The organism is Anoxybacillus eryuanensis (assembly GCF_051200995.1).
GTDB classification, from domain to species: Bacteria; Bacillota; Bacilli; order Bacillales; family Anoxybacillaceae; genus Anoxybacillus; species Anoxybacillus tengchongensis.
Genome location: NZ_JBPODS010000003.1, coordinates 1 through 57,671 on the forward strand (window position 1 = coordinate 1; position 57,671 = coordinate 57,671).

At 42.4% G+C, this 57,671-nt stretch carries 61 protein-coding genes and 2 pseudogenes (1 of these 63 running past the window's edge); 9 read left to right on the forward strand and 54 right to left on the reverse strand.

What is annotated here, in order from left to right:
• Positions 1-103: 103 nt before the first annotated feature.
• Positions 104-1,105, forward strand: coding sequence for an NADPH dehydrogenase NamA (gene namA, locus HNQ84_RS04540; RefSeq protein WP_435621318.1), 1,002 nt, complete (start codon positions 104-106; stop codon positions 1,103-1,105).
• A gap of 37 nt (positions 1,106-1,142) precedes the next feature.
• Here namA and HNQ84_RS04545 read toward each other — a convergent pair whose 3' ends face one another.
• Positions 1,143-1,460: a CHY zinc finger protein gene (locus HNQ84_RS04545; RefSeq protein WP_435621319.1), complete on the reverse strand. Its 318-nt coding sequence runs from the start codon at positions 1,458-1,460 to the stop codon at positions 1,143-1,145.
• A complete protein-coding gene (rnz, locus tag HNQ84_RS04550; protein ID WP_435621320.1) occupies positions 1,460-2,395 on the reverse strand; it encodes a ribonuclease Z in 936 nt (311 codons plus the stop codon). The genes HNQ84_RS04545 and rnz overlap by 1 nt, the downstream gene beginning before the upstream one ends.
• A 119-nt stretch (positions 2,396-2,514) precedes the next feature.
• On the opposite strand from rnz, the gene zwf reads away from it, so the two are divergent.
• Together zwf and HNQ84_RS04560 are read left to right on the forward strand one after the other, a co-directional pair.
• Complete coding sequence (gene zwf, locus HNQ84_RS04555) at positions 2,515-4,002, forward strand: glucose-6-phosphate dehydrogenase (RefSeq protein ID WP_435621321.1); 1,488 nt, start codon at positions 2,515-2,517, stop codon at positions 4,000-4,002.
• A 13-nt stretch (positions 4,003-4,015) separates the two neighbouring features.
• Positions 4,016-4,627, forward strand: coding sequence for a cyclase family protein (locus HNQ84_RS04560; RefSeq protein WP_435621322.1), 612 nt, complete (start codon positions 4,016-4,018; stop codon positions 4,625-4,627).
• Positions 4,628-4,665: 38 nt separating this feature from the next.
• Here HNQ84_RS04560 and gnd read toward each other — a convergent pair whose 3' ends face one another.
• From gnd to mce, 5 genes are all read right to left on the reverse strand, one after another.
• Complete coding sequence (gnd, locus tag HNQ84_RS04565) at positions 4,666-6,075, reverse strand: NADP-dependent phosphogluconate dehydrogenase (protein ID WP_435621323.1); 1,410 nt, start codon at positions 6,073-6,075, stop codon at positions 4,666-4,668.
• A gap of 64 nt (positions 6,076-6,139) precedes the next feature.
• A complete protein-coding gene (locus tag HNQ84_RS04570) occupies positions 6,140-6,607 on the reverse strand; it encodes a chemotaxis protein CheW (protein WP_435621324.1) in 468 nt (155 codons plus the stop codon).
• 4 nt (positions 6,608-6,611) lie between these two features.
• On the reverse strand, positions 6,612-7,736 hold the full coding sequence (locus HNQ84_RS04575) for a M20/M25/M40 family metallo-hydrolase (protein WP_435621325.1): 1,125 nt from the start codon (positions 7,734-7,736) through the stop codon (positions 6,612-6,614).
• Between the two features lie 116 nt (positions 7,737-7,852).
• Positions 7,853-9,403, reverse strand: a complete 1,551-nt coding sequence (locus HNQ84_RS04580; RefSeq protein WP_435621530.1) for an acyl-CoA carboxylase subunit beta — start codon at positions 9,401-9,403, stop codon at positions 7,853-7,855.
• Positions 9,400-9,813, reverse strand: a complete 414-nt coding sequence (gene mce, locus HNQ84_RS04585; protein WP_183246379.1) for a methylmalonyl-CoA epimerase — start codon at positions 9,811-9,813, stop codon at positions 9,400-9,402. The genes HNQ84_RS04580 and mce overlap by 4 nt, the downstream gene beginning before the upstream one ends.
• Before the next feature lie 142 nt (positions 9,814-9,955).
• On the opposite strand from mce, the gene prli42 reads away from it, so the two are divergent.
• Complete coding sequence (prli42, locus tag HNQ84_RS04590; protein ID WP_009373849.1) at positions 9,956-10,051, forward strand: stressosome-associated protein Prli42; 96 nt, start codon at positions 9,956-9,958, stop codon at positions 10,049-10,051.
• A gap of 30 nt (positions 10,052-10,081) precedes the next feature.
• On the opposite strand, the gene HNQ84_RS04595 is transcribed toward prli42, so the two are convergent.
• From HNQ84_RS04595 to HNQ84_RS04655, 13 genes are all read right to left on the reverse strand, one after another.
• The gene (locus tag HNQ84_RS04595; protein WP_183246377.1) at positions 10,082-10,585 is read right to left on the reverse strand and encodes a L,D-transpeptidase; all 504 of its coding nucleotides are present in this window, start codon (positions 10,583-10,585) and stop codon (positions 10,082-10,084) included.
• Between the two features lie 50 nt (positions 10,586-10,635).
• Entirely contained in the window at positions 10,636-11,574 is a 939-nt protein-coding gene (locus HNQ84_RS04600) for an aromatic acid exporter family protein (RefSeq protein WP_183246831.1), read from the reverse strand.
• Positions 11,575-11,639: 65 nt separating this feature from the next.
• Positions 11,640-12,740, reverse strand: coding sequence for a methylmalonyl Co-A mutase-associated GTPase MeaB (gene meaB, locus HNQ84_RS04605; RefSeq protein ID WP_435621326.1), 1,101 nt, complete (start codon positions 12,738-12,740; stop codon positions 11,640-11,642).
• Complete coding sequence (scpA, locus tag HNQ84_RS04610; RefSeq protein WP_435621327.1) at positions 12,737-14,932, reverse strand: methylmalonyl-CoA mutase; 2,196 nt, start codon at positions 14,930-14,932, stop codon at positions 12,737-12,739. Before scpA ends, meaB begins: the two co-directional genes overlap by 4 nt.
• Entirely contained in the window at positions 14,916-16,937 is a 2,022-nt protein-coding gene (locus HNQ84_RS04615) for a methylmalonyl-CoA mutase family protein (RefSeq protein ID WP_435621328.1), read from the reverse strand. Before HNQ84_RS04615 ends, scpA begins: the two co-directional genes overlap by 17 nt.
• Before the next feature lie 159 nt (positions 16,938-17,096).
• Positions 17,097-18,395 carry a dihydrolipoamide acetyltransferase family protein gene (locus tag HNQ84_RS04620; protein WP_183246367.1) on the reverse strand — a complete coding sequence of 433 codons (1,299 nt, stop codon included), beginning with the start codon at positions 18,393-18,395 and terminating at the stop codon, positions 17,097-17,099.
• Between the two features lie 12 nt (positions 18,396-18,407).
• On the reverse strand, positions 18,408-19,391 hold the full coding sequence (locus HNQ84_RS04625) for an alpha-ketoacid dehydrogenase subunit beta (protein WP_003394199.1): 984 nt from the start codon (positions 19,389-19,391) through the stop codon (positions 18,408-18,410).
• A gap of 2 nt (positions 19,392-19,393) precedes the next feature.
• Positions 19,394-20,386, reverse strand: coding sequence for a thiamine pyrophosphate-dependent dehydrogenase E1 component subunit alpha (locus HNQ84_RS04630; protein WP_183244038.1), 993 nt, complete (start codon positions 20,384-20,386; stop codon positions 19,394-19,396).
• An 11-nt stretch (positions 20,387-20,397) separates the two neighbouring features.
• A complete protein-coding gene (gene lpdA / locus HNQ84_RS04635; RefSeq protein ID WP_435621329.1) occupies positions 20,398-21,819 on the reverse strand; it encodes a dihydrolipoyl dehydrogenase in 1,422 nt (473 codons plus the stop codon).
• Between the two features lie 12 nt (positions 21,820-21,831).
• Complete coding sequence (buk, locus tag HNQ84_RS04640) at positions 21,832-22,932, reverse strand: butyrate kinase (RefSeq protein WP_055440915.1); 1,101 nt, start codon at positions 22,930-22,932, stop codon at positions 21,832-21,834.
• Between the two features lie 60 nt (positions 22,933-22,992).
• A complete protein-coding gene (gene bcd, locus HNQ84_RS04645; RefSeq protein ID WP_435621330.1) occupies positions 22,993-24,096 on the reverse strand; it encodes a branched-chain amino acid dehydrogenase in 1,104 nt (367 codons plus the stop codon).
• A gap of 16 nt (positions 24,097-24,112) precedes the next feature.
• Positions 24,113-25,015 carry a phosphate butyryltransferase gene (gene yqiS / locus HNQ84_RS04650; protein WP_435621331.1) on the reverse strand — a complete coding sequence of 301 codons (903 nt, stop codon included), beginning with the start codon at positions 25,013-25,015 and terminating at the stop codon, positions 24,113-24,115.
• Between the two features lie 128 nt (positions 25,016-25,143).
• Positions 25,144-27,210, reverse strand: coding sequence for a sigma 54-interacting transcriptional regulator (locus tag HNQ84_RS04655; RefSeq protein WP_435621332.1), 2,067 nt, complete (start codon positions 27,208-27,210; stop codon positions 25,144-25,146).
• A gap of 124 nt (positions 27,211-27,334) precedes the next feature.
• Between HNQ84_RS04655 and HNQ84_RS04660 the strand changes: the two genes are divergently transcribed.
• Positions 27,335-27,586, forward strand: coding sequence for a DUF2627 domain-containing protein (locus tag HNQ84_RS04660; protein WP_183244050.1), 252 nt, complete (start codon positions 27,335-27,337; stop codon positions 27,584-27,586).
• On the opposite strand, the gene HNQ84_RS04665 is transcribed toward HNQ84_RS04660, so the two are convergent.
• Positions 27,578-28,312 (reverse strand): glycerophosphodiester phosphodiesterase, encoded by a 735-nt coding sequence (locus HNQ84_RS04665; protein ID WP_435621333.1) that lies wholly within the window; start codon positions 28,310-28,312, stop codon positions 27,578-27,580. The two genes, HNQ84_RS04660 and HNQ84_RS04665, sit on opposite strands and share 9 nt — an antisense overlap.
• Positions 28,313-28,367: 55 nt before the next feature.
• On the opposite strand from HNQ84_RS04665, the gene HNQ84_RS04670 reads away from it, so the two are divergent.
• Positions 28,368-28,514 (forward strand): YycC family protein, encoded by a 147-nt coding sequence (locus HNQ84_RS04670; protein ID WP_072242674.1) that lies wholly within the window; start codon positions 28,368-28,370, stop codon positions 28,512-28,514.
• 21 nt (positions 28,515-28,535) lie between these two features.
• On the opposite strand, the gene spo0A is transcribed toward HNQ84_RS04670, so the two are convergent.
• The 23 genes from spo0A to HNQ84_RS04785 form a co-directional block, all read right to left on the reverse strand.
• Positions 28,536-29,315, reverse strand: a complete 780-nt coding sequence (gene spo0A / locus HNQ84_RS04675) for a sporulation transcription factor Spo0A (RefSeq protein WP_435621334.1) — start codon at positions 29,313-29,315, stop codon at positions 28,536-28,538.
• 217 nt (positions 29,316-29,532) lie between these two features.
• The gene (gene spoIVB / locus HNQ84_RS04680; RefSeq protein WP_435621335.1) at positions 29,533-30,810 is read right to left on the reverse strand and encodes a SpoIVB peptidase; all 1,278 of its coding nucleotides are present in this window, start codon (positions 30,808-30,810) and stop codon (positions 29,533-29,535) included.
• 100 nt (positions 30,811-30,910) lie between these two features.
• Positions 30,911-32,653 (reverse strand): DNA repair protein RecN, encoded by a 1,743-nt coding sequence (recN, locus tag HNQ84_RS04685; protein WP_435621336.1) that lies wholly within the window; start codon positions 32,651-32,653, stop codon positions 30,911-30,913.
• Between the two features lie 18 nt (positions 32,654-32,671).
• Entirely contained in the window at positions 32,672-33,121 is a 450-nt protein-coding gene (gene ahrC, locus HNQ84_RS04690) for a transcriptional regulator AhrC/ArgR (protein WP_004889608.1), read from the reverse strand.
• A gap of 93 nt (positions 33,122-33,214) precedes the next feature.
• Entirely contained in the window at positions 33,215-34,057 is an 843-nt protein-coding gene (locus HNQ84_RS04695; protein WP_435621337.1) for a TlyA family RNA methyltransferase, read from the reverse strand.
• Between the two features lie 3 nt (positions 34,058-34,060).
• Positions 34,061-35,953: a 1-deoxy-D-xylulose-5-phosphate synthase gene (gene dxs / locus HNQ84_RS04700; RefSeq protein WP_435621338.1), complete on the reverse strand. Its 1,893-nt coding sequence runs from the start codon at positions 35,951-35,953 to the stop codon at positions 34,061-34,063.
• 172 nt (positions 35,954-36,125) lie between these two features.
• Positions 36,126-36,998, reverse strand: a complete 873-nt coding sequence (locus HNQ84_RS04705; RefSeq protein WP_435621531.1) for a polyprenyl synthetase family protein — start codon at positions 36,996-36,998, stop codon at positions 36,126-36,128.
• A 9-nt stretch (positions 36,999-37,007) separates the two neighbouring features.
• Positions 37,008-37,220, reverse strand: a complete 213-nt coding sequence (locus HNQ84_RS04710) for an exodeoxyribonuclease VII small subunit (RefSeq protein WP_435621339.1) — start codon at positions 37,218-37,220, stop codon at positions 37,008-37,010.
• Complete coding sequence (gene xseA, locus HNQ84_RS04715) at positions 37,217-38,557, reverse strand: exodeoxyribonuclease VII large subunit (RefSeq protein ID WP_435621532.1); 1,341 nt, start codon at positions 38,555-38,557, stop codon at positions 37,217-37,219. The genes HNQ84_RS04710 and xseA overlap by 4 nt, the downstream gene beginning before the upstream one ends.
• 23 nt (positions 38,558-38,580) lie before the next feature.
• Positions 38,581-39,432 (reverse strand): bifunctional methylenetetrahydrofolate dehydrogenase/methenyltetrahydrofolate cyclohydrolase FolD, encoded by an 852-nt coding sequence (gene folD / locus HNQ84_RS04720; protein ID WP_435621340.1) that lies wholly within the window; start codon positions 39,430-39,432, stop codon positions 38,581-38,583.
• A 23-nt stretch (positions 39,433-39,455) separates the two neighbouring features.
• Positions 39,456-39,842, reverse strand: a complete 387-nt coding sequence (gene nusB, locus HNQ84_RS04725; protein WP_032100009.1) for a transcription antitermination factor NusB — start codon at positions 39,840-39,842, stop codon at positions 39,456-39,458.
• Between the two features lie 120 nt (positions 39,843-39,962).
• Positions 39,963-40,358 (reverse strand): Asp23/Gls24 family envelope stress response protein, encoded by a 396-nt coding sequence (locus HNQ84_RS04730; RefSeq protein WP_183244068.1) that lies wholly within the window; start codon positions 40,356-40,358, stop codon positions 39,963-39,965.
• Positions 40,359-40,379: 21 nt separating this feature from the next.
• Positions 40,380-41,732, reverse strand: coding sequence for an acetyl-CoA carboxylase biotin carboxylase subunit (gene accC, locus HNQ84_RS04735; protein ID WP_006318014.1), 1,353 nt, complete (start codon positions 41,730-41,732; stop codon positions 40,380-40,382).
• A gap of 13 nt (positions 41,733-41,745) precedes the next feature.
• Positions 41,746-42,246 carry an acetyl-CoA carboxylase biotin carboxyl carrier protein gene (gene accB, locus HNQ84_RS04740; protein WP_183244070.1) on the reverse strand — a complete coding sequence of 167 codons (501 nt, stop codon included), beginning with the start codon at positions 42,244-42,246 and terminating at the stop codon, positions 41,746-41,748.
• A 190-nt stretch (positions 42,247-42,436) separates the two neighbouring features.
• On the reverse strand, positions 42,437-43,000 hold the full coding sequence (locus HNQ84_RS04745) for a SpoIIIAH-like family protein (RefSeq protein WP_435621341.1): 564 nt from the start codon (positions 42,998-43,000) through the stop codon (positions 42,437-42,439).
• A 12-nt stretch (positions 43,001-43,012) separates the two neighbouring features.
• Positions 43,013-43,579 (reverse strand): stage III sporulation protein AG, encoded by a 567-nt coding sequence (gene spoIIIAG, locus HNQ84_RS04750; RefSeq protein WP_435621342.1) that lies wholly within the window; start codon positions 43,577-43,579, stop codon positions 43,013-43,015.
• Positions 43,580-43,585: 6 nt separating this feature from the next.
• Positions 43,586-44,155 carry a stage III sporulation protein AF gene (gene spoIIIAF, locus HNQ84_RS04755; protein ID WP_435621343.1) on the reverse strand — a complete coding sequence of 190 codons (570 nt, stop codon included), beginning with the start codon at positions 44,153-44,155 and terminating at the stop codon, positions 43,586-43,588.
• A gap of 17 nt (positions 44,156-44,172) precedes the next feature.
• Positions 44,173-45,333 carry a stage III sporulation protein AE gene (gene spoIIIAE, locus HNQ84_RS04760; RefSeq protein ID WP_435621344.1) on the reverse strand — a complete coding sequence of 387 codons (1,161 nt, stop codon included), beginning with the start codon at positions 45,331-45,333 and terminating at the stop codon, positions 44,173-44,175.
• Positions 45,334-45,337: 4 nt separating this feature from the next.
• Positions 45,338-45,739 (reverse strand): stage III sporulation protein AD, encoded by a 402-nt coding sequence (gene spoIIIAD, locus HNQ84_RS04765; protein ID WP_343055775.1) that lies wholly within the window; start codon positions 45,737-45,739, stop codon positions 45,338-45,340.
• Between the two features lie 6 nt (positions 45,740-45,745).
• The gene (gene spoIIIAC / locus HNQ84_RS04770) at positions 45,746-45,952 is read right to left on the reverse strand and encodes a stage III sporulation protein AC (RefSeq protein WP_032100016.1); all 207 of its coding nucleotides are present in this window, start codon (positions 45,950-45,952) and stop codon (positions 45,746-45,748) included.
• A gap of 15 nt (positions 45,953-45,967) precedes the next feature.
• A complete protein-coding gene (gene spoIIIAB / locus HNQ84_RS04775; RefSeq protein WP_435621345.1) occupies positions 45,968-46,480 on the reverse strand; it encodes a stage III sporulation protein SpoIIIAB in 513 nt (170 codons plus the stop codon).
• Positions 46,481-47,404: a stage III sporulation protein AA gene (gene spoIIIAA / locus HNQ84_RS04780; protein WP_435621346.1), complete on the reverse strand. Its 924-nt coding sequence runs from the start codon at positions 47,402-47,404 to the stop codon at positions 46,481-46,483.
• A 13-nt stretch (positions 47,405-47,417) separates the two neighbouring features.
• Positions 47,418-47,690, reverse strand: a complete 273-nt coding sequence (locus HNQ84_RS04785; protein WP_435621347.1) for a YqhV family protein — start codon at positions 47,688-47,690, stop codon at positions 47,418-47,420.
• A 559-nt stretch (positions 47,691-48,249) separates the two neighbouring features.
• Between HNQ84_RS04785 and HNQ84_RS04790 the strand changes: the two genes are divergently transcribed.
• A complete protein-coding gene (locus tag HNQ84_RS04790) occupies positions 48,250-48,732 on the forward strand; it encodes a GNAT family N-acetyltransferase (protein WP_435621348.1) in 483 nt (160 codons plus the stop codon).
• Between the two features lie 69 nt (positions 48,733-48,801).
• Here the strand turns inward: HNQ84_RS04790 and efp are convergent, their stop codons facing one another.
• Genes efp through HNQ84_RS04810 form a run of 4 tightly spaced genes read right to left on the reverse strand, consistent with a single transcriptional unit; the run spans position 48,802 to position 51,490 of the window.
• Entirely contained in the window at positions 48,802-49,359 is a 558-nt protein-coding gene (efp, locus tag HNQ84_RS04795) for an elongation factor P (protein WP_004889583.1), read from the reverse strand.
• Positions 49,360-49,377: 18 nt separating this feature from the next.
• Positions 49,378-50,439: a M24 family metallopeptidase gene (locus tag HNQ84_RS04800; protein ID WP_435621349.1), complete on the reverse strand. Its 1,062-nt coding sequence runs from the start codon at positions 50,437-50,439 to the stop codon at positions 49,378-49,380.
• Between the two features lie 2 nt (positions 50,440-50,441).
• On the reverse strand, positions 50,442-50,888 hold the full coding sequence (gene aroQ, locus HNQ84_RS04805) for a type II 3-dehydroquinate dehydratase (RefSeq protein ID WP_032100024.1): 447 nt from the start codon (positions 50,886-50,888) through the stop codon (positions 50,442-50,444).
• Between the two features lie 38 nt (positions 50,889-50,926).
• A complete protein-coding gene (locus HNQ84_RS04810; protein WP_435621350.1) occupies positions 50,927-51,490 on the reverse strand; it encodes a YqhR family membrane protein in 564 nt (187 codons plus the stop codon).
• 115 nt (positions 51,491-51,605) lie between these two features.
• On the opposite strand from HNQ84_RS04810, the gene HNQ84_RS04815 reads away from it, so the two are divergent.
• Together HNQ84_RS04815 and HNQ84_RS04820 are read left to right on the forward strand one after the other, a co-directional pair.
• Positions 51,606-52,535 carry a DUF1385 domain-containing protein gene (locus tag HNQ84_RS04815; RefSeq protein ID WP_055440945.1) on the forward strand — a complete coding sequence of 310 codons (930 nt, stop codon included), beginning with the start codon at positions 51,606-51,608 and terminating at the stop codon, positions 52,533-52,535.
• A 20-nt stretch (positions 52,536-52,555) separates the two neighbouring features.
• Positions 52,556-52,897 carry an SA1362 family protein gene (locus HNQ84_RS04820; RefSeq protein ID WP_435621351.1) on the forward strand — a complete coding sequence of 114 codons (342 nt, stop codon included), beginning with the start codon at positions 52,556-52,558 and terminating at the stop codon, positions 52,895-52,897.
• Between the two features lie 14 nt (positions 52,898-52,911).
• On the opposite strand, the gene HNQ84_RS04825 is transcribed toward HNQ84_RS04820, so the two are convergent.
• From HNQ84_RS04825 to HNQ84_RS04850, 6 genes and pseudogenes are all read right to left on the reverse strand, one after another.
• Positions 52,912-53,790 (reverse strand): patatin-like phospholipase family protein, encoded by an 879-nt coding sequence (locus tag HNQ84_RS04825; protein ID WP_183240790.1) that lies wholly within the window; start codon positions 53,788-53,790, stop codon positions 52,912-52,914.
• Between the two features lie 74 nt (positions 53,791-53,864).
• Positions 53,865-54,293, reverse strand: coding sequence for a transcriptional regulator MntR (gene mntR / locus HNQ84_RS04830; protein WP_435621352.1), 429 nt, complete (start codon positions 54,291-54,293; stop codon positions 53,865-53,867).
• 69 nt (positions 54,294-54,362) lie between these two features.
• A complete protein-coding gene (splB, locus tag HNQ84_RS04835) occupies positions 54,363-55,388 on the reverse strand; it encodes a spore photoproduct lyase (protein ID WP_435621353.1) in 1,026 nt (341 codons plus the stop codon).
• 114 nt (positions 55,389-55,502) lie between these two features.
• A pseudogene (locus HNQ84_RS04840) lies at positions 55,503-56,111 on the reverse strand (ribonucleotide reductase barrel domain-containing protein); the annotation flags it as partial.
• Between the two features lie 86 nt (positions 56,112-56,197).
• Positions 56,198-57,025: an HNH endonuclease gene (locus tag HNQ84_RS04845; RefSeq protein ID WP_343055702.1), complete on the reverse strand. Its 828-nt coding sequence runs from the start codon at positions 57,023-57,025 to the stop codon at positions 56,198-56,200.
• Between the two features lie 264 nt (positions 57,026-57,289).
• Positions 57,290-57,671: pseudogene (locus tag HNQ84_RS04850) on the reverse strand (vitamin B12-dependent ribonucleotide reductase) (its annotated part continues 1,571 nt past the right edge of the window); the annotation flags it as partial.

A 57,671-nucleotide genomic window follows, 5' to 3' on the forward strand; every position in this document is an offset into this window, starting at 1 on the left:
TCGGCGAAATCGGGCGCGATGAACAAGGAAGGAAACGTAAACTTTATAAATAATGAATAGATTATTTATAAAGTTTTGTAAGTTTTCTGTAACGGGAAGGAATATGCTCTTTTCACCATATACGATTCGGGACATCACATTAAAAAACCGCATTGTGATGTCGCCGATGTGCATGTATGCATGCGATCGCGAAGACGGAACGGTTCACAACTGGCATCTTATTCATTATGCAACGCGCGCTGTTGGGCAAGTCGGACTTATTATTGTTGAAGCAACAGCCGTCACACCACAAGGAAGAATTTCAGCTCGCGATTTAGGGATTTGGGATGATGCCCATATCGATGGATTGCGTACACTTACCTCGCTCGTTCATGAACAAGGCGCTAAAATCGGCATTCAGCTTGCTCATGCTGGACGAAAAGCGACGGTTGCTGGAGAAATCTTCGCCCCATCCCCTATTCCGTTCGATGACACGATGCGTACACCAAAAGAGATGACGACAATCGATATTGAAGAAACGATTCATGCGTTTCAACAAGGTGCGCGTCGCGCCAAGGAAGCTGGATTTGATGTCATCGAAATTCACGCCGCGCACGGCTATCTCATTAACGAGTTTTTATCGCCACTTACAAACAAACGAACAGATGAATACGGTGGAGAAAACCGTTACCGCTTTTTAAGTGAAGTGATTGAAGCGGTAAAAGAAGTATGGGACGGACCGTTGTTTGTCCGCATTTCTGCTTCTGACTACCATCCGGACGGTTTAACGGTGAACGACTACGTCGAATATGCCAAACGAATGAAAGCGCAAGGTGTTGACCTCATTGATGTCAGCTCTGGCGCTGTCGTTCCAGCAAAAATTCAAGTATATCCAGGCTATCAAGTGCCGTTTGCTGAAACAATTCGCCGTGAAGCGAATGTGCCGACAGGGGCTGTCGGGCTTATTACGTCAGGCTTACAGGCAGAAGAAATTTTACGTAACGGACGCGCTGATCTCATTTTTATCGGTCGCGAGCTTCTTCGCAACCCATATTGGCCAAGAGCAGCCGCAAATGAACTCGGTATATCGCTTGAAGCGCCAAAACCATATGTCAGAGGATGGTAAAACACGACAAAGGATGTCCGCTGCATTGGACATCCTTTTATATGTCAAAATAATAGTGGGCGTGAAGTTGACACCCCGGATTAAACGCGGCATCGCAATGTGGACAACGGTAATTGCTCGTCATATATTGTTCAATCGTCAGCTCCGTTTGACAAACGCCGCATAAGACAGCTTTTTCATAAAAACGTTCTTTCGGCCATACCGCATGCTTGCCACAACCATGTTCTTCATGACAGTGCACACACGGGAAATACGTTTGACAACAATAAAACTTAATCGCGATGACATCGCGTTCACTATGGTAATGTACACATCTCGTTTGTTTGTCGATGACGTTTCCTTTTACTTCGATCATCACTCATCATTCCTTTTTCTTATAATCGGAAATGATGAAAAATCAAAGGCAAGTGCGACATTCGGAAAAATGGTTTTTGCTTCTTCCACGAGTCGCTCACACATATCCCCTTGATAGCGGGAACTAATATGTGTCAAAATGAGTTGCTTCACTTCCGCTCGTTTCGCTACTTCCGCTGCTTGCAACGTCGTTGAATGATAGTAATCGTGCGCTAAATGGGCTTCCTCTGCGCTAAATGTCGCCTCATGAACAAGCACGTCCGCTCGTTTTGCTAGTTCAACACTTGCCTCACAATAACGCGTATCTCCCATAATCGCAACAATGCGTCCTTTTTTCGGTGGGGCTACAAAGTTTCGTCCATCAATGACAGTTCCATCATCTAATGTGACAAGCTCCCCTCGCTTAATTTGTTGATAAATCGGACCGGGCTTCACACCAAGTGCGCGCAACTCGTCAACGAGCAATGTACCCGGTAAATCTTTTTCGACAATTCGAAAACCGTACGAAGGCAAACCGTGATCAAGCAATTTTGCTGTAACAATAAACTGTTCGTCTTGAAATACGACACCTTCTGTAAACTCCTCAATATGTAGCTCATATTTGAGTCGCGTGCCGCTGACCGTTAATGCCGTTTCGATAAACGAACGAATACCTGCTGGACCGTAAACAAAAAGTGGTGTTTCTCCCCCTTGAAACGAACGGCTACCAAGCAGTCCAGGTAAACCAAAAATGTGGTCTCCATGTAAGTGCGTAATAAAAATACGTTCAATGCGTCGCGGGCGAATAGACGTATGTAAAATTTGATGTTGCGTTGCTTCTCCACAATCGAATAACCATGTCGCCCCTCTTTCTTCTAACAACTGGAGGGCAATGGCTGATACGTTTCTACCTTTTGATGGGACACCAGAGCCTGTCCCTAAAAACAATAACTCCACGCTACAAACTCCTCTCTGTTCTTTAATCAGATAAAACATTTGCGTTTACCACAATAAACCTCTAAAATTACATTATCATGAACCTTTCAAAAAATGAATAAAAGTGAGGTATATGGTCCGTGAATGACGTACAACCAAAAGCGACGATTGTAATTTTTGGCGCGACTGGCGACTTAGCAAAACGTAAACTATTCCCGTCTATCTATAAACTTTATCAAAAAGGAAAGCTTGATGAACAGTTTGCGGTTGTTGGCGTTGCCCGTCGTCCGCATACAGACGAATCGTTTCGCCACTACGTAAAAGAAACAATTGAAGAAGCGACGAAACAAGAATTAATAGATGAAAAATTTATTTCTCATTTTTACTATCATTCACTAGATGCGACAAATACACAATCATACAAACAATTAAACGAACTATTAACACACGTCGAAGAACAATTTTACATCCCAGGTAACCGCATTTTTTATTTAGCGATGGCGCCTGAGTTTTTCGGAACGATTACATCGCATTTAAAATCGGAAGGACTGACGACAACGAACGGCTGGACGCGATTAGTGATTGAAAAACCGTTCGGTCATGATTTACGAAGCGCGCAAAAACTAAATGAAGAAATCCGTCAATCGTTTTCCGAGGAACAAATTTTTCGGATTGATCATTATCTTGGAAAAGAAATGGTGCAAAACATTGAAGTTATTCGCTTTGCAAACGCCATTTTTGAACCGCTTTGGAACAACCGGTTTATTGCTAATATTCAAATTACATCAAGCGAAACGCTCGGTGTAGAAGACCGTGGGCGCTACTACGACCATTCCGGTGCGCTTCGCGATATGGTGCAAAACCATATGTTGCAAATGGTTGCCCTTTTGGCGATGGAGCCTCCGATTAAGCTGACGACTGACGATATTCGTAGCGAAAAAGTGAAAGTGTTACGGGCGCTTCGTCCGATGACGCATGGTGACGTCGAGACATATTTCGTGCGTGGGCAATACGGACGCGGCATCGTGCGCGGGCAACAAGTCGTCGGATATCGTGAAGAACATAACGTCGATCCAAACTCCAATACAGAAACGTTTGTTGCAGGGAAATTAATGATCGACAACTTCCGCTGGGCAGGCGTGCCATTTTACATACGAACAGGAAAACGAATGACGGAAAAATCAACGAAAATCGTTGTACAATTTAAAGATGTACCGATGAACTTATATTATCGCACAAGCGAACACGTTCATCCGAATTTGCTCGTGATTCATATCCAACCAGATGAAGGCATTACCCTTCATTTAAATGCGAAAAAAAGCGGAGAAAGCATGAAAACAACGCCAATTAAGCTCGACTACTGCAACAACTGCATCGATGGCATTAATACGCCAGAAGCGTATGAGAAATTGTTATATGACTGCATGCGCGGCGATGCGACAAACTTTACACATTGGGATGAAGTCGCTGCTTCATGGAGCTTTGTCGACCCGATTTCGGAAGTATGGGCAAACACGAAAGCCGTTGACTTCCCGAACTACGAAGCAGGCTCGATGGGACCGAAAAAAGCAGACGAACTATTGCAAAAAGACGGCTTCCACTGGTGGCCGATAAATGGAACAATGTAAGGAGGGAACAAACATGAAAATGTACGATGTCACCGCTCCCATTTTTGAAGGGATGCCTGTGTATAAAAATAAACCGGAAAAACAACCGAAGCTAATGACCGTCACGAACGATTACGTCACCGAATCGCGCATCGACATGGATGTGCATACAGGCACGCATATTGATGCGCCGCTCCATATGGTAAAAAACGGAGAAACGTTTGAAACGATTCCGCTTCAAAAACTTGTCGGCTACTGCAAAGTATTAGACTTGACAAATGTCAATGATCGAATTACAAAAGAAGACCTCATTCATTTTGATATTCAAGAAAACGATTTTATTTTATTTAAAACAAAAAACTCATTTGACGACGCCTTTAACTTTGAATTTATTTACGTTGCTGAAGATGCGGCAACATATTTAGCCGAAAAACGCATTCGCGGCGTCGGCATTGACGCGCTCGGCGTCGAACGCAACCAAGCAGGACACCCAACACACAAAACGCTGTTCGGTCACGGCATTATCGTCATCGAAGGACTTCGATTAAAAGACGTACCAGCAGGCGAATATTGGATGGTTGCCGCTCCGCTTAAACTCGTCGGCACCGACGCCGCCCCAGCGCGTGTATTGTTATTTGAACAGTAAACGAACCCCCTAGAGCACTTGCCCTAGGGGGTGTTTGTTTATTTCAACCATTCCGTATGGAAAATGCCTTCTTTGTCGATGCGCTCGTATGTGTGGGCACCGAAGTAGTCGCGTTGCGCTTGGATCAAGTTCGCTGGCAATGTTTCCATTCGGTAGCTGTCATAGTAGGCTAAGGCGCTTGCAAACGCTGGTGTTGGAATGCCGCGCATCGCTGCCGTTGCGACGATTTCGCGGAGCGATTGTTGATAGTTTTCGACGATTTCTTTAAAGTATGGATCGAGCAATAAGTTCGGTAGCGCTGGATCGCGATCGTACGCTTCTTTAATTTTTTGTAAAAATTGCGCACGAATAATGCAGCCACCGCGGAAAATCATCGCGATATTGCCGTATTGTAAATTCCAATTGTATTCTTCCGATGCGGCTTTCATTTGCGCAAAGCCTTGGGCGTACGAGCAAATTTTGCTCATGTAAAGCGCGCGACGAACGGCTTCGATGAAATGAGCACGGTCGCCTTCGTACGGTTTCACCGCTGGTCCAGTTAATAGCTTGCTTGCTTTCACACGCTCTTCTTTCATCGCGGAAATAAAGCGAGCAAACACCGATTCGGTAATAATTGGAAGAGGAACGCCTAAATCGAGCGCGTTTTGGCTCGTCCATTTTCCTGTTCCTTTTTGCCCTGCTTTGTCTAAAATGACATCGACAAGCGGCTTGCCTGTTTCTTCATCAATTTTTGTAAAAATATCTGCCGTAATTTCGATTAAATAGCTATCTAATTCCCCTTTATTCCACTCGGCAAATACTTCATGAAGCTCTTGGGCGTTTAATCCAAGCACATGTTTTAATAAGAAGTACGCTTCGGCAATTAATTGCATATCGCCATATTCAATGCCGTTGTGCACCATTTTTACGTAATGTCCTGCACCGTCTGGACCGATATATGTCGTGCACGGTTCGCCATCGACTTTTGCCGCAATTGCTTCAAAAATCGGACGGACGAGTTCGTGCGCTTCTTTTTGTCCGCCTGGCATAATCGAAGGTCCTTTTAACGCTCCTTCTTCTCCACCTGAGACGCCTGTGCCGATGAAATGAATGCCAAGTTCCGCAAGTTCTTTATTGCGGCGTTGTGTATCTTTAAAATACGTATTGCCGCCGTCGATGACGATATCGCCTTTTTCCAAATACGGCTTTAATTGTTCAATCGTTGCGTCTGTCGCCGCGCCTGCTTTCACCATTAATAAAATTTTGCGCGGCTTCTCAAGCGCGTTGACAAACTCTTCGATGCTGTATGTACCGACGATGTTTTTCCCTTCCGCTTCTTGTAAAAACTCGTCTGTTTTTTCGCGTGAACGGTTATATACGGCAACGGAATAACCGCGGCTTTCAATGTTGAGCGCCAAGTTTTTTCCCATGACCGCTAAACCGATCACACCAATTTGTTGTTTCGCCATAGCAAACGTTCCTTTCTATTTTTGATTGTTCAAAAAAGAACATACCATAATCGTCTTTTCTCGTTCAAGTGTTCTGTTTCTCATTCCTAATATGTTCTTTAATGGTGCTTGCTCCTTCTAAATTGTCAAACAATATCGTTGGATCAATTACAGTAATGAGCCGATCAGGTAAATTCGCAATGCCGATAAAGTATGGCGTCTGTTGATAGGCAAGCATATTCACTTGCTTCATCATATGTGATGGAATATCAATAATTTCCTTTGCATCGTCTACGATAAATGCTACGTGTAAATCGCCCGTATGCACAACGACAAGCCGCGTTTTCTCTGCTTCCGTATACGGACGGCGATATAAAATTTGCGATGTATCAAGCACGGGAACAAGCTCACCGCGAATGCGAACAACACCAAGCATATACGAAGGCATGCTTGGAATGAGCGTCGGATGGCTCATCTTTTCAATGGAAACGACATGTTCAACCGGAATGGCGTATTGTTCGTTCGCAAGTTGAAAAACGACGACTTTATTCATCGTTTCACCCCCTCGCAGCCACTTCCTCAATAATAGCGATGACCATTTCGGTTGCTTTGACAAGTTCTTCAATTGGCATACGTTCATTTGTTGTATGGATCTCTTCATAACCGATCGCTAAATTGACCGTTGGAATGCCAAATCCGGCAATGACGTTCGCATCGCTACCGCCACCGCTACGCAACAGCTCGTGCGGACGACCAATTTTTTCGGCTGCTCGTTTTGCGATTTCAACAACATGATCGCCGTCGCCAAATTTAAATCCTGGATACATCACTTCCACATGAACATCTGCACGACCCCCCATTTCTTCCGCTACTCGTTCAAACGCTTCTTTCATTCTCGCGACTTGCGCTTCCATTTTTTCTGGAACGAGCGAACGCGCCTCTGCTAAAATGTCCACGCGATCGCAAACGATATTTGTTTGTGTTCCACCTTCAAAACGGCCGATGTTTGCGGTTGTTTCTTCGTCAATGCGACCGAGCGGCATTTGCGCAATCGCTTTGGCAGCGATTGTAATTGCCGATACGCCACGCTCTGGTGCAACACCCGCATGAGCCGTCTTTCCGTGAATAGTCACTTTCAACTTTGCTTGCGTTGGAGCAGCAACGATAATTTGTCCAACTTTTCCATCGCTATCTAGTGCATATCCAAATTTCGCTTGAATGAGCGACGGATCAAGCGCCTTCGCCCCAATAAGCCCGGACTCTTCTCCAACAGTAATAATAAATTGAATTGTGCCGTGCGCAATTTGTTTTTCTTTTAATACTCGAATCGCTTCAAACATCGCAGCAAGTCCTGCTTTATCGTCCGCTCCTAAAATCGTCGCACCATCTGTCACAATATATCCATCTTGAATCGACGGCTTGACCCCTTTTCCTGGCACAACGGTATCCATATGAGATGTAAAGTAAATCGGATCAACTCCTTCTTTTGTCGCTGGCAAAGTGCAAATTAAATTTCCTGCTCCATGCCCTGTTTGCGCATTCGTATCATCTTCAATGACATGTAAACCGAGCGCTTCAAACTTCGCCTTCAACACATCCGCAATGTCGCGCTCATATTTCGTTTCCGAATCAATTTGCACAAGCTCTAAAAATTCTTCGACTAAACGCTGTTCGTTTACCATCTCGCATCCTCCTATGTATGTACTCACTTTTAAGTATAACGGATTTTTATATCGTTTGCGAAACGTACGATTATTTTTCAAAAAACATATACCGCCAAACAACTGGCGGTATGTACTTACAAAGGAATATTCCCATGTTTCTTTTTCGGACGTTCTTCCTGTTTATGACGAAGCATATCGAGTGCTTGAATGAGTTTGATTCTCGTGTCGCGTGGGTCGATGACGTCATCGACCATGCCGTATTTTGCTGCGACATATGGATTAGCGAACTTGTCGCGGTATTCTTCAATTTTTTGCGTTCTCGTTTCTTCTGGGTTCGGACTATTTTCGATGTCGCTTGCGAAAATAATGTTCGCTGCCCCTTGTGGTCCCATAACGGCAATTTCTGCATTTGGCCATGCGTATACGACATCCGCTCCGATCGATTTACTGTTTAATGCAACGTATGCTCCGCCATATGCTTTCCGTAAAATAACCGTAATTTTCGGCACTGTCGCTTCAGAGTAGGCATATAAAATTTTTGCTCCGTGGCGAATAATTCCCCCATGCTCTTGTTTGACTCCTGGGAAAAAGCCCGTCACATCTTCAAATGTAATAATCGGAATATTAAACGAGTCGCAAAAGCGAATAAAGCGCGCCGCTTTATCCGATGAGTCAATATCTAGTCCTCCCGCCATAAACTTCGGCTGGTTGCATACAAGTCCGATAACTTCCCCTTTTATGCGGGCAAAACCGATGACAATATTTTTCGCAAAATCTTTTTGCACTTCCATAAATGATCCTTCGTCAACGACTTGCAACACGACGTTTCGCACATCGTATGGACGTACCGCATCAATAGGAATAGCATCCGCTAAATCGGGACGGTAATCGCTTTCCTTTTGTGCAGGTGCAACAGGCGGCTTTTCTTGACAATTTTGTGGAAGATAGCTTAATAGCCGTCGTACTTGGGCAAGCACCTCTTCTTCTGTCGCGCCTGAAAAGTGGGCATTTCCGCTAATCGTATTATGAACACGCGCACCACCTAAATCCTCCGCGCTAATTTTTTCTCCTGTCACTGTTTCGATGACTTTCGGTCCGGTAATAAACATTTGACTCGTTTTCTCGACCATAAAAACAAAATCGGTAATGGCTGGTGAATAGACAGCCCCTCCTGCACATGGCCCCATGATGACAGAAATTTGTGGAACGACGCCTGAATAAATCGAGTTTCGATAAAAAATATGACCGTATCCATCAAGCGACAACACGCCTTCTTGAATGCGCGCGCCACCAGAATCGTTTAATCCAATGATTGGGGCCCCTGTTTTTGCAGCTAAATCCATAATATTTGCAATTTTTTTCGCGTGCATTTCCCCGAGGGCGCCACCGAATACAGTAAAGTCTTGCGAAAAGACAAATACTGTTCGTCCATCGATTTTACCGTATCCTGTGACAACTCCATCACCTGGACCTTTTTTCTCTGCTAATCCAAAGTCGGTGCAACGATGTTCAATAAACGGATTTAACTCAACGAATGTCCCTTCATCTAATAAGAGATCGATTCGCTCTCTTGCCGTTAATTTTCCCTTTTCATGTTGCTTGGCAATTTTATCGTCGCCACCGCCTAGCTCAATTTCGCGGCGACGGTCATATAGCTCGTTAATTTTATCATACATATCCATTATCGCCCACCGCCCCTTTCACAAAGTTCATACAGCACGCCGTGGGCTGATTTCGGATGCATAAAAGCGATGCGTGCGCCACCTGCACCACGCTTCGGCTGTTCGTGAATCATACGAATGCCGTTATTTTTTAACTCCTGAATGCGCAGTTCAATATCATCCACGCCAAGCGCGACATGATGAATACCTTCACCTCTTTTTTCAATAAAAGAAGCAATTGGACTATGTTCAGAAAGCGGCTCAAGCAGTTCGAGCTTGACATCGCCGACTTTTAAAAACGCTACCCGAACTTGCTCGGATTCAACCGTTTCAATGCCAACGCACGATAAGCCGAGCGTATCCGTATAAAACGGGAGCGCCTCTTCTAATGATTTGACAGCGATGCCAATATGATCGACTTTTTTCATTTCCATAACCCCAACCCCTTTGTTGTTCTCGGTTGCAAACCACCTATGCATTTCGACATCTTTTTTCTTTTTTCCTTCTTTTTTGCATTTTTTCATACTTGTTTGTCGATCAGCATGTTTGTACAATAGGTAACAAGAGGTGAAAAAAATGCATTCAAAAAAAGTGCAAAAAATCGTCGTCTATTTAATGCTCGGTTCAATGCTTTTAACATCGTTGCTTGCTGGATTAAGCATGTGGATATAGAACAAGCTGACCGCATTCGGCCAGCTTGTTCTATTTGAGCGCTCCGTACTTTTTCCCGAGCTGTTGAAATGATTGACTTGTTTTCACGATCGCTACTTTCGTTCCAAGCGGCACGTTTGGGTATAACGCCTCAACATCCCGATTATGCATACGTACGCATCCTTCAGTAATATACCGTCCAATTGATGACGGGCGATTCGTTCCGTGAATGCCGTACGTTCGACCGTCTGTCCCGCGGGCATCAAATCCAATCCAGCGCGTGCCAAGTGGGTTATTCGGTGCGCCTCCCGGAATGTTTTTTTTCCGATAATACGGGTTCACCGCCTTCACCGTAACCGTAAATAATCCTTCTGGTGTGAGCGCATTCGTTTTTCCTGTTGCTACACGATATATGCGTTCAATTTTCCCGTTACGAATAAAAGCAAGTTGATTCGTCTGTTTGTTGACAACGATCATTGGATCGCCAACGCGCGGATTGTCTCCAAGTGGCCAAAGCGGCGAAATAAAAAGAAAAAAAGCAAACAAAAGCGACATGATCTCACCCTTTTTCAATTATTGTGCATCAAAAAAGAGCGACCATACCGTTATAATTGGCTTTTAATGATTAAATATTGCTCCATCTCTTTCACAAAATGCAAAAGAGCAGCACGTTGTTCAAACTCCTCGCGCGTTTTTGGTAACGGCATTTGTTGAAACTGCTTTTTCATCGCTTCAAGCTGGCGAATAAAACGATCCGCTGTATTTCCTGGGTGAATGGCATCGCTTAATTCGTCGATAAAATCGGCAATCATATTGCGTTGCTCGACCGTATATGTCATTGAACTAATGAGCGGCAACATGCGCTCAATAATTTCAAATTGCCGTTCACGCATACGAAAATATCGATAATAATAATCTTCATTGCGTAAAAAATGGTTTTCAATGTTTTGTAACGCAAGCGCCTTCGCTTGCTTTAACGTATCACTTGCTAACGCAATTTCTTTTCCGTCCCATAAACTTTCGTTCGTACGTAAATAATGAACAATTTCTTTAAAAATAATACGAAATAAATCTTCTACAATACGTTGATACTCTTTTAAGTCTTTTTCAACGCTCGGCATGTACATATTGACAAGTAAAGCGATACCGATTCCAATAATCATTAACATCACTTCATTATATACGAGGTGCCACGTCATCGTTTTTGCCATATATACGTGCAAAATAATAACCGTACTTGTTGCAATCCCTTCAGTTACTTTTAACGAAACGGTCGTTGGAATAAAAAACAACAACAATAACCCAATCGAGAGTGGATGATAATGAAGCCCTTCAAAAAAGAGAAACGAAAACAATAAGCCGACCAGCCCAGCAACAAATCGGGCGCGTGCCGTCTGCAACGACTTTTTTTTCGTCACTTGAATACAAAGTATTGTAATAATGCCGGCAGAAGCGAAATTTTCAAGATGTAACCATTGGGCAAGCGCAATGGCACTCGCCGTTCCAATCGCTGTTTTTACTGTCCGATAACCAATTTTTAACACAAATATCACACTCCGCCCTCATTATAACACATTCCAATATAAAAGGTGCCCATAACGGACACCTTTTACGTTTGCTCATATAAACGAATTAATTGCTGAGCGGCCATCGTGACCGGTTGTTTTCCTTCCATCACATCTCGTTCAATCGTCGGCAACTGTTGCTGTACAGCCGGATGCTGAAAAAAGCGGATATGCAAATAATCTTTAATCATCGCGTGCAACCAATCTTTCATCTGTTCTCTTCTTCTTTCTTCAAATACGCCAGATTGTTTTGTTGTTTGGACAAACCGTTCGATTACTTCCCAAATTTGTTCAATTCCTTCTCCGTAGAGAGAAGAACATGTATATGCTTTCGTCTCCCAACCTTTCGTCGCATGACGTAAGTAATGTAAAATTTGATTATATTCTTCTTTCGCAAGCTCGGCCTTCTTTTTATTATCTCCATCTGCTTTATTAATGACGATCGCATCGACGAGCTCCATCATTCCTTTTTTCATTCCTTGCAGTTCGTCACCGGCGCCCGTTAAGGCGAGCAATAAGAAGAAATCAACCATGCCGCGCACTGCCACTTCGCTTTGACCAACACCAACCGTTTCAACAAGAATAATATCATATCCTGCTGCTTCACAAAGCAATATTGTCTCACGCGTTTTTCGATGTACGCCACCGAGCGTGCCACCCGATGGCGATGGGCGAATAAACGCACACGGATGGCGAGCTAAATTTTCCATGCGCGTTTTATCGCCAAGAATGCTTCCACCTGTAACAGAACTACTCGGATCAACAGCTAACACAGCCACACGATGCCCTTTGTCGCATAAAAATTGCCCAAATGCTTCAATAAACGTACTTTTTCCCGCTCCCGGTACACCGGTAATGCCGATGCGAATGGAACGTCCCACATAGGGGAGGAGCTCATGCAATATGCGTTGGGCCTTTTCTGTATGTTTTGCCGCATTGCTTTCAATGAGCGTAATCGCTTGCGCTAAAATGGTACGTTCGTTATTTAATATCCCAGCGACGTATTCCTCAACTGAACGTTCTTTTCTTTTCACCCACCGTCTTTCTTTTGATGCATAAACACCGTCGCTTCCTTTGACGTATGATGTGGCAAACATATTTCCTTCATCAGCCCATTCTGGCCGAGATGTTCGCTCATCGTTCATTCGCTCACTTCCTCATAACCGAGTCGACGATAAATTTCATGCAATACTTTTTGTGCTGCGACCGGGATAATTGTACCTGGTCCGAAAATGGCAGCCGCTCCATGTTCATATAAAAATTCATAGTCTTGCGGTGGAATGACCCCACCAACAACGACGATAATATCTTCCCGACCTAATTTTCGCAACTCTTCAACAAGCTGTGGTAATAACGTTTTATGCCCTGCAGCAAGCGAGCTCATTCCAACGACGTGCACATCGTTTTCAACCGCTTGTCGCGCTGTCTCTTCTGGCGTTTGAAAGAGCGGGCCGATATCGACATCAAACCCTAAATCAGCAAATGCCGTGGCAATGACTTTTGCTCCACGGTCGTGCCCATCTTGCCCCATTTTTGCGATTAAAATGCGCGGTCTTCTTCCTTCTAGCTCATAAAATTCATCCGTCATTTTTTTCACGCGCGCAATTTCTTCTTCGTTCGTAAACTCGGCGCTATATACCCCGCTAACAGAACGAATGACCGCTTTATGCCTACCTGCTACTTTTTCAATCGCATACGAAATTTCACCCAACGTCGCACGAGCACGAGCGGCTTCTACCGCCAATTCTAATAAGTTTCCTTCCCCTGTTTCCGTCGCTTTTGTGATGGCATTTAATGCCTGTTGTACGCGCTCTTCATCCCGAGAAGCACGCAACTGTTTTAATTTTTCAATTTGCCGCTCTCTGACAGCGGTATTATCGACTTCTAAAATGTCAATTGGTACTTCTTTTTCTGGACGATATTTGTTCACGCCAATAATCGTTTCCGCTCCAGAATCAATTTTCGCCTGTCGTCTTGCCGCTGCTTCTTCAATGCGCATTTTTGGCAATCCTGTTTCAATCGCTTTCGCCATACCACCGAGATTTTCGATTTCCTCAATATGCTTCCATGCTCGCTCCATTAGCTCGTTCGTCAACGTTTCAACATAATATGAGCCTGCCCACGGGTCAATGACGCGGCAAATGCCCGTTTCTTCTTGCAAATAAAGCTGCGTATTGCGAGCAATACGCGCAGAAAAATCAGTCGGTAACGCTATCGCTTCATCCAGCGCGTTCGTATGGAGCGACTGCGTATGCCCCATCGCCGCTGCATGCGCTTCAATGAGCGTGCGGACAACGTTGTTGAACGGGTCTTGTTCGGTTAAACTCCAACCTGATGTTTGTGAATGCGTTCGCAACGCCAACGACTTCGGATTTTTCGGGTTAAATGTTTTCATCATTTTCGCCCAAATCACGCGCGCTGCCCGCATTTTTGCCACTTCCATAAAATAGTTCATGCCGATTGCCCAGAAAAACGATAAGCGCGGGGCGAACGAGTCGATGTCAATACCTGCTTTTAAGCCGGTACGCACATACTCAAGCCCATCGGCAAGCGTATAGGCAAGCTCAATATCCGCCGGTGCACCCGCTTCCTGCATATGATAGCCAGAAATGCTAATGCTATTGAATTTTGGCATATATTTTGCAGTATAGGCGAAAATGTCAGCGATAACGCGCATCGACGTTTCTGGCGGATAAATGTACGTATTGCGCACCATATATTCTTTTAAAATGTCGTTTTGGATCGTGCCGGACAGTTTGTCTCGCGTCACTCCTTGCTCTTCGGCGGTGACAATGTAAAACGCCATGATCGGGAGCACAGCCCCGTTCATCGTCATCGATACGGACATTTGGTCAAGCGGAATGCCATCGAATAAAATTTTCATATCGAGCACCGAATCGATGGCGACCCCTGCTTTACCAACATCGCCGACGACGCGCGGATGGTCAGAATCATAGCCGCGGTGAGTGGCAAGGTCAAACGCAACCGACAACCCTTTTTGCCCCATCGCTAAATTGCGGCGGTAAAAGGCGTTGCTTTCTTCTGCCGTGGAAAAACCTGCATATTGGCGAATCGTCCAAGGTCGAACGACGTACATTGTCGGGTACGGTCCGCGCAAATATGGCGGAATGCCTGGCATATAATCGAGAAAATCAAATCCTTCGATATCTTTTTTTGTATATAGCGGTTTAAGCGCAATTTGTTCATTTGTTTGGAAGAAAAGGTCATCAATACATGTTTTCAGCTTTTCTTCGATAGCCTGTTTCCATTGTTGTTCGCTCACCGTATCTCCCGTTCGGTGGAAAGAAATATTCGTAAAATCAACTTTCCGCTCCATCTAAAGCCACCCCCATGTCCTTCATAAACGTCACAAGCGTTTCGTAGCAATTAGAACCGATATGAATAAATCCGTCCACCCCTGCTTCTATAAAAGCAGTTTCGATTTCCGGCGATTGTTTTCCAGCGACGTAGACGTTTCGTGGCGGATTCACGACCTTTAATGCTTTTGCGATCGCTGGGACCGCTTCCAGATAGCTTTCGTCCGTTCCGCAAATGATGTAGTGTGTTCCGCCTGCTTCTAACGCTTCTTTTATCGCCTCGTCAATCGACATATAGCCGTCATTTTTTACGACAGCAAATCCACCCGCTTCAAAAAAGCCGGTCATAAAATCAGCGCGCGCCTTATGATGGGCGATAGCACCGAGATTGATGAGATGAACGGTCGGACGCTTTCCGTGCGTTTCTAAATGCCGCTCCGCTGCTTGACGCAGCTGCTCAAACGGCTCGGATAGCCGCCATTGGCGAACTGGGGAAATGGCAATCGATGGACCAGTCATGGTGAGCGCAGCATCGATTCCTCGAGCGGTCGCTCGACGATGAACGAAAGCAATGGCGCTATCTACCCAATTTCCGCTTTGTTCCATCGTTTCGCCATCATACGATTCATCTTTTGACGGCGATACGGATTGGATATTCGGTTTTGGCTCTGCTAAATTGGCGTAGACGTTTGTGCCGATGATTCGTTCTTTGCGCGCCTTGACGTTTTGCTCGCGGAGTTTCGCGATTTTTTCGATTTCTGCTTGCACCACTCCCGCTTCCAGCGCTTTTGTCATGCCGCCTTTCGCTTCGATTTGTTGAAATAGCTTCCATGCAGCTTCTGCGATTTGTTCCGTTAACGTTTCAACGTAATACGAACCACCAGCCGGGTCGATGACCTTCCCGATGTGCGCTTCTTCTCGTAAAATCAATTGTGTATTACGGGCAATTCTTCGGGAAAACTCATTCGCTGGTCCAATCGCTTCGTCAAACGGGGAAACGTGTAAACTATTTGCACCACCGACAATCGCGGCAAACGCTTCTGCTGATGCCCGAAGCATGTTCACATATGGGTCATACACCGTTTTTGTGAAATACGACGTTCGCGCATGAAGCGACATTTTTTGTGCTCGTTCGCTACCACCAAACGCTTGAACAATATTCGACCACATCGCACGAGCCGCGCGTAGTTTTGCAATTTCCATAAAAAAGTCGGCGCCAATCGCAAACGAAAAACTCATTCGTTCGGCCACCTCATCGACCGTCAACCCACGCTTTAAACATTCGTTCATATATTCGACAGCGGTCGCAACCGAAAACGCTAACTCTTGCACCGCATTCGCCCCACCGTGATGATACGGCTCTCCGTGAACGATGATCGTCTTTATATGAGGCATTTGTTCTTTCGTCCATTTCGTCACATCCGCCATCACGTCATACAGCGTCGAAAGCGACGTAGGAAGTCCCCCTTTTATCGCTAATGCCGCAAGCGGGTCCATACCGATTGTTCCGCGCAATGAATCGAACGAAAGTTGTTGTTTATGAAAATAAGCGACAAACAGAGCCAAAGCTGACAACGAACATGCCCCTGCATCGAGACGAATCGAATAATCGGAAAGCGAAATGCCAGAAAACATCGTTTCGATATCCTCTAGCGACGTGATCGAAAATCCGAGCTCGTCTAAAATAAGATGAATTTCTGTCTGTCCTCTTGCAATATCGTATGTTGCGATTTCGTTCCATTCCTTAGGATTTTTGGCAGAAATGGCTTGACTGACTGCCCATGTTTTTTTCATATACCCATCTGGCTCCGTCCCTCGCACATAGCCAGGGAACCCCGGATATTGCTCAGGAGTTGCCTCTATATCGCTTCGTACATAGATCGGTTTTACTTGCAGTTGTTCATACGTTGTTGTCACTAACTTTTCAAATGTTTTTCCTTTAAGCGATGTTTCTACTTCCTGTTTCCACTCGTCATATGTCGGAATAGGAAACGAGACGTTTTTCATCGTTAAAAAATCCGCCATTACAATCCCTCCCCTTTGAAGACCTTTAAAGCGCTTTCTTTTTAATTTTTGAAACATTCATATTTATTGTAGTATATATAGACAGCTTGGGCAACGAACAATTGTAATTAATGGATAATATAATGAAAGAGGGGTCCTATGTGGACACCCTCTTTTCGTTTAATAAATTGGCGTATTGTCTTTATTCATGTTTTCTAAGATTTGTTTCACGCGTGCTAAGAAGCGACCGCAAATTAAGCCGTCGAGGACGCGATGGTCAAGCGACAAACATAAATTGACCATGTCGCGAATCGCGATCATACCATCTTTAACCACAGGACGTTTGACGATTGATTCGACTTGTAAAATCGCTGCTTGTGGATAGTTAATAATGCCCATCGATTGCACTGAACCGAAAGAGCCGGTGTTGTTGACGGTGAATGTCCCACCTTGCATATCTTCTGGACGGAGTTTTCCTGCGCGTACTTTTGCTGCTAATTCCGCAATTTCACGCGCAATGCCTTTAATCGATTTTTCGTCGGCATGTTTAATGACCGGAACGAATAAGGCATCGTCTGTCGCTACCGCAATCGAAATGTTAATATCTTTCTTTTGAACAATTTTATCGCCTGCCCACATCGAGTTCATTTGTGGGAATTCTTTCAACGCTTGAGCTACCGCTTTCACAAAGAACGCAAAGTATGTTAGGTTGAAGCCTTCGCGCTTTTTAAATTCATCTTTAATCGAATCGCGATAAGCGACTAAGTTGGTCACATCGACTTCGACCATCGTCCACGCATGCGGTGCTTCATGTTTACTGCGAAGCATATTTGTTGCGATTGCTTTTCGGACTGGTGTGACAGGGATTTCGATGTCACCCGCTTGCACAGGAACACTTGGCGCTTGTTGTTTTGACGCCTCTATTTTTGGTGCGATATCCTGTTTCGGTACTTCTACTTGTTGGACTTGCTCAGCGACTTGTTTTGGTGCATCCGCTTTTGGCACGTTACCAGACTCAATGAGTTTAAGTAAATCTTTGCGCGTAATGCGACCGCCCATCCCTGTTCCTGTCACTTGTGTTAAATCGATGTGATGTTCTTGCGCGAGACGAAGAACAGCTGGCGAGTAACGTCCACGCTCACCGGCTTGCTTTTTCACCGGTTGTTTATTCGTTTGTTCATTCGTCGGCGGTAATTCGTTTTCCACGCTCGTTTGCTTTTCTTCTACTTGTCCTTCTCCTTCGACTTCAATCGTACAAATGACAGCGCCAACAGGCAATGTTTCTCCTTCTTTTGCAATAATTTCTTTAATCACACCAGCAAATGAAGATGGAATTTCCGCATTGACTTTATCTGTCATCACTTCGGCAAGCGGATCGTATTTATTGACGCGATCGCCAACAGACACAAGCCATTGACTAATCGTTCCTTCCGTTACACTTTCGCCAAGCTGTGGCATCGTAATTTTCTCTATCGCCATCGTGACTCCTCCTTAAAACTGCGCCAATTCGCGCATCGCCTTTTCAACTTTATCTGGGTTAACCATAAAGAATTTTTCCATCGTTGGCGCATATGGCATGGCTGGAACGTCTGGACCAGCAAGACGCATAATTGGCGCGTCTAAGTCAAATAAGCAATGCTCGGCAATAATTGCCGCCACTTCACTCATGACGCTTCCTTCTTTGTTGTCTTCTGTCACAAGCAACACTTTTCCTGTTTTGCTTGCCGCTTCAATAATCGCCTCTTTATCGAGCGGATATACGGTACGCAAGTCTAAAATGTGAGCAGAAATGCCTTCTTGTGCCAATTTTTCAGCAGCTTGTAGCGCGAAATGAACGCATAAACCGTACGTGATAACTGTAATATCTTCCCCTTCACGTTTAACGTCTGCTTTACCAATTGGTAGCACATAATCATCTGTTGGCACTTCCCCTTTAATGAGGCGATATGCTCGTTTATGCTCAAAAAACAGTACCGGATCTTCATCGCGAATCGCCGCTTTTAATAACCCTTTCACATCGTATGGTGTAGATGGCATGACAATTTTTAATCCCGGCTGATTCGCAAAAATCGCTTCAACGGATTGCGAATGATATAGCGCCCCGTGAACACCGCCACCATATGGAGCACGAATGACAATTGGACAGTTCCAATCATTATTTGAACGATAACGAATACGCGCTGCTTCGGAAATAATTTGGTTTACAGCAGGCATAATGAAATCAGCAAATTGAATTTCAGCAATGGGACGCAATCCGTACATCGCGGCGCCAATGCCCACGCCTACGATCGCAGATTCCGCAAGCGGCGTATCAATGACGCGCTCTTCGCCAAATTGATCATATAGCCCTTGTGTTGCTTTAAATACGCCCCCTTTTTTTCCGACATCTTCCCCAAGTACGAATACGCGCGGGTCACGTTCCATTTCTTCGCGAATCGCCATCGTAACGGCATCGATATATGAAATGACAGGCATATTTATTCCTCCTCTGCGTATACGTATTTCAACGCATGTTCTGGTTCTGCATATGGTGCTTTTTCCGCATAATCTGTTGCTTCATTGACTTGTTTCATGACGCGATCGAGAATTTCTTTCTCTAGCTCGTCTGTTAATACGCCTACTTCTTTTAAGTAGTTTGCAAACAAGTAAATTGGATCTTTTGATTTTGCTTCGGCAATTTCTTCTGGCGTACGATATGCGCGGTCATCATCGTCTGATGAATGCGCCGTTAAACGATAAGCAACCGTTTCAATTAACGTTGGGCCTTCACCGCGGCGCGCACGGTCTGCTGCTTCTTTGACGACGCGATATACTTCAAGCGGATCTGTACCGTCAACAGTGTATCCTGGCATGCCGTAGCCGATGGCACGATCGGATACTTTTTCGCAAGCTAACTGCTTTTCAATTGGAACTGAAATCGCATATTTATTGTTTTCGCACATAAAAATGACCGGCAACTTGTGAACACCAGCAAAGTTTGCTCCTTCGTGGAAGTCACCTTGGTTAGAAGACCCTTCTCCAAATGTAACGAACGATACGAAATCTTTTTTCTCCATTTTCGCTGCTAGTGCGATACCAACAGCATGTGGCACTTGCGTTGTAACTGGCGAAGAGCCCGTGACGATTCGATTTTTCTTTTTCCCGAAATGGCCTGGCATTTGACGACCGCCAGAGTTTGGATCTTCAGCTTTCGCAAATGCTGAAAGCATGAGTTCTGTCGGTGTCATACCGAACGTTAATACGACACCCATGTCACGATAATATGGTAATACATAATCTTTCGTGCGATCTAAAGCGAATGCAGCTCCCACTTGCGCTGCTTCTTGCCCTTGACAAGAAATGACGAACGGAATTTTACCCGCGCGGTTGAGTAGCCACATCCGCTCGTCAATTTTGCGCGCTAACACCATTGTTTCATACATTTGTAAAACGGTTTCATCGCTTAAACCGAGTTGTTTATGACGCATCATGCATTCCTCCTTTAAAAATGAATCGCTTTTCCGTCAACAGCAAGCGCTGCTTCCATCATCGCTTCTGACAGCGTCGGATGCGGATGAATCGTATGCGCAATTTCCCACGGTGTCGCATCAAGCACGCGTGCTAATCCAGCTTCAGAAATCATATCTGTGACGTGCGGACCAACCATGTGCACACCGAGCAAATCATCTGTCTTTGCATCAGCGACAATTTTTACAAATCCTTCCACCTCTCCGTACACGAGCGCTTTTCCAATCGCTTTAAACGGGAATTTGCCGACTTTCACTTCGTATCCTTTTGCCTTCGCTTCTTCTTCTGTTAAGCCAACGCTCGCAGCCTCAGGACGACTGTAAATGCATTTTGGCACCATCGCATAATCAAGTGGGTGAACTTCTTTTCCAGCGAGATGTTCAATTGCAATGATCCCCTCATGTGAAGCAACATGAGCAAGCTGTAAACCACCGATCACATCACCAATCGCATAAATGTGTTTTTCTTTCGTTTGATAATACTCGTTCGTTTCAATAAACCCTTTTTCGACGACAATATCGGTATTTTCTAATCCGATGCCTTCAACGTTTGCTTGACGTCCGACGGAAACGAGCATTTTTTCAGCTGTAAACGTTTCGTTTTGTCCATTAATCTCTGCTTGAATGCGTACACCATTTCCAACAACGAGCGTTTCTGGTAACACTTTCGCTTTTGTAACAATGCGTACACCACGCTGTTTTAATATTTTTTCAATTTCTTTTGAGACATCTCGGTCTTCTGTCGGCAAAATGCGATCTGCATACTCAATGACTGTAACATCTACCCCAAAATCGTTTAACATCGATGCCCATTCGATTCCGATGACACCACCGCCAACAATGATGATAGAAGATGGCAACGTCTCCATGCGTAATGCTTCGTCTGATGTCATGACAAATTGACCGTCAATTGTTAGGCCAGGTAACGTACGTGGGCGAGATCCTGTTGCGACGACAACGTATTTTGGTACAAGCATTTCATTTTCCGTTCCATCGTTCATCTCAACAGAAATCGTTCCCGGCATCGGTGAAAAAATGGATGGACCTAAAATACGTCCCGTTCCTTCATACACATCAATTTTTCCTTTTTTCATCAACATGTGGATGCCTTTATGCAGTTGGTCAATAATCGCTTGTTTGCGCGCTTGTACTTTCGCAAAATCTAAACGCACATCACTTGCTAGCACGCCAAACGTTTCACTTTCTTTTGTTTGCGCATACACTTCCGCGCTGCGCAATAACGCTTTGCTCGGAATGCATCCTGCATGTAAGCACGTCCCTCCAAGCTTTCCTTTTTCAACGACTGCTGTTTTTAAACCGAGCTGGGCAGCGCGAATCGCAGCGACATATCCGCCTGTTCCGCCGCCAAGTATGACTACATCGTACTCTTTTGCCATCATTTCATCCCCTTAAACCGTTGTTTTGACCGCTTGTGGATATATTTTTGCTTCTTCCTCTCCGCGCAACACGCGAAGCGCCCCTTCGGCAAGCGCCTGCAATTCATTTTCCCCTGGTTGCACGATGACATCAGCGATCCATTGTACCCGATCAGCAATTTCTTTCACAAATTGTTTTCCATACGCTAAACCGCCTGTTAAAATGATGGCATCGACTTTTCCAGCTAGCACGGCACTTGCTGCTCCTATTTCCTTTGCTACTTGGTATGCCATGGCGCTATAAATGAGCTTCGCCTTTTCATCACCATTTTCGATCATTTTCTCGACTTTCACCGCATCGTTCGTCCCTAAGTAACCAACGAGACCTCCGCCCCCAACGAGCATGCGCATCACTTCTTCGCGATAATATTCGCCAGAAAAACAGAGAGAGACAAGATCACCGGCTGGCACAGTCCCAGCACGTTCTGGGCTAAACGGACCTTCTCCGTCCAATCCGTTGTTGACATCGATGACGCGCCCGCATTTATGTGCACCGACTGTAATACCTCCGCCCATATGTGCGACAATGAAATTGACTTCTTCATACGTTTTCCCCATTTGTTTAGCTACACGACGAGCGACGGCTTTTTGATTTAATGCGTGGAAAATGCTACGACGCTCAATTAATGAAAATCCAGAAACGCGAGCAATCGGATCAAGTTCATCGACAACGACTGGGTCGACAATAAACGCTGGAATATTTAATGCGGAAGCAATTTCATGTGCTAAAATGCCTCCAAGATTTGAAGCATGTTGGCCAGAGTACCCACGTCTTAAATCTTGCAACATCGCCTCATTAACAGCATATGTGCCACCTTCAATTGGACGAAGTAAGCCTCCACGGCCGCATACTGCATCGAGCTTAGAAATATTGATACCTTCATGATCAAGCGTTTCTAAAATCGTTTGCTTACGAAATTCGTATTGATCAATAATTTTTTTATACACTTGTAACGCTTCTGCATCATGACGAATCGTTTTTTCTAAAATGGAGCGCTCATTATCAAAAACGCCAATTTTCGTTGACGTCGATCCCGGATTAATGACTAAGATGCGAAATGAATGTTCTTGCAATGTGTAACCCTCCATTTTTATCATCGACGAAGCGAGAACGAGCGTCCTCGCTTCTTTTATTTAACGTGTGCGACGACGGCTTAAAATGTGCTGACCGTTTTGTAAAAATTGGCTACGTGATTGACGCATTTTTGCAATACGTTCTTCAGCTAAACGGTCTGCTGCTTGGTATGTCGGAATGCCATCACGCTTCGCAATTTCGATGACTTTTTCAATATTGTTGTAAATTTGCTCAACTTTTTTCATCGCACGTTCACGATTATATCCATATAGCTCATCTGCTACGTTAATAACGCCTCCGGCATTAATGACATAGTCTGGCGCATAAACGATACCCATTTCATGAATGATGTCTCCATGTCTTGCTTCGCGCAATTGGTTGTTGGCAGCGCCAGCAATGACTTTTGCTTTTAATTGTGGAATCGTTTGGTCATTAATAATGCCTCCAAGCGCACACGGAGCGAAAATATCGCATTGTACACCATAAATGTCGTTCGGATCAACTGCTTTTGCGCCAAACTCTTCGACAACACGTTGTACCGCTTCTTTGTTAATATCTGTAACGATGAGCTTTGCTCCTTCTTCATGAAGATGACGGCATAAATTGTATGCCACATTACCGACACCTTGCACCGCAATCACTTTTCCTTCAAGCGAATCGCTGCCAAACGCCTCTTTTGCTGCTGCTTTCATACCGCGATAAACACCGTACGCAGTAACGGGAGAAGGATTTCCAGATGAACCGAACGCTGGTGAAATACCTGTGACATAATCTGTTTCTTCATAAATAATGTCCATATCCGCAACCGTTGTACCGACGTCCTCTGCTGTAATGTAGCGACCGTTTAATCCTTGAATAAAGCGACCAAACGCTCTAAACATCGCTTCATTTTTATCTTTTCGTGGATCCCCAATGATGACCGCTTTTCCACCGCCAAGATTTAATCCGGCTGCAGCGTTTTTATATGTCATGCCACGCGCTAAACGAAGCGCATCTTCAATGGCTGCATCTTCTGATTCGTACATCCACATACGCGTGCCACCTAACGCTGGTCCAAGCGTTGTATCATGAATAGCAATGATTGCTTTTAATCCTGATTCTTTATCTTGGCAAAATACTAATTGCTCATAGTCGTATTGCTCCATATATTTGAAAATCTCCATCTTTCGTTCCCCCTTGTTATTTGTTCGTTGCACAAATGGCTAGTGCTAGTGAATATAATTTGCTTTCTGCAGAATCTGCGCGAGATGTTAATACAATTGGTGCTCTCGCTCCGGCAATTATCGCCCCTACTTGCGCACGGGCAAAGTATACGAGCGATTTATATAACACATTTCCCGTTTCAATGTTCGGTACAACTAAAATGTCAGCATGTCCTGCTACCGAGCTTTGAATGCCTTTATGTTCGGCAGATTCAACAGAAATGGCGTTATCTAAAGCGAGCGGCCCATCAACGATGCAATCTTTCAACTGTCCACGCTGATTCATTAACGATAATGCAGCTGCATCAATCGTTGCTGGCATCGCTGGATTGACGACTTCGACAGCGGCAAGTGGTGCAACTTTTGGCTTTTCTATTCCGATGGCTTTAGCCACTTGTACCGCATTCATAATAATTTCTGTTTTTTGTTGCAAATCAGGTGCTATGTTCATCGCTGCGTCAGTGACGAGAATTGGCCGTTCATAATGTGGTACATCAAATACAGCAACATGCGATAAAACACGACCTGTGCGCAGCCCGTATTCTTTATTTAGCACCGCTTTTAAAATGGTTGCTGTCGGTACGTTCCCTTTCATTAAAACGCTTGCTTCTTTTTCGTGCACCGCTTTCACAGCCATGTGAGCTGCTTCTTCGTTTGTCGAAGCATGAACGATACGAATCGCATCGTCACCTGCTTCCTGAACATATTCAGCAACGAGTTGTGATAAAACGGATTCATCGCCGTATAAAATAAATCGCCCGAATCCTGCTTGTAATGCTTGTGCGACTGCCTTCAATACTTCTTCATCTTCGGCCGCTGCAACAGCTACAGTTGCCTCAGGAAATTGGGTTGCCTTGGTGATCAACGATTGTAGCTTCATCTCATCTGCTCAACCCCTTTGTTTTTTCGTCACTTTTTATTCTTGCAAAAAGTGTGCCAACTTCTTTTGTATTGAAAACGCTTTATTTTTATTTATTTTCTATTGCAATCTTTTGCATACTATGAACATTATTGCATGCTTTTTTTGTCAAGTCCATACTTTTCAAGTTTGTAATATAAATTTCGAATAGAAATGCCAAGTTGTTTGGCAGCTGCCGTTTTATTCCCTTGACACGATTGTAAAACGCTTTCAATCACTTTGGCTTCATATTGTTCCACGAGCACCGCCAAAGGTTGATGAACATGGGATGATTCAGGAGAAGAAAGATGTTCTTGTTCTTTCGGTTTGTGTAACAACGAAATATGTTTACGCTCAATGATCACTTCATTATATTTCATAAAAATCATTGCTCTTCCTAACACATTTTCTAGCTCTCGTACGTTGCCTGGCCAATCGTACGAGAGTAAATAAGCTAGCGCATCATCTGTAATACCTTCCACATTGCGACCATAGTCTTGATTTAGTTTTTGTATCAGTCGTTCACATAGAGCTGGAATATCTTGTTTTCGAGCACGTAACGGCGGAATGTAAATTGGCATGCGATTTAACCGATAATATAAGTCTTCACGAAATGTGCCATCAGCAATCGCTTTTTCGAGGTGAACGTTTGTTGCAGCAATGACACGTACATTAATCGGAATCGGCTTTGTGCCACCGACACGCACAATTTCTTTCTCTTGCAACACTCGCAAAAGTTTCGCTTGCATGTTGGCTGATAATTCCCCAATCTCATCGAGAAAAATACTTCCGTTGTTCGCTTCTTCAAACAATCCTTTTTTCCCTCCGCGTCTTGCACCAGAAAACGCCCCTTCTTCATAACCAAATAATTCACTTTCAAGTAGCGACTCGGAAATGGCAGCGCAATTGACGCGAACGAATTTATGGTATTTTCGATCACTCGCATTATGAATAGCGTGAGCAAACAATTCTTTGCCTGTTCCTGATTCACCACGAAGCAAAATAGTTGCTGGAGTTTTCGCTGCCAATTTTGCTTGTTCAATCGCTAACATCATCTCTTCTGACGTGCCAACAATGTCGTCAAAGGAATATTTCGCCTCTAACGTACGAATAATTTGACGAGCACGTTGCAACTCAGAAGTTAATTGTTCAATTTCTGAAACATCATGAATGACACCAACACTTCCTTTCAATACCCCATCAACGATAATCGGGGCAACATTCACGACAACATCACGCTTTTTCGGACCGACTTTCATGCGCACACCTCTGACTGGCCGTCGTGTTTTTAACACTTTCATATGCATGCTTTCCCCTTCCGAAATATCCGCTGTTGCCGGTTTTCCGATCACTTCTTCTTCAGATAAGCCTGTTAGCTTTGTATACGCCGGGTTAATTAAAATGCCGTTGCCATATTCATCAACGACGGAGATCGCTTCTTCGGAAGAATGAATAATCGCTTCTAACATCGTGCGAATTTCTTTCAAATTTGTTACTTCTTCCGCCAAACGAACAACTTCTGTAATATCTTTGAATACCGCAAAAGCACCGAACAATTTTCCGTTTTCGTCTATTAACGGAATACGTGTCGTAATCATTTTTTTTCCGTTTTCTAATAGTAATTCTTGATTCAACTCGACTTCTCTTGTCTGTAATACGCGCGGCAATCCGCTCGCTGGAATGACATGCAAAATATGTGATCCTATGACTTCCTTTCTCCTTTTCCCAATCATCTTCTCTGCACTTGGATTCATATGTGTCACGAAACCACGTTCATCAATAACAATCATTCCATCATGCGTAGAGTTGAAAATTAAATCGTGTTTGGTTGTCGCTGTTTTTAACGTGGCAATGAGTTGCTCTTTTTCTTCCACGAGTTGCGCAATAATGTAGGCAATATCACCAGGAATGACGACCGTATGCGCAGCGCTTGCTTTACGCAACGTAGCAAACACTTCGTCGTCTCCTGTTACTTCAACAATGACATCAATATCGTCCGTTAACACATCATGCCAATGGTTACTCGTTTGAATACCCATGTCACGTGCAGCCTTTATCCCTGGTGCATCGTCGTTTCGATCCACAATCGCTACAACATCCATCAGCTTCGTTTCATGAAACATTTTTAATAGCGCACTTCCGCCTTTGCCTGCCCCAACAATCAATACTTTTTTCATTTCCCATCACCTATTCGTTTGCAATTTTTTGCAGACGCTTTCATCATACATTGTTTTTCTCTTCTTGACAAACAACCAAAAACATTTATGATGAAGACAGAACAAATGGAAAGGGTTTTGTTTTATGCAACGAATGATCGCCCTACTCATCTTACTTATTCCCGGATTTATTGCAGCGTTAGGAATTAAATGGATGAGAGATACCGTATTTGGCATTTTGCATGCACCAATTCCTTCACTTGCCATTCAGTTTTTACTCGGTTTATTTTGTTTTCTCATCGGTCTCGGCTTTATCGCAGGATTTATTTTTCATCGCGATCGAAAACGAAATAAAGTACAACCACGCTTTCAAAAAAAACGCTTCGATTCAAAATGATCGAAGCGTTTTTTCACGTATGTTTTTTGCTTTTTCAGGAAAGTCAGTAAAAATCCCATCTACTTCATATTGAAACATCGTTTTCATCTGTTCTTCTTTATTGATTGTAAAAGGACGAATGAGCAATTGGTGAGCATGAGCGGCTTCAACGAACGATCGATCGACCGTTGGATGATACGGATGAAGCGCTAACGCCTGTAAAGTATGGGCATAACTCCACGGCCGATGTAACTTTTCCATGTATAGTAGCGCTGTTTCAATATGAGGGGCCAATTTGTGACATGTTTCCATACTTTCGTGATTAAACGATGAAAAAATGACACGCGATGCTAAACCGTATCGTTCAACAAGCTCAATCGTTTTTTCTTCTAATCGTTCATAAGGTACAAGATTGTTTTTGAATTCAATATTGATGAGTAACGACGTATTTTTCGCCCACTCGAGCACTTCTTGTAACGATGGAATGGGACAAAAGCCGTATTGCTTAAATTTATAATTAGCGTTTAATTTACGTAATTGCCGATACGTCATTTGTCCTACCCATCCTGTTCCATCTGTCGTTCGATTTACTGTTTCATCATGAATGACGACGACAACCCCATCTCTCGAAAGCTGTACGTCAAGTTCAATTCCGTCCGCTTGCACACGTGCCGCTTCTATAAACGAAGCCATTGTATTTTCTGGATGTGTTCCTGCTGAACCACGATGAGCAAAAATATGTGTCATCCTTTTCCCACCTTCAAAAACATTTTATACTTAACATATGAAAGGAGTTGAATGTATGCGACCACTAAACATTTCGTTAGAAACAGCCCAAAAGCTAGCGAAAGCATTGAACATGCCACTAGAACAAATTATGCACATGCCTCAGCACATATTAATCCAAAAGTTGCTTGAGATTGAGAAAAATGAACAACAAAAAAGGTAGTCGTACGGACTACCTTTTTTATTAGCTTGCTTTATGCTCAAGTCTTAGCCGATCAGCAACCATCGCGATAAATTCTGAGTTTGTCGGCTTTGCTTTTGACATACTGACCGTATGGCCAAATAAAGATGAGATGGATTCTAAATTACCACGACTCCATGCCACTTCAATCGCATGACGAATCGCCCGCTCCACGCGACTAGCTGTCGTATTATACTTTTTGGCAATGTCTGGATAAAGCACTTTCGTAATTGATCCAAGTAACTCGACGTCGTTGTATACCATCGCAATGGCCTCACGCAAATATAAATATCCTTTAATGTGTGCGGGAACACCGATTTCGTGAATAATGTTCGTAATGCTTGCATCTAAATTTTTTGGTTTTCCATCACGAATTGGGGAAAGAAGCGGTCGTTTGAATACGGCTGGCTTTTTCCCGCATACGTGGCGAATTTGATTGACTAAATGTTCAATGTCAAACGGTTTTAAAATGAAGTAAGAAGCTCCGAGTTCAACCGCTTTTTTCGTCACATCTTCTTGTCCAAATGCTGTCAGCATGATTACGTTCGGCAACGATTGTTTGACCATGCGTAGCTTTTCTAACACAGCTAAACCGTCTAAATGCGGCATAATAATGTCAAGAACGAGAACATCAGGATCGCGATCGCGCAATAATTGCAAGCAATCTTGCCCGTTATATGCAACGCCAATGACTTCCATATCTTCTTGGCTTGTAATGTATTCTTCAAGCAAATGCACTAATTCTCGATTATCATCTACAATACACACTTTTATTGTACTCACGAAATCCTTCCTCCCTAAAGCAATGATCTTTTGTCACATACGTGCTTAATTCGACGCAATGGGCAAAAATCCTTTTTCCTTTGCAAAATTAGTCAAATAATTTATATTTTTCATAAAACATATGTGCATGTTTTTTCTTTCATTTTACACTACATGTTTACGCCGTGTCATGATAAAATATGACAAATTGCGTGGAAAAACAAAAAGCAAGCTAATATTAGCTCGCTTTTTGTTCGCTTTTATCATAAATGTTAATTCCGGCTTCGTGCAACATCCATTCAATGTGCACACCATACCCAGATGTCGGATCGTTAACAAATACATGCGTCACAGCCCCAACGAGTTTTCCATCCTGAATAATCGGACTCCCACTCATCCCTTGAACGATGCCACCTGTTTTCTCTAACAAACGTGGATCGGTTACTTTGATGACCATGCCTTTTGTCGCAGGGAATTTTTGCGGCATGACACTAACAATTTCAACATCAAACGCCTCCACCTGATCTTGTTCGACGACCGTCAATATTTTTGCTGGCCCTTTTTTCACATCTGTCGATAAGGCAATTGGCATCGGTTTGTCGAAAATGCCATTTTGAATCGGTTGTGAAAGTTTTCCAAAAATACCGAACGGACTGTTTGTTTTAATGTCACCAATAATTTGTTTATCAGTCGAAAATCTTGCTAATTTTTCACCAGGGCTACCGTTTCTTCCTTTATCAATCGCCGTGACCGTCGACTTAACAATCGTTCCATCACGAACGACAATCGGCTTTCTCGTATCCATATCAGAAATGACATGTCCGAGTGCGCCATATATGTTTGATTTCGGATCGAAAAACGTCATTGTCCCGATTCCTGCTGCAGAATCACGAATGTATAATCCGATACGATACGCCTGATCGTGTTTATCTTTCAATGGGGTGAGTGTTGTTTCAAACGTCTGATGATCACGAGCAACGGTTAATCGTAAAGGTTTACCCGTTTTTCCCGCCTCTTCAATGAATGGGGAAACATCTGTCATTTTTTCGATTTTTCGTCCGTTAATGTGAGTAATCGCATCCCCAACTTGAATGCCAGCCGTCTCACCTGGAGATTGCTTTCCTTGTTCTGTCTCCACTAAATGATGCCCAACGACAAGAACTCCAACGGTATTTAACTTAACTCCAATCGATTGACCACCGGGAACAACTTTAAAATCTGGTAATACCTTTACGTTTACCTGTTTCATTGGAAATCCTGCCATTTGTAAAATGACATCACTTTCCCCAACATGTTCTCCGGTAATTGCTAACTTTTCTTTTGGATGGACAGAAACAGCGTTTGTCGTTATCGAGTGAGTAGAACCAAATACGGGCACATGAGCCGTTTGTCCTTGGAATAACACAATTTGTTTCGGAATGCTCACATATTTTTGAAATGGTGTTGCCATACTTAGAACGATAAAAGAAACAAGGAGAAATGCACCTATTCCTTTTCTTAATTTGTCAAAATCCAAAGCCTTCACTCTCCTCGTTCCTACGTACACACCGAATCCTACACTATTTAATGTTGCCTGAAACAAATGAAATATAACCGAATAAAACGAAAAAACAATGTCAATGTTGGTATTTATGTTGTTCGTTTTTGATCTTTTTTGCTAATTGCAATAACTCATGTGCATGCTGTTTCGTCAAGTCTGTAATTTCTACTCCAGAAATCATACGGCTAATTTCGTTAATTTTTTCTTGTTCATTTAACGCTTCCACCGTTGTTTTTGTCCGTCCATCCTTCGTTTCTTTTGCAATAAATAAATGCGTATCTGCCATCGCTGCCACTTGTGGTAAGTGCGAAATACATAATACTTGTGAATGGCGTGCCACGCGATAAATTTTTTCTGCAATGGCTTGAGCGACGCGACCGCTTACACCGGTATCGACTTCATCAAAAATAATGGACGTGACACCTTGATGTTTAGAGAAAATGCTTTTTAAAGCAAGCATCATGCGCGACAATTCTCCACCTGACGCAACTTTTGCCAGCGGCTTTAACGGTTCTCCAGGGTTTGTCGAGATGAAAAATTCGATTTCATCCATTCCGTCTGGTTGTAACTTTACAGGCGCTCCATCAAGCAACGGATCATTATACGTTCCTTGTCGTTTTCGAAAGACGACATCAAACGTCGTTTTTTCCATGTATAAATCTTTTAGTTCTTGATGAATGTCATCGATCAGTTGTTTCGCATATTTCATACGCAATTCGCTAATATGTTTCGCTTCGACTAACAAATCGGCAGTAATGGACTGAAGCTCCGTCTGCAATTTATGAATATGATCATCGCGGTGTTGAATCGTTTCAATTTCTTCTTCCACTTTCGCCGCATATTCTAAAATATCACGTACCGTTTGGCCGTATTTCCGTTTCAAATGATTAATTTCATTTAAGCGACTTTCAATTTCATCAAGCCGAAGCGGGTCATATTCTAACTGATCTAACTGTTCGCGTAGCTGGTGAGCAACTTCTTCTAACAAGTAGTAACAGTTCGATACAACCTCTTGAGCTTGTTTAACGGATGAATCAATCTCGCTAACATGATCTAAATGATTCATTGCTAGTCCAATCCAATCAAGTCCACGTTGCTCTCCGTACAGCGCCTCATAGCTGCTTTGTAACGCCTCATATATTTTTTGGAAGTTGACGATTTTTCGGCGCTCTTCCATCAGTCGTTCATCTTCATCTATTTGCAAATCCGCTTTTTGAATTTCATCTAACTGAAATGTTAACAAATCTAATCGATGTGCCATTTGTTGCTCGTTTTCATTTAATTTTTGCAGTTGGCGCTTCACTCGTTCATATGTGGCATATAACGCACCGTATTCTTCTAAAGCGCCACGAATATGCTCGCCACCATATTCGTCTAATAAGTGTAAATGTTTACTTTCATCAAGCAACTCTTGATGCTCATGTTGCCCGTGAATATCAACGAGCGTAGAACCAATTTCACGCAACGCTGCAATCGTGACTAATTTCCCATTTACACGACAGACGCTTTTGCCGTTTATCGTTAGTTCTCGACGAAGCACGATCATACCATCGCTTATATCGATGCCGAGTTCGGCACATTTGCTGTAACATGGGTGATCGTCTCGTTCAAGCAAAAAAAGACCTTCAATTTCAGCTTTTGCTTCCCCGTACCGAACAAATTCTGCCGAACCGCGTCCACCAATTAATAAATGAATGGCATCAATAATAATGGATTTTCCCGCTCCCGTTTCTCCCGTTAAAACGGTTAATCCTTTTTCGAACGAAAGCGAAAGGGATTCAATAATAGCAAAATTTTTAATGGATAACTCTGCTAACATTTTCTGTTCACACCTTTATTACAGCATGTCCAGCAATCGTTTTGAAATAACTTCTGTATCTTCTGGCGTACGGCAAATAATTAAACACGTATCATCCCCGCAAATTGTTCCAACAATTTCATCCCATTCTAAATGATCAAGCAGTACACCGATGGCATGTGCATTTCCTGGTAACGTCTTCATGACAAGCAAATGACCAGCGCCATCAATTTTCACAAACGCATCCATAAGTGCTCGTTTTAACTTTTGGAGCGGATTAAATCGCTGGTCCGCAGGTAAGCTATATTTATATCGCCCATCCATCATTGGCACTTTCACTAAATGTAGTTCTTTAATGTCGCGAGACACCGTTGCTTGTGTGACGTTAAAACCTTCTTTGCGCAACATATCAACAAGTTCATCTTGTGTTTCAATATCATGGTTTGAAATAATTTCACGAATTTTAATATGACGTTGTCCTTTATTCAACGAAAACACCTCTTTCGTGTGTATAACATATGCATATTTATACTTCTATGTTACCGAACGATAGACAGGCAAACAAGAGGGAATAACCGACCGTTATTCCCCCGCATGTTCGTTATTTTCTTTCAGTTCATCATGCGCCCTAGCAACAACTTCTTCTGGAGAAACTGTCAACCGATTTTCTCCTACTTCTTTGCCTTCCCAACGTAAATGAAGTAAAAATTCAATATTCCCGTCACCGCCTGTGATTGGCGAGTAGGTTAGCCCAATAATATCGTACCCTTCTTGTTGAGCAAATGCTGTAATCGTTTCGAGCACATGTACGTGAACGCGTGCATCACGAACGATTCCTTTTTTTCCAACAAGCTCTTTTCCCGCTTCAAATTGCGGTTTGACTAAAGCAACCACATCGCTATGTGGCACTAAAATGGTTTTTAAGACGGGCAAAATTAATTTTAATGAAATAAACGACACGTCGATTGTTGCAAAATTCGGCAGACCGTGCTGAAAATCACTCGGTGTCACATAACGAAAGTTTGTCCGCTCCATGACAACAACACGCTCATCTTGACGCAGTTTCCATGCCAATTGGTTGTAGCCAACATCAAGAGCGTATGACAACTTCACCCCGTTTTGCAACGCACAGTCTGTAAATCCGCCTGTCGATGCACCAATATCGAGCATAATTTTATCTTCGACATGAACCGAAAACGCTCGTAACGCTTTCTCGAGTTTCAGTCCCCCGCGGCTCACATACGGTAATGCATTTCCTTTCACCGTAAGCGGAATGTCAACAGGTACTTTTTCTCCCGGTTTATCAAGTCGCATTTCATTCGAATATACAAGACCGGCCATAATTGTTCGTTTCGCTTTTTCACGCGTTTCAGCCAATCCACGTTCAACAAGTAATACATCTAAACGTTCTTTCTTCCCTTTCATCTCTCATGCCCTTTTTCTTTTTTTCGGAGTTAATAAACAAATTCGTTCCATTACATGTTCTGTTGTCAATCCAATTTCTTCTAGAAGCTGTGGCACACCACCATGTTCGATAAAGCGATCCGGTATGCCCATTCGGTCGATCATCGCTCCATGATAGCCATGATCATGAGCAAATTCAAGTACCGCGCTACCAAATCCACCTTGAAGCACCGCTTCTTCAATTGTAAGTAACGGCATATTTTTTTGTAATAACGCATGTAACATATGTTCATCAAGCGGCTTAATAAACCGAGCATTGACAACTTGTACAGAAATCCCTTCATTTGCAAGACGTTCAGCTGCTTGAAGCGCCATCGGAATCGTCGTACCGAACGTTAAAATCGCAGCGTCTGTTCCTTCACGCAACACTTCCCATGTACCGATCGGAATTTTTTTCAATTGCTTATCCATCGGCACACCGAGACCGTTGCCGCGCGGAAAACGCATCGCAATCGGGCCGTCATCGTATTGAATAGCTGTATATACCATATGTTGACCTTCATTTTCATCTTTTGGCATCATTAATACGATGTTTGGAATATGGCGTAAAAAAGCGATATCAAACACCCCTTGATGCGTTTCACCATCCGCACCAACGAGACCTGCACGGTCAATGCCAAAAAACACGTTTAAGTTTTGACGACAAATATCGTGAACAACTTGGTCGTACGCCCGTTGTAAAAAGGTTGAATAAATTGCTAAAAACGGTTTCATCCCTTGCGTTGCTAAACCAGCGGCCATCGTCGCCGCATGTTGCTCGGCAATACCGACGTCATACATGCGCTCAGGAAACTCACTTGCAAATCCTTCTAATTTTGATCCAACAGGCATCGCTGGCGTAATGGCAACAATGCGACGATCTTCGCGCGCTAATTTGCGCACCGTTTCACTCACAAGCGCACTCCAAGATGGAGCAGACTGCTTTGTTTGAATGAAATCACCCGTTTCAATTTTATATGGTCCTGTGCCGTGCCACGTTCCGACTTTGTCGCTTTCGGCCGGATGGTATCCTTTTCCCTTTTTCGTTATGACGTGAACAAGGACAGGTCCTTTCGTCTTTTTTGCATAATGTAAGTTTTCAAATAAATCTTCAAAGTTATGGCCATCTACCGGACCAAAGTACGTAAAGCCTAATTCTTCAAAAAATACGCCCGAAACGAGTAAATATTTAATGCTATCTTTCACACGTTCCGCTGTTGTAGCAAGCTTTCCACCGACAGCCGGAATTTTCTTTAACAACATTTCTAACTCATCTTTTACCCAATGATATTTTCCTGCTGTCCGTAGTCGTCCGAGCACATTGTGCAGCGCTCCAACGTTTGGAGCAATTGACATTTCGTTATCATTTAAAATGACGATGATATCTTTTTTCTCATGTCCAATATGATTTAATGCTTCTAGCGCCATTCCACCGGTGAGTGCACCGTCTCCAATAATCGGAACAATATATTCATCCGTTCCTTTTAAGTCGCGCGCAATCGCCATGCCCATGGCAGCAGATAACGACGTCGAGCTATGCCCTGTTTCCCATACGTCATGTTCGCTTTCGCTCCGTTTTGGAAAGCCACACAATCCTTTATACTGTCGCAACGTATCAAACTGACTAGCACGACCGGTTAAAATTTTATGCACGTACGACTGATGGCCAACATCCCAAATGAGTTTATCTTTTGGACTGTCAAATACTTTATGAAGGGCAATTGTCAATTCAACGACTCCGAGATTCGGACCAATATGTCCACCTGTTTTCGATAGTTTTTCAATTAAAAATTGTCGAATTTGCTCACTCAATTGAACGAGCTGTTCATTCGACATTTGCTTTAAAAATTTCGGGTTTTGAATCGCTGTAACATCCAACGCGATCACTCTCTTTCATGTAAGCTAAAACAATCGATATCATACAGTTTTATGTATTTTTAATTATACAGATAAACATGCTTGTACGCAAAAAAGAGCCGCTTACACGAACGTGTGAACGGCTAACATTTCTTTTCCACTATACCACATGTTGCTTATTTCCTCAATGCTATTAATGATCGCGCGTTTCGACGATATCACAAATATAATGTAGTAGCGATGTGTCCACCCCAACTTCATGAAGAAGCGTACGCGCCTCTTTCATGTGATCGCGAAGTTTTCTTTTTGCCCCATCAAGCGTCAAAAGAGCAGGATAAGTCGATTTATGATTTTCGATGTCGCTCCCCACTTTTTTTCCAATTTTTTGTTCGTCCCCTTCAATATCTAAAATGTCATCGCGAATTTGAAACGCTAAGCCGAGATGGTCGGCAAATGCTGTTAATAGTGTTAATTGTTTCTCTGTTGCTTCACCTAATATGGCACCCGCTCGAACGCTGTATTGTAACAGTTTTCCTGTTTTATGACGGTGAATGTATTCTAATTGTTGCAAATGAATCGTTTTTCCTTCTCCTTCAAGATCCGCTACTTGTCCGCCAACCATTCCTTCAGGTCCAGCTGCTTTCGCTAATTCAGAAATGAGACGAACTTTTACGTCAGATGAAATCGCTTCAGCATCCGCAACAACTTGGAAAGCGTATGTCAGCAGCGCATCGCCCGCTAAAATAGCATTGGCTTCACCAAATACTTTATGATTTGTCGGTTTACCGCGCCGTAAATCATCGTTATCCATACTTGGCAAATCATCATGAATGAGCGAATACGTATGAATCATTTCGAGCGCACAGGCAGTTGGCATCCCGATATGTACTGGCTTCTGAAACGCATGTAACGTAGAAAGCAATAAAAGAGGACGAATGCGTTTTCCACCTGCTTGCAGCGAATATAACATCGCTTCTTTGATCGTCTCAGGTGCCTGCAACGACTCAATGTATGCGGGGAGCTGCTGTTCAATTTGCTCTTTATATTGTCGCAATACTAATTCCATATTCAACTTCTATTCCTCCTGCACCGTAAACGGTTCAAGTTGCCCATCTTCCCGTAGAATAAATTCCATTTGTTTTTCAACTTGTTGTAATTTGTCGTGACAAAACTTCGATAATTTCATGCCCTGTTGGAAAAAGTGAATCGCTTCCTCAAGCGGAACGTCCCCCTCTTCTAACTTTTGCACAATGTCTTCAAGTTTGCTCATCGCTTCTTCAAACGTCATACGTTCTCCTCCTCAATATCAGAAACAATACAATGTGCGCGCCCGTCTTGAAAACGGATACGAACGCGATCTCCTGTTTGCAATTGTGTCACTGTCTTAATGAGCATGTTTTGTTCATCGTACGCAAGACTATAGCCACGTTCCATAATTTTTAATGGGCTAAGCGCATCGAGCTTCGCCATCGTTGTTGCGAGCGACCATTTTTTTTGTTTGATCACATCGCTCATATTGCGGACAATGGTTTGTTCTAACGTTCGAACACGTTCAGTCGCTTTTTCGATTCGTGATTGCGGATGATGGGTCAACAATGTCAGTTGTAGTTGCCGAAGTTTATTTTCTTGTCGTTTTAACATATCGCTCATTTGCCGTTGCAATCGATCAACAAGTATATCTAGTTGCTGCTCTTTTTGTTCATAAAGTCGCTTCGGATAGCGAAAAGCATACGACGACCGTAACGATTGAAGCCGTTTTTGTTCTGTGTTCATTCGTTCTTTCATTGCTCGAATGAGACGCGCTTGCTGATCGGACACACGGGAAAGTAAATCTGCAACATGTGGCACTGCAAGCTCCGCTGCTCCTGTTGGCGTCGGTGCACGTAAGTCGGCAACAAAGTCAGCAATCGTGTAATCCGTTTCATGCCCGACAGCAGAAATAATCGGAACGCGCGAGGCAAAAATCCCCCGCGCCACAATTTCTTCATTAAACGCCCAAAGCTCTTCAATCGAGCCACCACCGCGTCCGACGATGAGCACATCAATATATCCCATGTCATTCGCTTTTTGAATCGATTGAACGATCGATAACGGAGCTTGCTCCCCTTGAACAAGCGTCGGAAACAAAATGACTTTCGCTAGCGGATAGCGACGACGAATCGTTGTTAAAATATCGCGAATCGCTGCCCCTGTTGGCGATGTCACAACCCCAATATGTTGCGGAAATTTTGGAATTGGCTTTTTATGTTTTTGATCAAATAGCCCTTCTTGTTTCAGTTTCTTTTTTAATTGCTCATACGCTAAATAAAGCGCACCGACACCATCCGGTTGCATCTCTTTGACATATACTTGATACGTCCCGCTCGGCTCGTATACGGAAATTTCGCCGCGTACAAGTACAGTCATTCCGTTTTCTGGCTTAAATGTCAGTTGACGATTATATCCCGCAAACATAACCGCTTGAATGCGCGCTTGCTCATCTTTTAAAGTAAAGTACATATGTCCACGTGAATGATATGTAAAGTTTGAAATTTCCCCTTTAATCCATAAATCTTGTAAATGAGGATCAACTTCAAATTTTCGTTTAATGTACTTCGTTAACGCCGCAACAGTTACATACCTCATGTCTGTCACAAAAATAACCTCGCTTATTTATGTTGTTCACGTGCTGCTTGTACGGTATTGTGCAACAACATCGTAATCGTCATCGGTCCAACACCTTTTGGTACAGGGGTAATGTAGCTTGCTACTTGTTTTACATCATCAAAATCGACATCTCCACACAACTTTCCATTTTCTAATCGATTCACACCGACATCGATCACAATTGCTCCTTCTTTCACATATGAAGACGTGATCAGCTTCGGTTTGCCGACCGCAACAATTAAAATATCTGCTTGACGTGTTATAGCGGCTAAATCGTTTGTGCGCGAGTGACAATACGTTACCGTCGCATGTTCACGTAAAAACAGTTGACCGACGGGTTTACCGACGATGTTACTACGTCCAACAACGACGACATGCTTTCCTGCAATGTCCACTTGCAAAGATTGAACCATATATAAAATGCCGTACGGTGTACACGGTAAAAACGTTTGTTGTCCCGTCATCATTCGGCCAATGTTGAGCGGATGAAAACCATCAACATCTTTTTCTGGCGCGATCGCTTCAATCACATGTAATTCATTAATTTGTGGTGGTAGCGGCAATTGCACTAAAATGCCGTGTACTGAGCGATCTTCATTTAAACGAGCAATTTGCTCTAACAAAAACGACTCGGATATGTCACTTGGAAAAGTCAGTAAAATTGAACGAATCCCGATTTCTTCACATGCTTTTTGCTTCGCTTTCACGTACGATTGTGAAGCAGGATGATCTCCAACAAGAATAACGGCCAGTGATGGAACAATGCCTTCTTGTTTTAACTGCTCGACTTCTTTCGCTAATTGTGCTCGTTTTTCTTTTGCTAATTCAAAACCGTTAATGATTTGCGCTGTCATAAACCCTTCTCCCCCTTATTCGTTTAAGACAATGTTTCTTTTATTTTTGCAAGTACGCCGTTAATAAAGCGACTTGATTTTTCGTCACCAAATACTTTGGCTAACTCAATAGCTTCGTCCATACTTACGCTCAACGGAATATCATCCATATATTTCATTTCAAATACAGCCATGCGTAAGATGGAACGATCGACGTTTGCGACACGCTCTAACGTCCATTTTTCTAAGTGTTGGCGCAATAAATCATCAATTTCTTTTTGGTGCTTAACTACACCAAAAACAAGCATTTCCATAAACGGATCTGTTTCTTCTTCAATGACGTTAGCAACCGCTTCGTGTGGTTCAATGCCTCCTACGTCAATTTGAAACAACGCTTGTAACGCTTTTTCTCTTGCTGTATGCCGTTTCATGACCAAAACCCTTTCTATCATATTGTCGAAAATTATATCATGATCATAACATATTTCGCCGAAAGAAAACACTCGCACATCGAAAAAGGGCGATCTCATAAACGAGATTGCCCTTTTTCTTTACTCCACTTCCGTCTCTACTTTCGATGTTTCAAATTGAACACCGACAATATGGACGTTCACTTCAGCTGTTTCTAATCCTGTCATCGTCAACAACGCTTGGCGAACGTTTTCTTGAATTTTTTGCGAAACCGTTGGAATGGATACACCAAAGTTCATCACACAATAAATATCAATGACAATGCCGCGGTCCGTTAAATCCACTTTCACGCCTTTACCGTGATTTTTTTTTCCTAACCGCTCAACGACACCAGCCGCAAAGTTACCGCGCATTTGCGCTACTCCCTCAATTTCAGAAGCCGCAATGCCTGCGATAACTTCAATGACTTCCGGTGCAATTTCTACTTTACCTAAACTGTTATGACCATTTTCCATTTCTAATACGTGCTCAGACATAACAATTCCCCTCCTTCATCATTAAGAGTTCATTACATCGTATGTTTCTAAAAACTTTGTATTAAAGTTTCCTTCGACAAACTTTTCATGTTCAAGCAATTTCAAATGAAACGGAATCGTCGTATGAACTCCTTCAATAACAAACTCACTCAAAGCGCGTTTCATGCGGGCAATCGCTTCTTCGCGAGTCGGTGCATGAACAATCAGCTTGGCAATCATCGAATCGTAATACGGTGGAATCGTATAGCCCGGATAAGCGGCAGAGTCCACTCGCACGCCAAATCCTCCCGGTGGTAAATACATTTGTATTTTCCCAGCGGATGGCATAAAGTTTTTCGCAGGGTTTTCCGCATTAATTCGGCATTCAATAGACCAGCCGTTAAAAGTGACATCCTCTTGTTTCAACGTTAATTTCTCACCTGATGCCACGCGAATTTGTTCTTTAATTAAATCGACACCTGTCACCATTTCCGTAACTGGGTGTTCCACTTGAATGCGCGTGTTCATCTCCATAAAGTAAAATTGGCGATTGCGGTAGTCGTAAATAAATTCCACCGTTCCAGCTCCCGTATATTGAACTGCTTGCGCTGCTTTGACAGCTGCTTCCCCCATTTTCTGACGCATTTCTTCATCAAGTACAGGAGATGGTGTTTCTTCTAACAGTTTTTGTAAACGACGTTGAATCGTACAATCGCGCTCTCCAAGGTGAATGACGTTTCCGTATGAGTCTGCTAGCACTTGAATTTCCACATGCCGAAAATCTTCGATGTATTTTTCAATATATACCCCTGGATTTCCAAACGCTGTTGCAGCTTCTTGTTGCGTGATCGTAATTCCTTTGATGAGCTCTTGCTCGTTTCGAGCGACCCGAATGCCTTTTCCACCGCCACCTGCAGTTGCCTTAATAATAACAGGATACCCGATTTCGTTCGCTAGCGCAATTGCCTCATCGATGCTTTCAATAATTCCTTGTGAACCGGGAACGATCGGAACCCCAGCTTGTCTCATCGTCTCACGTGCAACATCTTTTGTACCCATCTTTGTAATCGCTTCCGGACTTGGTCCGACAAACGTAACGTTACATTCTCGGCATAGTTCAGCAAAATCAGCGTTTTCAGCTAAAAACCCGTAGCCTGGATGAATTGCATCACATTGAGTTAACGTCGCTACACTCATAATGTTTGTAAAGTTTAAGTAGCTGTCTTTAGACGTTTTGGGACCGATACAATATGCTTCGTCTGCTAATTGAACATGAAGCGCTTCGCGATCCGCCTCAGAAAATACAGCAACCGTCTCGATGCCAAGCTCTTTGCACGCCCGAATAATCCGAACAGCAATTTCCCCACGATTGGCAATTAACAATTTTTTTATCATCACGATCGCTCCTTTATTCAGGCTTCACAAGGAATAAAGGTTGTCCATATTCAACGAGCTGGCCATTTTTTACAAGCACTTCTACGATCTCTCCATCCACTTCCGCTTCAATTTCATTAAACAATTTCATTGCTTCAACAATACATACAATCGTATCTTTTTTCACTTTATCGCCAACTTTTACGTAAGGTGCGGCATCTGGTGATGGCGCTGCATAAAACGTACCGACCATCGGCGATGTAATCGTATGTAGGTTTTCTGTTGCAACAACTTGTTTTTCCGGCTTCGCTTCTTCTTTCACTTCCACTTTCTCAACAACAGGTGTCACCGGTGGTTGTTGCTGGACAACAGATGTTTGTGGCACGTCCACTTTTGGTGTAGCAACAACAACTTGTTCAGCTGCTCCAGCTTTTTTCATTTTAATTTTTGAGCCGTCGTGTTCGTATACAAACTCGACAATGTTTGACTCGTTTACTAATCGGATTAATTCGCGAATTTCTTGGATTTTCAACATTGACTTACACCCCTCGCCCCATCATTTGTAGAAAAAGATTACACAATACCATGATACGACACACCTTTTCCATTATTCAATAAAATGATAAGAAAATGTTAGAAAATTTATATCTGGTCATAAAAACAATTATTATTATATAGTATTATAAAATTTGTTTTCAACCGAAAAAAAATAACCGGTTTACCGGTTATTTTTGGAAACGAACAGCTACATCTCGCACGCGACCAAGTTCACTTTGAACGAGTTGGATAATTTCATTCGCTGCTTTTTTCGAATGCTCTTTCGATTTCACTGTGATATGCACTTGATTTTCGTGAACGCGAACAAGGGCATCGTCATATCCTTTCGATTTAATTAACGTTTCTAACACCGCTTCTTTTTCTGCAATATTCGATAGTTGTTGCAACTGATCGATTGCTTTGCTTTTTTCTTCAGCAGATACGTTATTGGAAGCGACAATGGCGTTCAACTCTTGACGCAACTTGCTTCGCTCATCTTCAATTTCGAGTCGAAGCGCAGTAAACAAATCGTCGCTTCCTGTATTCGTTTGTTCGACAGTTACGTCTTCCTCATTTACAACTTCTTCTTTCATCGCTTCATCTGTCGTTTTTAAACCTTTTTCATTGTTTGCCTCGTCCTTTTGTTCAAACGCCACTTGCTCTGTGAGCTGAGGACTTGTTACATAATACACCGATAAGACGACAACTAAACTAAACATTGTTAACAACCAAACTGTTTGTTTTTTCAACATATGTTCTCCCCCTTACTTTTTTGGTAAAACAGCAACGCGATGACTCGGAACGTTCAACGTTCGCGTCACAGCTTCGATAATCCATTTTTTCACTTGCACTTGATCGGCTCCTTTAGCAACAACAAGCACACCGCGAATTTCTGGTTTTTTCGTTTGCAGAACAAGAGGCGTTTCTTCGTCTCCTTTGCGCACGATCACAATTTTTTCGTCTGTTGATTCATCTTCAATTTGACGCTTTCCACCTTCTTTATCTTCTTCCATCGTTCGTTTTTTTTGAACGATTTCATTTTTTTCAAGTACGTTTTGTTCTGTGGCATCGACATTTACGATCACTTTTACTTCACCAACGCCAACAATCGCCTCAAGCGCTTCCTTTAATTGCTGTTCGTATCGTTCTTCATAGTCAGCAATTTGTTTTAATTTTTTCTCTTCATCTGTTTGACGAAATACAGCTTGGGTCGTTTCTTGTTGAACTTGTTTTGAAGAAGAGAAATTAAATACATTGCCAAAAATCATAAATGATAAACCGAAAGCTAAAAGGATTACAATTAATCCGTTTTTTTCAATCCATTGTTTCACCCCTCCCTACTCCCTCCTTTCTAGATGAATCGTGATCAGTTCTGGATCTACTCCCCACATATGTGCTAAAAAGCGGGCAATGTCGTCATGTTTTTCTGTTATTGATGGCGATGATTGAATGCGAATCGGCTTCACAACAGAAGTCGTTTCTTCTGCCAACTCCACTGTAATCGCTTCAATTGGTGGAGGAGATTGTTCCGACTCCCCGATCGTTAATGAAATATCCGTCACCGTTAACCCATATGTGCGCATCAACTCCTCAGCCGCTGTGTTCTTTAGCTGGACAGCCATTTGTTCTAAAATATATGCACGTTGTGAGGCTTGTATTTCTTTTTTCTTTTTTTCAATGTCATTTTCGAGCGTTTCATTTTGTTGGTGTTGAATTGAAGTAAACCACGTATCTACATTCCCATGAAATAAACGAAGAAGTGGAGAAAATAAAATGAAAATAAACAGTAAACCAACAACCATCTTTACATATTTTTGAAATGAGCCATTTGGTAAAATAAGATCGATGATAACGGCTAGCAAAATGAATGTGATAAGATGGGAAATCCATTCGGTCAATAGTCCCACAGGCCTCTATTCTCCTTTCAGCGAACCATCATCGTTAAATTTCCTGCTGCGATGATGACGGTCATACTTAAAAAAAACATAAGCGATACGATCATCAGAGCAACGAGCACGTACATGATACTTTTGCTCATTATACTCAAACAGGAAATGACGATGCCTCCTCCCATCGGTTGTAACATTGCGGCTGCTAGTTGATAAATAAGGGCGATGACTAAAATTTTGATCGCTGGAAACGCTGCAATAAGAAGCAACAGAGCCACTCCGAACAACCCAACTGTATTTTTTAATAAGACGGAAGCGGTAACGACTGTATCGGCTGCATCGGTAAACATTCGCCCGATAATCGGGATAAAATTTCCTGCCATAAATTTTGCTGCTCGTATCGCCACTCCATCCGCAATTGCGGTTGTTGCTCCCTTGACCGACAATACACCGAAAAAGATCGTTAGCATCACACCAAGTGAACCTACACTAATGTTGCGTAACAAATCGGCTAATTTCGTTACTTTGTAATGTTCGCTTAATAAGCTAACGATGCTTAAAATTGTTGCTAAAAATAAAAGCGGTAATGAAAAATGTTCAACGATCGTTCCTGTTATGTTCATAAAAAATAACACAATTGGGTGAAAAAAGGCTACAGATACAACACCACCAGAAGACGCCATAAGCGCAAGTAAAATCGGTAAAAGAGCAATCATAAAACTCGTCATCGTCTGAATAGCCTCTTTCGCATACGTGACAGCAACATGAAAACTGTTTAGTGCAATAATCATCAGCACCATATAAACAACCGCATGAGCGACTTTACTGACAGCATGGTGTGAAAAAGCGTTTTGTAACGATTGTAAAAATATACTAAATACCGTTAGTAAAATAAGCATACCGAGCAACTTTCCATTCGCCATCAGCTCGTACAATAAAAACTTTATAAACGCCTGTAACCATTCGCTGAGCGATAGTTCTTTTTCGCCATTTATAAACTGCCAAAACGATCCTTTTTGGCTTTCTGGCAATAACCCTCCATACTGTTGAACAATGTGATCCCAATATTGTTTTATCGACTCCACACCAACTTGTTCCGCTTGTTGTTTCACTAGTTCATTCGTTGTTGGTGAAGCTTGTACAACGGAAGGCAAGAAAAAAAGGAGAAAGAAAAATAGGATGGGAGCGTACTTCATGTCATCACCCCTTCATCGGAAGAAAGCTCAAAATCGTTTCAATTAAAGCTGTTAAAATCGGAATCGCCATCGCTAAAATTAAAATTTTTCCACCGAGCTCAATTTTTCCAGCGATCGCTCCTTGTCCCGCATCTTTCGAAATTTGTGCGCCAAACTCTGCAATATAAGCAATGCCGATAATTTTTAAAATCGTTTCGACATACACCGTTTGAACGTGTGCTTCGTTCGCTAGCGTTTGAACCATGCGAAAAATGTCTTGAATGCGATCCATTAAAAATAAAAAAATAACTGTTCCAACAAAAACGGTTAACAAAAGTGAAATATTCGACTTATGTTCGTTTAAAATCGTCACTAAAAACGTTGCAATAAGTCCGAGTCCAACAATTTGCAAAATATCAATGAGCATTCCCTCCTAACTTTGAAACAAAAAAACAGATTTAATTTTTTGGAATAAGTCTTGAACGATCGAAATGACTAAAAATAAAATATAAATAAACCCTAATAATGTAACCCATTGTGCATATTCTTTTTTTCCAATCCCTTCTAATACAGCGTGCAAAAAAGCAACGACAATGCCTACACCAGCAATACGAAAAATTAAATCTACGTCAACGCCCATTTGAAATGTCCTCCTCTATATGAGTAAAAGCACGATGAGAATGCCCGTTAATACACCTAAACTTTTCATCATTTTTTCATAACGTTGTTGTTTTTCGATGGCGTCCCCTTCTTCTCTCTCTAAATGCACCATCGTTAAACGAATATAATTTTGTTGAATTTCATGATCGTATTGTCCAAGCGTCTCGCCAAATTGTTTCATAATCTCCAATTCCCCTTCTTTTAAGGCGGTCATTTTCCATACTTCGTGTAAACTTTCCTCCCATGCTTGACGAGCATTCATCGTTCCTTTTTGCAACTTTTGCGCAAACGATTCAAACAACCATGATAACGGTTTCGATAGCTGTTGAGATAATCGAAACGCAGCGTCCATTAACGGCGTATGCCCGTACATAATTTCTGCTTCAAGTGCCTGCAATGCCATTTTTAACTGGCGCAATTGTCTTGTGCGCTCGCGTAAAAGTCGCGACGCTTCAAAACCTGACCATGTTGTCGCCAATATAATGCATATTGCTCCAATCCATTTCATTTACATCACGCTCATCTTTCGATATATATCGCGACCGTTTGCATCTCGAACGGCTTGAATCGTTCCAGGACGTCCGATATTCGTCAATTCAACAAATCGTTCAAATACAGCTTGTTCTATAATTGGGCGCAGCGATGGGCGCTTGATTATATCGTCGAAATGGTGGCCATGCGCTGTCATAAATAAGCCCACTCCCGCATGAACCGCTTCTAAAATTGCGGTGCAATCTGCCTCACTTCCGATTTCATCAACGATCAATACATTTGGGCTCATCGAACGAATCATCATCATCATTCCTTCTGCTTTCGGGCACGCATCGAGCACATCGACACGATAGCCGAATGTAAATTGCGGAATGCCTTTCACGCAACCAGCAATTTCTGAACGTTCATCGACGATGCCTACTTTTTGAGATGTAATCTGTCTCTCTTTCACCCCAATGCTTACGATGCGTGCAATATCACGAAGAAGCGTTGTTTTTCCTGTTTGAGGCGCTCCGATAATCATCGTATTAAGCCATCGTCCGTCGTATAAGTAAGGAAGAAGTGGCTCAGCGATGCCGATTTGTTGCCGGGCCATTCGAATGTTAAATGATGTAATGTGTCGGATCGCTTTCACTTTTCCGTCTTCTGTAATTACTTTTCCAGCTAAACCGACTCGATGCCCACCTTGAATCGTGATGTAGCCTTTTTTCAACTCTTCTTCGATCGTATAAAGAGAATATTGGCTTAGTTTATTTAATAGTTCGATGCCTTCTTCCATTTGTACAATATGTGGACATATGTACGACCTCCCCCTAGCAATGACTTCCAATGGGCGATGAATGCGAATGCGAATTTCTTCGATCGCAGAATGAGAGCCAATAGGAAACGATTGAATGGCGTGCACGAGCGTTTTAGGCAACATATCAAACACTGCTTGCATCTTCTTCCCTCCTTCATTTCACAACATAAATGCCGATCAATATACATACAACCCCAACACCGATCCATACGAGCTTAAACAATGATAGCTCATTCGCCACCGCAACAAGCCCAATCATCATAACAACGAAAAAAATCGTCGGACCGACAACAGCAAGCAATGTATTAACTGCAAGCGCCTTTTTTACATCATTCAGCGACAACATAACAATTGCTGCACTTAACTCAATCGCTGCGGATAAAAAGCGTAACCCCGCCATTGTCCAAACCGTTGCATCAATCTTCATCGCATCCTCCTTGTACAACAGTGCTAGTACAACGTATGCAGAAATGGGACAATTCAGAAGTGCAGAAAGGAAAAATTCATAGGGAAAGATGTTTACAGATAGAGAGAGAAAACCATACAATGTTTGTATAAAAAGTAATAATTTAAAATAGCGGAGAAGAGAGGAATTGATTTGAATTTAAAATACGTTATCGGTTTATTTATTTGCCTAATTCCCATTTTACCAATTATAAAATTTGCATTGAAACGAGTGGAAACTTCTAATATAAATTCAAAACAAATCGATGCTATACTATACATAAACTTACCGATTTTTCTTTATTTTTATTTATTTTATATTTTTCATACAAATGAACTGTCATTTATTTTTTTAGTTCTTATCTTTCTTTACTCCCTATTTTTTGTTACTTTATTTTTTGCTAGTGCCATCAAGGAGGGAATTGCTCGAAAAATCATAAACATTTGGAAAGATTTATGGTGAAAAACTTTTTGCTAATTGTTTTAATGAAGGATGGCACATCAAACGGTATGCTAAATAACAAATGAAGGGGATGATCAAGATGGCATACGTCATTCGCAAAATGAAACAAGAAGATATAAAACAAGTTCAATATATAGCGAAAATAACTTGGAATGCTACTTACGAGGGTATCATCCCTTCAGGTGTGCAGGAGAATTTTTTAAAATTGGCTTACAGTGATGAGCAAATGAAACAACGATTACAACACTCTACTTTTTTTGTAGCTGAAGTAGGAGACAACATCGCAGGATTTTCCAACTTTTCTTCAATAAGGGAAGATGGAGAGGTTGAATTGTGGGCTATTTATGTTCATCCAGAACAACAAGGCAGAGGAATCGGCTCCGCTTTGTTACAAAAAGGGATACAAATAGACGGTGTAAATAAAATTTATGTAAATGTTGAAAAAGATAATCAAATCGGAAAGACCTTTTATGAAGCTAAAGGTTTTGAAGTTGTGAAAGAGTTTGATGAAGAGTTTGATGGTCATATGTTAAAAACAATCAGAATGGTTTTAAAACTTTAAAATTCCCATATACGAAATTCAGCTTGTCGATAATCGACAAGCTGAATTTCGTACTTTCATGAGTTTCCATTACGCGCGTGATACGTATGTGCCGTCTGTTGTGTTAATAATTAACACATCGCCTTCATTAACGAAGAACGGTACTTGAACGACAAGACCTGTTTCTAACGTTGCTGGTTTAGAGCCACCTGATGCTGTATCACCTTTAATGCCTGGCTCTGTTTCAACCACTTTTAATTCCACTGTGTTTGGCAATTCGACACCAATCGTTTCGCCTTGATACATCATAATAAATACTTCCATGTTTTCTTTTAAAAACTTTAATTCATGTTCAATTTGTTTTGCAGGCAGTTCAATTTGCTCATATGATTCCATATCCATAAACACATGTTGATCGCCGTTTGCGTATAAATATTGCATTTTGCGGTTATCAATTTGCGCTTTGTTTACTTTTTCACCGGCACGGAACGTTTTTTCTTGAATCGCACCTGTGCGCAAGTTACGAAGTTTTGAGCGAACGAAAGCTGCACCTTTTCCTGGTTTCACATGTTGGAATTCGATGACGCGCCAAATGTCACCGTCGACTTCAATCGTTAAGCCTGTACGAAAATCGTTTACTGAAATCATGTTCATTTCCTCCTACGTCTATAAAATAATGAGTTCTTTTGGTGAAAGAGTGAGCCGCTCATTGCCGTTTTCTGTAATGACGATGTCGTCTTCAATGCGGACACCGCCTAATCCCGCTATGTAAATGCCTGGTTCAACCGTCACAACCATCCCCGGCTGTAGCACTGTATCCGAACGCATCGAAAGCGCTGGCATTTCATGCACTTCCATGCCGAGCCCATGGCCTGTGGAATGCCCAAAATATTCGCCAAATCCGCAAGCAGAAATGTAATCGCGTGTGAGCGCATCTGCCTCTCGCCCTGTCATCCCCGGACGAATGTGTTCAACACCGCGAAGCTGGGCTTGCAATACGACATCATATATGCGCTTTAATTCATCGTTTACATCTCCAACTGCAACCGTTCTCGTAATATCGGAGCAATATCCTTTATAGTATGCGCCAAAATCAAGCGTGACGAACTCGCCTTTCTCAATCACTTTCTCTGTCGCCACCCCATGTGGCAATGCCGAGCGCACACCGGAGGCAACGATGATGTCAAACGATGAACTTGTCGCTCCTTGTTTGCGCATAAAAAATTCCAACTCATTCGCCACGTCTATTTCACGCACACCTGGGCGAATAAAATCGAGAATATGGCGAAAAGCGGCATCGGCAATCTCGGCTGCTTCCTTTAATATCTTAATCTCTGCTTCCGACTTAATCAAGCGTAACTTTTCAACCGCGCCTGAAACTGGGACAAACGTTGCTTTGATTGCTTTTTCATATGCTGAAAACGTTGCATACGAAAGATCGTCTTGCTCAAATCCAAGCTTTTTAATACCTAATCGCTCGACTTGTTTCGCTACTTCTTCAATGAGCGTTTGTGTATGTTGAACAATTTCATACCCTTCAATTTGTCTTGTCGCTTGCTCGACGTAGCGAAAATCGGTAATAAATACGGCATCCGTTTCGCTAATTAAAGCAACACCAGCCGTCCCTGTAAAATTCGTCATATAGCGACGATTATACTCGTTTGTAATGAGAAATCCATCAATGCCATGTTCGGCAAATTGTGCACGAAGTTTTTGTACTTTATCCAATGTTATTTCCCCTTCCCTTCAACCATATCAAGCAACGCTAAAATCGCCAATCGATATCCGTTTACACCGAGACCAACAATTTGCCCAGCCGTCACAGGAGCAAGAACAGATTGGTGACGAAACGGCTCTCTAGCGTGAATATTTGAAATATGTACTTCAATGACTGGTGTTTGTATACTTGCAATCGCATCACGCAACGCATAACTATAATGCGTAAACGCCCCAGGATTAAAAATGATTCCATCGTACAACGATTCCGCCCGATGAATTTGGTCAATTAACGCCCCTTCATAATTACTTTGGTAGCATGTTAACTCGGCTCCATATTCACCGGCAAATTCCGCTAACTGTTTTTCTAATTGAGCAAGTGTCGTATGCCCATAAATGTGCGGCTCCCTCATACCGAGACGATTTAAGTTTGGACCGTTTAAAAGGAGGAATCGAACCATTCCCCCTCTCCCCCCTTTACTGATGAAAATACATATGGTTATTTTACCACATCGACCTGTTTTTGTCGCCTCATCTCTGCAACTTCAAATGAAATGGAATAACCGATAAACATTCCATATAAAATGTAAAAGCATACCATCGTGACAACCGTATTTCTCTCAAGTTGTGAAACAGCTTTTAACTGCGGAAAAATGGGATTTAATACGTAAAAAACAAGTACCCATAACCCGATGCCGAAAGCGACGCCTGGCCAAATGCCTTGACGATTTTTTAAAAAAGCATAGTACAGAAACGAAGCAATAACTGAAGCGAGCCCAATGAACAAAATCGCAATCGTCTGACCAAGGGCACCGTCTTTCCAATCACCGATCGCCCACGGTTGCAAAATGAAATTTGGCGCGACTTCTGTAAAATGAAAAAAATAAGCACAGTATGCGAGGAAGCTCCAAAATACACCCCCAATAAAACCAATCAATGCAACTTTTGCTAAAACGGGCATTGGTTTTTCTCTTTTATTTTGTTCAAGTTGTGCGTCTTGTTTCGTTTTTGTTTGCACAGCAATCACCTCCGTTTTTATCTTGTCCAAAATATTGGATCTCATGTGTATCAGCTCTCATTTTTGGCAACAATACAAATACAAACGATACATCGACCTAGAGGTTTTTAGCGTTTTCTTGTAGAATATAAGAAAAAAGAAAATAGGTTGGTGTCTTCTTATGAGTAAAAACGTATATGGCGGGCAGGCAGTCATTGAAGGGGTCATGTTCGCTGGACGTAATCATTCCGTCACAGCCATTCGGCGAAAAGACGGTTCGATTGAGTATTTCCACGTTCCACGCGAAACAAATAAAACGCTTGCTTTATTCAAAAAAATTCCGTTTCTTCGCGGCATTTTTGCAATTATTCAAGCAAGCGCGAACGGCTCGAAACATTTACAGTTTTCAAGTGAACGATATGATCTTGATCCAAATGAAGATGAAGCGTTGGACAATGAGGCTCCATCCAAATGGACAATGATTTTAGGTGTTGCGCTCATCGGGGTGTTATCGTTTTTATTTGGGAAGTTTATTTTTACGCTTATTCCTGTATTTTTAGCCGAATTAACGAGACCGATGTTCCCATCGAACACAGCACAAATACTCGTTGAAGGGTTTTTTAAACTTCTTTTACTTTTAGGGTATATTTACTTTATTTCGCTCACACCACTCGTTAAACGACTGTTTCAATATCATGGAGCAGAACATAAAGTAATTAATGCCTATGAAAATGGGTTACCGTTGACGGTTGAACATGTACAACGACAATCTCGTCTTCATTATCGTTGTGGTAGTAGCTTCATTTTATTTACTGTCATCATTGGCGTATTCGTTTATATGTTCGTCCCAACTGAACCACTTTGGGTGCGCGTATTAAATCGATTAGCGCTCATTCCCGTTGTATTAGGATTATCTTTTGAAGTATTACAAGTCACAAACGCGTTGCGACATGTTCCTGTGTTGCGCTCACTTGGCTACCCCGGCTTATGGTTACAACTATTAACGACGAAAGAACCGACTAATGATCAAGTGGAAGTAGCGATCGCATCATTTCAACGTTTGCTTGAGTTAGAGGGAGAAGCGACGAAACAGCAAGAAGAAGTGGTGTAATGATAAAGGAGGTGGATCGATTGCGTCGGCGCCCATTCCCGCTTATTACTTTGCTTATTGTATTCGCTATTTTTGGGTTTTCTTATCGTTTATGGAACGATCCGATTCAGTTGTTGAAACAAATATTTTTTATCATATTTATTGTAGCTGTTTTTTACGGCATATATAAATGGGTACAAAGGCGACGCTTTGGTCAATCATATCAAAGAGCGGTGAAACAATCGAAAAAACTCCACCATCAAAAAACGAAGCCGACGTCGAAAAAACAACCGCGCCCAACTGCTTTAAAGAAAAAGCACGCCACTCACTTAACAGTCATTGAAGGTAAAAAAGGAAAGAAAAAAAATCGGGCTTCTTTTTAGCCCGATTTTTTCTTTTAATACGTCCACGTTTTTAAAAATTGTTCTGTCCGCTCTTTTCCAAACGAAATAAGCTCCTTTTTCTCTTCATCGGTCATTGAAAAATCTGTGGCAACAATATGTTTGACCGGGAGAAAAATAATGTTTTTCTCATGACGGCGTGAAATGTATCGTTCATCGTGCGCCTCGCGCATCGTTTGAAACAACGCTTCATACAACTCAATGGCATTATTAATTTTCTTTTTTGCTTTTTGCGCTTGTCTTGCGCTTAATTTGATGCCTAGAACAGGTCGCTTTTTCCGTTCTTCATCAAATAAAAAAATCGGGAAATTGCTTAGTAAGCCGCCATCAACAACAATATGCTTCCCTTCGTCTGTCTTTAGCCGTACAGGCTCAAAAAAATAAGGGATGCCGACGCTCATTCTGACCGCTTTTGCGACCGGAAAGCGAAGAGGATCAATGCCGTATTTCGGTAAATCATCTGGCAAAATAAGCATCGTTCCATTTGTTAAATCAGAAGCAATCACTCGCAATCGTTCATGTGGCAAATCTGCAAATGTACACACTCCCTTTTTGCTGAGCTGTTCAGCTATCCATTGTTCAAGCTTTTCTCCTTTATACAACCCCATTTTCCAATAAAGTAAAAGCCATTTTAACCACGCATACGGAATGATCGTACGTCGCTCATCGAGAAAATCCATTAAATTCATATCGTCCATCATGTCTATGATTTCCTTGCTTGTAAATCCCGATGCAATAAACGACGCAATAAGCGCCCCTGCGCTCGTACCAGCGAGCCGTTTAAAGCGAAAACCTTTTTCCTCGATGGCCTCGTATGCTCCGATTAACGCGAAACCTTTGACACCTCCGCCTGAAAATACACCGTCAATCTCCATGCCCTTCCCTCCCTCGCCATATATGTATGAAGAACGGGAGAAATTGAGCATAAAAAAACAAAAAGAACAAGCGTTTATGCCTGTTCTTGCTCGTTTTGCTTTTGAATGTTGCGAAGCGCTTCAAGACGTGACCGATCTTCTTCAAAATATTGAACTAAGTCACCAATACGGTCAATCGCATTCCAACTTAAATGATGTTCGATTCCCTCAACATCGCGATAAATGTTTTCTTCGTCTACACCAATGAGACGCATAAATTGTTCCAGTAGCTCATGGCGATACACAAGTCGCTTACCGATTTTTTTTCCTTTCGAAGTAAGTACAAGCCCTCGGTATTTTTCATATACTAAATATTCGTCTTTATCAAGCTTTTGAACCATTTTTGTCACAGAGGAGGGATGAACAGATAACGCTTCGGCAATATCCGATACACGAGCGTATCCTTTTTCTTCGATCAATATATAAATTTGTTCAATATAATCTTCCATGCTTGGTGTTGGCATATATGTCCCTCCTAAACAAACATCCGCAATCATTATGATTATAACATGTTTACCAAGCATGACAACTATTTACGTAAAATATTCAATCGTTGCCGCGGGAAAAAATTGTGCAATATATGAACGAATCGTGTCATTCAGCCGATTGGCTTCTTCATCTCGATACACATATTTCCCAATACCGTATCGTCCCCATTTATATTTTCGTTTTGTTTCATCAAGATCTAGTTTCGTCTTCGGATACCGTTTTTGAATGACTGTTTTCGCTGGTTTTGTGAAGCGATGTTGAATTAGTTCAAATGTTACACCCGTTAAGTCGATGTCTTGTAAATTCGCATGTAATCGTTCAAATAGCTCAAAATATCCTTCTTCCCATCCGTTATGCATGTAAATGGGTGCAACGATAAAGCCGAGTGGATAGCCAGCACGTGCCACTTTTCGTGCCGCCTCCAACCGCCCATCAAATGAAGACGTCCCCGGTTCAAAATTTTGAATGACATACCGTGAATTGACGCTAAAGCGAAAACGTGTTTTTCCGTTATGTTTCGCATCAAGCAAATGATCGACATGTTCATACTTTGTAACAAAGCGAAGGCGGCCGTATTCGGTTGTACCAATAAATTCAATTGCTTTTTTTAACGCATGCGTCAAATGGTCGATGCCGACAATATCTGACGTACAAGCAGCCTCAAAACGAGTAATTTCTGGAGCGCGTTCATCAATATATTTTTTCGCTTGGGCAAAAATATCATCCAGATTGACGTACACACGAATGTAAGGCTTACTTCCAAGCGTCGTCTGTAAATAACAATAATGACAATGACCCATGCACCCTGTCGCAAGTGGAATCGCATATTCTGCTGACGGTTTAGACGTATCAAACTTTAATGTACGGCGAACACCGACAACAAGTGTTGATTTTGCATTGCGATATTGTTGCAGTTCATTATCCCCTGGAATACCGCGAACTTGGTTGTGCGATGTCGTTTCGCGAATGTCAATATGCATATGTTTAAATTTCTCATACAACTCTTTGCCAAGTGGATAACGGAGCGCTTCTGGCTCAAAATAAACAAGTTGCGGAATAAACGGCTTCATACAATCACCTCAATGTTAGTATGTTTGATTGTTATGAGGTGATGAAATACAATTTTTGTTATCATTCATAATGAAAAGGAACGGAGATTTCCCGTTCCTTTTTCCATTTTTCCATCACAAACCACATTTTAATTGCGCACCGCAACTTGTACACGTGTTGCAGCCGCCGATTTCTTCGACCGTTCCTTCGCGGCATACCGGACAAATGTTGCCGACTTCCGATCCGATCGTAACGTCTGTCGCCCGTAAATCTGGAATCGTTTCAACGAGAGCAACGGTTCGTTTTTTCGGTTCTTCTGGAATTAATTCAAGCTGTTCTTCGACTGCATTTTCTTCCGCTTTTAATGTCAACACTTGCGCATCGCGGCTACCATCGACATATACTGTACCGCCTTTTGCGCCACCTCTCCATAACCGTTCGTACACTTTTTGCACTTGCTCGACCGTATAGCCGCGAGGTGCATTCACCGTTTTCGAAAGGCTAGAGTCAACCCAACGTTGAATGATACATTGCACATCGGCATGCGCTTCTGGCGATAAATCCATCGCCGTTACAAACCAATGCGGCAAGTTGTTCGGATCCGCTTCTGGATGTTTATCTAAATATTCTTGAACGATATCCGCCTTCACTTCAATAAACTTGCCGAGACGGCCGCTTCGATAATAAGAGAAGGAGAAATATGGTTCAAGTCCTGTGGACACGCCGATCATGGTTCCGGTACTCACTTATGTTACTTCTATCCATACATATTGGACAGAAGGCAGGTACGATATTGCTACCCGCTCCATATGTCGCCATATGGGTCAGACTATATCTTCAACCAAATCTCCTGTGAATGTCTTTTGCGATGACAAGGATACTCACATAAGGTAATTAAATTAGATAATTCATTCGCCTTTTTCCAATCACCGTTGAAAGCCCTAAATGGTATAATGTGATGAACTGATAATTCACGTCCATATTCAGCTTCTGTTATTCCACAATCTTGACAAGTAAAATTATCACGTTCCCTAGCCTTCCTGCGCTGAGCTCTCCAGTTTGGCCCATAATATTCTATATCTCCTCCTGCCCAAGCACCATTGTTTTCTCCAGAGAACATCCTAGTTCTTTCATAATAATCACCCATGCAATGCACAGAACAGAAATTAAGATTTCTAACAACAGAAGGTTTTTTCTCGATTTTTTTGCCACAATTATTACATGTGACAATAATTCGCTTTTTATATTGAGCTTTTCCTCTTTCCCCGTTCGCTTTGCCTAGACATGTTCTCGAACAATATTTTGCGCTTAATTTTCGATTTTCTGGGACATCGAACGTTTTTCCGCAAGTTTCACAAATTTTTTCGACACGTTTTCTCAAGTGTTGATTAATTTGATGGGCGTTCTGTATTAGATACATTCTCCTACATTGTTTATTACAAAAATTATTTTTTTGAATAATAGAAGGCTTTCGAAGCATTTCCCTTCCACAAAACGAGCAAAAAACTTTAACTTTTTTACTCATCTTTTTCCAAAATAATGGTGGATTCTTTTTTTGATACTCTGTTTTGCAAGATCGGGAACAAAACTTTTTTCTTTCAAAGTGACTAGGCTTTACATAAATTTCTTCATCGCAATTGAGACATTTTTTCTTCACAGGAACATCTCTCCTTTTCTGTCCTAATATGATTATTATAAAACAGAACAGATGTTCCTGTCACGAGATTTGGTTGCTCGGCGTATAGTCGTTGAGGGGTCAGCCACGACTTCCCTGCGGATTGTCTGGTAGGATAATCCAACACTCTTGCATTTTTACCTCTTTCATGTGCTGGCAAGGCACAGGTAGCAAGAGATACGCCAGATTTCCCCGCATATAGCCGAGTTTTCACTGTATTTTTACAAATACAGGGGGCAACTACTTACCCGTCGGAGCCACGGTCAGCAAATGCGAGTTGCGAATGCCGTATGTTAAAATATCTTGTCGAATATCGTCCGGCATTTTTTTCATATAACCGGTGTGAATAAACGCTTCACGCAATTTCATCGTTTCTTCTTCCGTTTCGCCAACTAAAAACGGAAAGCTTCCCTTTTCTTTTGCAAGCTCAATCGACGCACGATACGCTGTTGTCGCGATCGTTTGAAACAGCTCGTCCACTAACTGATTTCCTTCCTCCGAACCGTACTCTTTTTCGCAATAAATAAGCAAATCCGCTAGTCCCATGACGCCAAGACCGACGCGGCGCTCCCCAAGCGCTTGCTTTTTATTTTCCTCAAGGAAGTATGGGGTTGCATCAATAACGTTA

What these genes read in the sequence shown, in the direction of transcription:
- lpdA (WP_435621329.1), bottom strand. Translation starts at nt 21,819, where the DNA reads ATGGCAAAAGAGTACGATGTAGTCATACTTGGCGGCGGAACAGGCGGA.
- HNQ84_RS04595 (WP_183246377.1), bottom strand. Translation starts at nt 10,585, where the DNA reads ATGTCGCTTTTGTTTGCTTTTTTTCTTTTTATTTCGCCGCTTTGGCCA.
- mce (WP_183246379.1), bottom strand. Translation starts at nt 9,813, where the DNA reads ATGGAAATGAAAAAAGTCGATCATATTGGCATCGCTGTCAAATCATTA.
- meaB (WP_435621326.1), bottom strand. Translation starts at nt 12,740, where the DNA reads ATGAACGATGAGCGAACATCTCGGCCAGAATGGGCTGATGAAGGAAAT.
- folD (WP_435621340.1), bottom strand. Translation starts at nt 39,432, where the DNA reads ATGACAGCGCAAATCATTAACGGTTTTGAATTAGCAAAAGAAAAACGA.
- HNQ84_RS04620 (WP_183246367.1), bottom strand. Translation starts at nt 18,395, where the DNA reads ATGGCGATAGAGAAAATTACGATGCCACAGCTTGGCGAAAGTGTAACG.
- spoIIIAA (WP_435621346.1), bottom strand. Translation starts at nt 47,404, where the DNA reads ATGCAAGCAGTGTTTGATATGTTGCCTAAAACGCTCGTGCACGCCATT.
- spoIIIAB (WP_435621345.1), bottom strand. Translation starts at nt 46,480, where the DNA reads ATGAAATGGATTGGAGCAATATGCATTATATTGGCGACAACATGGTCA.
- spoIIIAD (WP_343055775.1), bottom strand. Translation starts at nt 45,739, where the DNA reads ATGCTCATTGATATTTTGCAAATTGTTGGACTCGGACTTATTGCAACG.
- HNQ84_RS04785 (WP_435621347.1), bottom strand. Translation starts at nt 47,690, where the DNA reads ATGAAGATTGATGCAACGGTTTGGACAATGGCGGGGTTACGCTTTTTA.
- HNQ84_RS04625 (WP_003394199.1), bottom strand. Translation starts at nt 19,391, where the DNA reads ATGCCTGTCATTTCATATATCGATGCCGTTACGATGGCGATTCGCGAA.
- aroQ (WP_032100024.1), bottom strand. Translation starts at nt 50,888, where the DNA reads ATGGTTCGATTCCTCCTTTTAAACGGTCCAAACTTAAATCGTCTCGGT.
- spoIIIAC (WP_032100016.1), bottom strand. Translation starts at nt 45,952, where the DNA reads ATGGGCGTTGACGTAGATTTAATTTTTCGTATTGCTGGTGTAGGCATT.
- spoIIIAE (WP_435621344.1), bottom strand. Translation starts at nt 45,333, where the DNA reads ATGAAGTACGCTCCCATCCTATTTTTCTTTCTCCTTTTTTTCTTGCCT.
- HNQ84_RS04545 (WP_435621319.1), bottom strand. Translation starts at nt 1,460, where the DNA reads ATGATCGAAGTAAAAGGAAACGTCATCGACAAACAAACGAGATGTGTA.
- HNQ84_RS04630 (WP_183244038.1), bottom strand. Translation starts at nt 20,386, where the DNA reads ATGATGCGTCATAAACAACTCGGTTTAAGCGATGAAACCGTTTTACAA.
- HNQ84_RS04815 (WP_055440945.1), top strand. Translation starts at nt 51,606, where the DNA reads ATGAGTAAAAACGTATATGGCGGGCAGGCAGTCATTGAAGGGGTCATG.
- scpA (WP_435621327.1), bottom strand. Translation starts at nt 14,932, where the DNA reads ATGGAGCGGAAAGTTGATTTTACGAATATTTCTTTCCACCGAACGGGA.
- HNQ84_RS04560 (WP_435621322.1), top strand. Translation starts at nt 4,016, where the DNA reads ATGAAAATGTACGATGTCACCGCTCCCATTTTTGAAGGGATGCCTGTG.
- HNQ84_RS04705 (WP_435621531.1), bottom strand. Translation starts at nt 36,998, where the DNA reads ATGGAATTAGTATTGCGACAATATAAAGAGCAAATTGAACAGCAGCTC.
- HNQ84_RS04825 (WP_183240790.1), bottom strand. Translation starts at nt 53,790, where the DNA reads ATGGAGATTGACGGTGTATTTTCAGGCGGAGGTGTCAAAGGTTTCGCG.
- bcd (WP_435621330.1), bottom strand. Translation starts at nt 24,096, where the DNA reads ATGGAGATTTTCAAATATATGGAGCAATACGACTATGAGCAATTAGTA.
- namA (WP_435621318.1), top strand. Translation starts at nt 104, where the DNA reads ATGCTCTTTTCACCATATACGATTCGGGACATCACATTAAAAAACCGC.
- recN (WP_435621336.1), bottom strand. Translation starts at nt 32,653, where the DNA reads ATGTTAGCAGAGTTATCCATTAAAAATTTTGCTATTATTGAATCCCTT.
- HNQ84_RS04655 (WP_435621332.1), bottom strand. Translation starts at nt 27,210, where the DNA reads ATGAAAAAAGTATTGATTGTTGGGGCAGGCAAAGGCGGAAGTGCGCTA.
- splB (WP_435621353.1), bottom strand. Translation starts at nt 55,388, where the DNA reads ATGAAGCCGTTTATTCCGCAACTTGTTTATTTTGAGCCAGAAGCGCTC.
- nusB (WP_032100009.1), bottom strand. Translation starts at nt 39,842, where the DNA reads ATGAAACGGCATACAGCAAGAGAAAAAGCGTTACAAGCGTTGTTTCAA.
- gnd (WP_435621323.1), bottom strand. Translation starts at nt 6,075, where the DNA reads ATGGCGAAACAACAAATTGGTGTGATCGGTTTAGCGGTCATGGGAAAA.
- HNQ84_RS04810 (WP_435621350.1), bottom strand. Translation starts at nt 51,490, where the DNA reads ATGAGATCCAATATTTTGGACAAGATAAAAACGGAGGTGATTGCTGTG.
- mntR (WP_435621352.1), bottom strand. Translation starts at nt 54,293, where the DNA reads ATGCCAACACCAAGCATGGAAGATTATATTGAACAAATTTATATATTG.
- HNQ84_RS04695 (WP_435621337.1), bottom strand. Translation starts at nt 34,057, where the DNA reads ATGAAAGGGAAGAAAGAACGTTTAGATGTATTACTTGTTGAACGTGGA.
- HNQ84_RS04670 (WP_072242674.1), top strand. Translation starts at nt 28,368, where the DNA reads ATGCGACCACTAAACATTTCGTTAGAAACAGCCCAAAAGCTAGCGAAA.
- HNQ84_RS04575 (WP_435621325.1), bottom strand. Translation starts at nt 7,736, where the DNA reads ATGGTAAACGAACAGCGTTTAGTCGAAGAATTTTTAGAGCTTGTGCAA.
- efp (WP_004889583.1), bottom strand. Translation starts at nt 49,359, where the DNA reads ATGATTTCAGTAAACGATTTTCGTACAGGCTTAACGATTGAAGTCGAC.
- xseA (WP_435621532.1), bottom strand. Translation starts at nt 38,557, where the DNA reads ATGAGGTATGTAACTGTTGCGGCGTTAACGAAGTACATTAAACGAAAA.
- HNQ84_RS04615 (WP_435621328.1), bottom strand. Translation starts at nt 16,937, where the DNA reads ATGGCGGATTTTTTAACGATGAAAAACGTCTCGTTTCCTATTCCGACA.
- HNQ84_RS04665 (WP_435621333.1), bottom strand. Translation starts at nt 28,312, where the DNA reads ATGACACATATTTTTGCTCATCGTGGTTCAGCAGGAACACATCCAGAA.
- HNQ84_RS04745 (WP_435621341.1), bottom strand. Translation starts at nt 43,000, where the DNA reads ATGTTGAAAAAACAAACAGTTTGGTTGTTAACAATGTTTAGTTTAGTT.
- yqiS (WP_435621331.1), bottom strand. Translation starts at nt 25,015, where the DNA reads ATGAAGCTACAATCGTTGATCACCAAGGCAACCCAATTTCCTGAGGCA.
- accC (WP_006318014.1), bottom strand. Translation starts at nt 41,732, where the DNA reads ATGATAAAAAAATTGTTAATTGCCAATCGTGGGGAAATTGCTGTTCGG.
- HNQ84_RS04710 (WP_435621339.1), bottom strand. Translation starts at nt 37,220, where the DNA reads ATGACGTTTGAAGAAGCGATGAGCAAACTTGAAGACATTGTGCAAAAG.
- HNQ84_RS04790 (WP_435621348.1), top strand. Translation starts at nt 48,250, where the DNA reads ATGGCATACGTCATTCGCAAAATGAAACAAGAAGATATAAAACAAGTT.
- HNQ84_RS04570 (WP_435621324.1), bottom strand. Translation starts at nt 6,607, where the DNA reads ATGAATAAAGTCGTCGTTTTTCAACTTGCGAACGAACAATACGCCATT.
- HNQ84_RS04660 (WP_183244050.1), top strand. Translation starts at nt 27,335, where the DNA reads ATGCAACGAATGATCGCCCTACTCATCTTACTTATTCCCGGATTTATT.
- accB (WP_183244070.1), bottom strand. Translation starts at nt 42,246, where the DNA reads ATGTTGAAAATCCAAGAAATTCGCGAATTAATCCGATTAGTAAACGAG.
- prli42 (WP_009373849.1), top strand. Translation starts at nt 9,956, where the DNA reads ATGCATTCAAAAAAAGTGCAAAAAATCGTCGTCTATTTAATGCTCGGT.
- HNQ84_RS04730 (WP_183244068.1), bottom strand. Translation starts at nt 40,358, where the DNA reads ATGTCTGAGCACGTATTAGAAATGGAAAATGGTCATAACAGTTTAGGT.